Below are 57671 nucleotides of genomic sequence, written 5' to 3'. Positions count from 1 at the left end.
GGCGGTCCCAGCCGCGGTCGTGGGCCCGCAGGCCGCCCTCGATGGTGACGGCGAACACCGCGCCGGCGACGAGGTCGACGCCGTAGTGGTAGCCGAAGCCGAGGGTCGCGCTCAGGGTGGCGACAAGCCAGAACGCGCCGGCGTAGCGCAGGAATCGCGGGCCCTTGCGCGAGTGGATGAAGATGGCGGTCGCCCACGCCGTGTGGAGACTGGGCATGCAGTTGCGCGGGGTGATCCCGTCGAACGGCAGCCAGCTCGGGTCCTGCAGGGCGGGAACGGTGTCCGGCCAGAGGTTGGCGACCGCGTAGTTGCCGCCCTCGGCGCCGTAGACGTAGACCGGCCCGACGGTGGGGAACAGCATGTAGATGGCCGGGCCGAGCATGGCGATGACCAGGAAGGTGCGGACCAGGTGGTGGCGCGGGAAGCCGCGGTCGGTCGCCACGTTGCGGAGCTGGTAGAGCGCGACGAGGACGGCGGCGACCGGGAGCTGGATGTACACGTAGTCCAGCAGGTGGTCGCCGATGGGCTCGGTGGCGTGGACGATCCGGCCGGCGATCCAGGACGGGTTGCCCAGCGCCCGGTCCGCGGCCTCGGTGTACGCGTCGAGCACGTGCGGCCGCGCCTTCGACGTGATGAGCAGCCAGGCGTCGCCGATCTTGCGGCCCGTCACCAGCACCAGTCCGAGCCCGACGCCCTTGAGCAGCAGCGTGCGGTCCCGGCCGGTGAGGCGGGTGAGGGCGTAGGCCCCGCATCCGAGGAGTACCCACAACGCACCGTTGCCGAAGGTGGGTTTGGCGCCCACCGCCAGCCGCACCAGGAGGACGACGGCGTCCAGACCGACCGCCGCGCCCAGCGCGAGGAACCGCTGCCGCCAGGTGAGCACCACCATCATCAGGCACAGGCCCGAGTACAGCAGCGCACCCGACTTGGGGGCGAGGACGACCTCGCGCAGCTCGTTGGTGACCGGCCCTGGCAGGCCGTAGTGGCGCGCGGTGATCTCCAGCACGACGAGGAAGCCGAGGGTCACCACGCCGGCGGCAGCCCACAGCATCACCCGTGGCTGGCGCAGGGCGGCGAACGGTATTCGGGACTTCGTGCGCGAGGACTTCCGCGATGCGAGAGATATCAAGAGTTCGGTCGTTTTGTTAGTTTTTGGTCATCTGTTTGGTCATGTCAGGCACCCCCCGAACCCGGGTGAATTCCCGGTGAAGGGACGGCGATGAGGGTATCGCCGTAAGCCGAACATGTTATCGGAGTGATGCAACCACGTTTCCCGTGCCACAAAATGTGACGGACGGCACATACGAAGAGACCCTTACCGAAAGCCGGATGACTGCGGCGGAAGAGTGGGACCGGGCGTCGTGTTCCCGCCGCCCGACCCACCGGGGCGGGGCCCGCGGGGCACACTGATCACCATGCGTGTGGCAATCATGACGGCGGGTTCGCGCGGTGACGTCGCGCCGTACACCGGGCTCGGGCACCGGCTGGCCGCGGCCGGGCACGAGGTGACGATCGTGACGCACGAGCGGTTCGCGGGGCTGGTCACGGCGGCCGGCCTCGGCTACCGCGCGGTTCCGGTGGATCCGCAGGCCGAACTGGCCTCGCAGGCCGGACTGGGGCTGCACCGGTCGTGGAGCCCGGCCGGGAAGCTGGTGCGGCTGCTGGGGATCGCCCGGTCGCTGGTGGGCGAGCTGGCCGAGGCGCTGGTGACCGCGGCCGGCGACAGCGAACTGCTGCTGCTCAACGGCGCGGTGGCGCCGCTCGGCCAGGTGATCGGCGAGGGCCTGGGCGTGCCGAGCATGGGCGTCTACCTGCAACCGCTGGCCGCCACCGGGGAGTTCGTGTCGCCGATGCTCGGCACCGGCTCGTGGGGCGGTCCCGCGAACCGGTGGAGCGCGGGGGCGGTGAACGCGTCGCTTGACATGATCTTCCCCGACGCGTGCCGCGACCTGCGGACCCGGTTCGGTCTGGGCCCCCGCAGCGTGCGCGCCACCCGGCGGGCCTTCGAGCAGGCGGACTGGCCGGTCTTCCACGGGTTCAGCCCCCAGATCGTGCGGCGGCCGGCGGACTGGCGCCCGGGTCTGACGGTGACCGGCTACTGGTGGCCGCACACCGCGGCCGGGGCCGGGCTGCCCGCCGCGGTCGAGGAGTTCCTGGCCGCGGGGCCGGCGCCGGTGTTCGTGGGGCTGGGCAGCGCGACGGTCCCGGACCCGGAGAAGCTGAGCGCGACGGTGGTGCGGGGGCTGCGCGCGGCCGGGGTGCGCGGGGTGATCCAGCAGGGCTGGAGCGGGCTGGCGGCCGACGGCGACGACATGCTGGTGGTCGGCGACGTGCCGCACGACCTGCTGTTCCCGCACATGGCGGCGGTGGTGCACCACGCGGGCGCCGGCACCACCGGCGCCGGGCTGCGGGCCGGGGTGCCCGCGGTCCCGGTGCCGGTGCAGTTCGACGCCGCCTTCTGGGCCCGGCGGCTCACCGCGCTCGGCGTCGCGCCGCGGCCGGTGCCGCTGCGCGCCCTGACGCCGGCCAACCTGGCCGCGGCCGTCCACCAGGCGGTCGGCGACCCCGGGTACGCCCTGCGGGCCGCGGCGGTCGCCGAGCGGATCCGGGCGGAGGACGGCGTGCGGCCGGTGTGCGAGGCCGTCGACCGCCTGGCGGCGGGCGGCCGGCGGAAGCACCGCGGTCTCCAGCTGCCGCTCCACGGCAAACGCGAGGCCGGGACCGGAGAGGCCGGGGTGGGCGAGGCCGGGGTCGGCGAGGACGGGACTGGAGAGGCAAGGGTCGGCGAGGCCGGCTAGGCACTCCGCGACGGTACGTGCGTGGCGTCGGGCACCTCCGCGAACCTTCCTCGGCCGGCCGTCCGGACCTGGCTGCCGCGGAACCACCAGAACCGGCTGTCGTGACGAGCGCCGCTCCCCCGGCCCGCGGCGGTCTCAGGACGGGAGGACCGCCAGCGCCTCGACCTCCAGGAGGAGTTCGGGCCGGAACAGGGCGGCCACCTGGACGGCGGTGCTGGCCGGCGGGTTGGCGGTTTCGACGTGCGCGTCCCGGGCCTCGCGGACGGCGGGCAGGAAGGCCACGTCGGTGACGAAGAAGGTGAGTTTGACGACGTCGGCGAAGGTGGCGCCGGCCGCGTCCAGGCAGCGGCGGAGGTTCTCGAAGACCTGCCGGGCCTGCGCCGCGGGGTCGCCCTCCCCCACGACGTCCCCGTTCTCGTCCAGCGCGATCTGGCCGGAGACGGCCACCAGCCGCCCCTCGCCCAGCACGACATGGCTGTAGCCGGCGGCCGGCGCGACTCCCTCGGGAGCGATGTGGGTGATCATGCGCTCACGATATTCCCTGACGATATTCCCTCGCTCCGGCGTGTCCGCGGGCCTACGGTGCGGGCGTGCCCGATGACGTGCAGAACCCGCCCGGCCGGCGGGCGGCGCAGGAGATCGTGCGGCGGGTCCGGCCCGGCGCCGTGGTGGAGGAGGTCCTCGTGCGGACCGGGGGCCGGTCGAGGACCGTCGTCGAGGTGCGCTGCGCCGAGCCCGCGGAGCACCCACGACCGCATCGCCCTGTACCGCCTGTACCACGCAATGGAGTTGTGGGACTGGTTCGCCTCGATCGGCGACCCCGGGCGGCTGGACGGGATCGCCGCCGACATCCGGGCCATGGTGGCGGCGTGAGCGGGCCCGCCCCCGCGGACGGTGTCCGCGGGGGCGGGCCGAGGGTGGGAGCACGGCTCAGGAGCAGGTGCCGGCGAAGGTGGCGCGGGTGACGACGTCGGTGTCGGCGGAGGTGGTGTCGAGCCAGGCCACGCGCTGGCCGTCGCCGAGGGAGGGGGCGATCTGGGCGCCGGAGGAGCAGGAGGCGCGCTGCCAGGTGGCGGTGCCGGCGAGCACGTCGGCGGTCGGGGCGGCCTGCACCTTCACCTTCTGCGGGCCGTTCCACGCGCCGAGACCGGCCCACACGTCGTAGGTGGAGTAGGCGAAGTACCCGTCGGTGACGGAGAACTGGCCGTAGTAGGTGCTGGTCGGCAGCTTGACCTGGGCGGCCTGGGTGAGGTCGTCCAGCGGGGCGGAGCGGAACGTGGTGCTGCCGAACAGGCTGCTGTTCTCCCGCCAGAAGACGCGGCCCGCGGCGAACTGGATGTCGCCGACGTAGTTGAAGAGGAAGCCGGTGATGCGCTTGCTCTGGGTGGTGCCGGTGGCGACGTCGTAGAGCGTCATGTAGGTCTGGTCGGCGCCGCCGACCCAGGCCAGGTGGCCGTCCTTCATCGCCAACCGGGCGGCGTGGGTGCCGGGTTCGGGCGTCAGGTCGACGACGGTGCCGTCGGCCTTGCGGAGCATGACGTCCTGCTCGCCGTCGGCGGTGGTGCGGATCCAGGCGAGGGCGCCGTGGTCGGTGACCGGCTCGGTCTCGTCGGCGTTCGGGTCGTCGACGATCTTCTTGACGGCGCCCTGGCCCTTGTCGCCCGAGCCGTAGACACCGATGCCGTCCGCCGAGATCCGGGTGAAGACGATGCGGTCGCCGTCCATCGACGGGTCGATCAGGTAGGCGTCGTCCTGGGCGAGTTCGTGCGTGGAGCGGCCGCCGTTGCCGAACCGGCCGACGGTGATGCCGAACGCGGCGGAGCCGGAGTTCCAGGCGATCGCGTCGCCGTGCGGGATGGCGTACACGTCGCCGTTGATCTGCGCGGCCTGCTCGTCGACGCCGCCGTAGACCTCGTAGGCGGGCAGCACGTGGGCGCCGAGGGTGGTGCCGTCGTGGGTGCCGGCCTGCTGCTCCCAGCCGTCGGTGATGCCGTGCGCGTCGAAGGCCGCGTCGATGGCGGCGAGGTCGGCGGCGGAGACGTTCAGGGAGCGGGCGGCGAGCGTCACCGCGTGGCGCATGTCGGTGAAGCCGGACAGCGGCGTCAGGTAGTTCTGCGCGGCCCGGTAGACGATGCGGTCGGCGACGACCGGGTCGACGGCCTTGCGCACGTCCCACAGGGCGCCGCCGACGATGGTGGAGTTGGCGTGCACCCCGCCGTTGTCGAAGTCCAGGGTGATCGGGTCGTAGTCGGTCCGGGCGTCGCGGTGGTCGTTGAGGTCGCGCAGCGCGCACTCGTCCAGCGGCTTGGCGCCGTTGCACAGGTACTCGCCGATCAGGCCGGAGGTGGGGTCGCTCATCGCGATGCCCTTGTCCTCGACCTCCATGGCGTTGCCGAAGTAGTCGGAGATCGCCTCGTTGAGGGCGCCCGGCTGGTTGAGGTAGACGAGTCCCGCGGAGTGCTCGGTGACGCCGTGCGTCATCTCGTGGCCGACGACGTCCAGGCCGACGGACAGCGGCACGCCGTTCATGTGCCCGTAGACCATCTTGTCGCCGTCCCAGAAGGCGTTGGCGTAGTCCTTGCCGCCGCTGGAGACGTTGACGACGGAGTAGACGGTGCCGCCCTTGCCGTCGATGCCGTCGCGGCCCATCTCGTTCTTGTAGAACTCGTAGACCTTGCCGGCGTTGACGTGCGCGTCGACCGCGCCGGAGGTGGTGGCGGTGCCGTCGAAGCGGGTGGTGGGCGAGGCGACCAGCGGGATGTCGGCGCTGACCGGGCCGCCGGCCACCAGCGTGTAGCTCTTGCGCTGGGCGTCGTACGTGCGGATCTGGCCGCCGGTCCCGGCGTACATGGCGCGGGTGGAGTCGACGAGCGTGTACGAGCCGTCCGCCTCCTGGTTGGCGTTCAGCGGCACCTCGCTGCCGTCCATCCGCACGCCCGTCCCGGCCGCGGGCGCGGCGTCGGCGGCGTCGATGTTGTTGTACGACAGGGCGATGCCGCCGATGCGCGCGTCGACGTACACCTCCTGCCGGACCGGGCTGCCGTCGGTACGGGCGCCGGTGACGGTGAAGTGCCAGGCGAGGGTGCCGCCGTGGGCGTCGGGCAGGACGACCAGGCCGTGCGCCTGCGTCCTGGCGCCCCGCACGTGCTGCACCGAGCGGTCGAGGGTGCGCATCCGCTGCTGCGCTGTGCTCGCGGAGACGGTCGGGGTGGTGCTGACGGTGAGGTCGGTGTAGAGGGTGCCGGTCGCCGAGGTCACCTGCTGGCCGCCGGCGGCGGCCCGGGTCTGCACGGCGTACTGGGCGCCGAACACCGGGACGCCGTGGTGCTCCTGCTGGAAGCGGACCGAGGTCTGGTCGCCGTCCCTGGTGGTCTGCAGGGTCTTCAGGTCGGAGACGGGGATCCGGTAGGTGTCCCGGTGGTCCTTCAGGTGGGCGCGGGCGGCCTGCGCCGGGGTTCCCGGGCGGGCCGCGGAGTCCAGGCCCTGGGTCATGGCGGGGGCCACGGGCACGGGCTGGGCGCCGGTGGCGGCGGCCGGTTCCGGCTCGCTCGCCGCCCACGACTGCGCGGTCGGCAGCAGGGCGCCGGTGGCGACCACGACCACGCCGGCGGCCAGCAGCCGCCGGATCCGTTGCGTTCTCACAGATGTCTCCCCATCGCACACGTCAGCGGGACCGGTGGGTCCCGAGCGGTTGTCGCGGTTGATGGTTCGTCATGGGCAACGGAATGGACAGGAGTTGGTCAAGGCACAAAGTCGCCGTGGCACATAGCCGCCATGGGGGAACCGGGTCCGCGGAGGATCCGTCCCCGGTGCCTTCCCCCCGGGGGGACGCCGGTCAGGGGGTGAGCCAGCCGGAGGCGTGGGCGTGGACGCCCAGTTGGAAGCGGGTGACCGCGCCGGACGCGGTCATGAGGGCGTGCAGGCGGCGCTGGACGGTGCGGCGGCCCATGCCGAGTTGGCGGGCGATCGCCGCGTCGGTGAGGCCGATGTGCAGCAGTGCGAGGATCTGCCGGTCGACGGCGTCCGGGAGCCCGTCGGTCCCGCCGGCCGCCGGCTCGTCGTCCGCCGCCCCCGCGGCGCCCCCGCTCAGCGGCCAGCCCTGGGCGAAGTGCTGCTCGAACAGCGAGATCAGCGCGGTCAGCAGCCCGCTGCGGTGCACGACCAGCGCCACCGGCTCGCCGGCCTCGTCCCGTTCCGGGTCGAGCGGCAGCAGGGCGGTGTCGTCGTCGGCGATGACGAGCTTGAGCGGCAGGGACTCGACCACCGAGATCTCCTGGCCCTCGGCCGCCAGATCGGCCACGTGCGGCCCGAACACGGGCCGTTCCAGCCAGGCCCGCTCCAGGACCGAGCGGATCCGCACGCCCCGCAGCATCGAATCCCGTTCGGCCTCCTCGAAGTTGTCCTTGAGGGAGATGGCGGCGGGCGCGGCCATCGCGGGGACCAGCGCGCGGACCTGGTGGCGGGCGCCCTGCTGCATCGCCAGGATCCTGCGCCGGATCGCCGCGGCGCCGGTGAGGACCTCGATGGGCGCGCCGGCCAGCTTGGACTGCGAGGCGTGGTGGCGTTCGGCCAGTTCCGTGACGAGGTGCTCGGCGCGGCGCAGCACCGACCGCCGGGCCTCCAGCAGCGGTCCGAGCGCGAGGACGGGCGGGGTGGCCCGGTAGCGCGGCCCGTCCGGATGCCGCTCGCTGCCCGCCAGCCCGCGGTCGACCAGGATCAGCAGGATGCGGGCGACCGCGGCGGCGTCGGTCCCGGGCACGGCCAGGGCGGCCGACGTGCTGTCCGGCCGGTCGACGAGCAGCCGGTAGACGGCGTCCTGCTCCGCGTCCAGCCCGAGCAGGCCGAGCACCGCCGCGTCGTCCCGCCGGTCCGGTGACCCGGGTGACTTGCTCGACACGGCCCACCCCCGATACGCGGGGAGAAGCTACCAGAACCCGTTCCCGGGCGAGTTTCCCCGCGGTGGCCCTCTCCGCGAGCGGCGCGGCGCGCCGGGCGGCCGGGGACGCGGGGCGGGCCGATGAGGGGTCCGTGGTCAAGGTGGTGCGAAGGCTGTTGTCGTTCGGGAAGGGCAGCCCGTGGGGCCCGCGGGTGGGACGGGGAAGTGTCGTTGCCCGCGGGCCGGTGGGTGGGTCAGAGGGGGCGGAGGCCCTCGGGGCCGGCGGTCAGGACGGTGGGGGCGGGGTCGTCACCGTGCGGGGTGGCGGTGGCGAGGGCGACGACGGCGCGGGCCACGCCCGCCGGATCCAGCGGCACCGGGTAGTGCTCGGCCAGGTACTCCCCCGCCGACTGGCCGGCCGCGGCGCCGTACGCGGAGGCCGCCGCCTCGCCGATCGGGGTTCCGGCCACCAACTGGCGCGGCACCAGCGCCACGAACCGGATCCCCAGGCCGCGCGCGTCTGCGGCGCCCTGGAGGTAGCCCGCGAGGAACATCTGCATGCGCTTGGCGCCCGCGTAGCCGCCGGACAGCGGCGAGCCGCCGAGCCCCGCGCCGCTGGAGACGATCACCACGGTGGCGCCGGGCCGCAGCGGCCGGGCGAGGGCCGCCCGGCCCACCTCGTAGGCAATCCTGACGTCGACGTTCCAGGCGGCCGCGAACGACGCCCAGTCCTGCTCGCCGATCGGCGCCATCCGGGGGCGGGTGCCCGCGGCGACCACCACGAGGTCGGGGTCGGCCTCATCGAGCAGCGCGGCGACCTGCGCCGCGTCCGTGGCGTCGCGTTCCCGGCCCGCGGCCAGCACGCGGGCGCCTGCCGCGCCGAGCGCCTCGGCGGTGGCCCGTCCGATGCTCCCGGCGGCGCCGATGACCAGGGCGCTGCCGAGCGCGGAAGTGCCGTTGTCCATCGCGCCGTTCGCGCCGGCTGCCGCAGCCCCGTCAACGCCCCTCGCCGAAGTACCGCCAGCTGCAGTTTCGTTTTTGGAACCGACCGAAGTTCGTTCGGCGACGCGCCTGTTCATGGAACTGGTCGAAGCACCGTCAGCGAGGGTGCTGTTCCCGGGGCAGGCCGAGGCACCCGCAGCCGGAGCGCCGTCAGCGGCACCAGCAGAAGTACCGGCAGAAGTACCAGCAGCAAAAGCCCCGTTCGCGGCCTCCATCATCGGTCCTCCTTGTCGGTTCGGACCTCGGCCGGGCCGGCCGTCGGCATGTCCGCGAGCCGGCGGGCCAGCGTCTTGACCATGCCGCCGCGCCAGCCGTCGGCCAGTTCCGCGGACAGGGGGTCGGGGAAGATCTCCTCCTCGTCCTTCTCCACGCCGTCGAAGACGGCCTGCGCGACGGACGCCACCGTGGCCTTGGGGACGTCCAGGTCGCGGGTCATGTCGGTGTCCACGGGGCCGGTCATGACGGCGTGGACGCGGACGCCGCGCCCGGCCAGCAGCGTCCGCAGCGACTGCGTCAGGGAGAACGCGGCCGCCTTGGACACCGAGTAGGCGGGCAGCACCGGCAGCGGCGCGAAGCCGTTCACCGACAGGTTGTTGACGAGGGCGCCCCGCGAGAGCAGCAGGTGCGGCAGGAACGCCCGGGTGACGTCGTAGGTGCCGAACAGGTTGACGGCCAGGTGGCGTTCGAGGGCGCCCCGGTCGTCGAGGACGTCCGGCAGGGCGACGCCCGCGTTGTTGACCAGGATGTCCAGGGAGGCGACCTGCTCGGCGGCCCGCCGCACCTGCGCCGGGTCGGTGACGTCCAGGACGATCGGGGTGACGCGGGGGTCGGGGTGGGGCAGGGGGCGGCGGGTGCCGACGTAGACCCGCGCCGCCCCGCGGGTCAGGGCCTCGTCGACGAGGCCCCGGCCGATGCCGCGGTTCCCGCCGGTGATGAGGAGCGTGCTGTCCGTGAGGGTCGTCATGGCGACCTGTCTCCTTGTCGCTCTCGTGCCGCGCGCCGTGCTGCTCGCGGCCGTGTCCGTCGTGGGTTGAGACACGGGCGGCCCGGCGAAGTCACCGACCACTTTCGGGTCCGGGCGGTGTCCTTACAGGGAGAGGCGGGAGGTGTCGGATCGATGGGACACGCAGCGGGTGCGGTGCGCACGGGCGGACCGGCCCTGGAACGGGCCAGGGCCGGGGACGGGGAGGCGTTCCGGGAGCTGGCCGAGCCCTACCGGAGCGAGCTGCAGCTGCACTGCTACCGGATCCTCGGCTCGGTGCAGGACGCGGAGGACACGGTCCAGGAGACGCTGCTGGCGGCGTGGCGCGGGCTGGGCGGGTTCGAGAGCCGCGCCTCGGTCCGCGCCTGGCTGTACCGGATCGCGACCAACCGCTGCCTGAACCTGCTGCGGGACGCGGGCCGCCGGCCGCGCCCGTCGCTGCCGGCCCGCCCGCCGTTCGACGTGCCGGAGCCCACCCGGCGTGCGGATCCTTCCTGGTACGAGCCGTACCCGGACGCCCTGCTCGACGGCCTGCCGGACGCGGCGCCCGGGCCCGAGGCCCGCTACGAGGCGCGGGAGTCGCTGGCGCTGGCGTTCGTCGCCGGGCTGCAGCGGCTGCCGCCGCGGCAGCGCGCGGTCCTGGTGCTGCGCGACGTGCTGGGGTTCCGTGCGGCGGAGGTCGCCGGGATGCTCGACGCGAGCGGGGTCGCGGTGAACAGCGCGCTGCAGCGGGCGCGGGCCACGCTGGAGGAGCGGCTGCCGGGGCGCGACCGGGACCGGATGCCGCTGCCGCGTTCCGCGCGGGAGCGGGCGCTGGCCGGCCGGTTCGCGGAGGTGCTGGAGAACTCCGACGTGGACGGGCTGGTGGCGCTGCTGACCGACGACGCCTGGCTGACGATGCCGCCCGAGCCGCTGGAGTACCAGGGGCACGCGGCCATCGCCGCCTTCTACCGGGCCCTGCCGTGGTGGGGCGGGCGGGCGCTGCGGCTGCTTCCGGCGCGCGCCAACGGCGGTCCGGCGTTCGGCGCGTACCTGCGCGAGCCCGGGGGCGGCGCCGCGCGGGCGTACGGCCTGGTGGTGCTCACCCTCGCCGGGGACGGCGCCGGGGGCGCTGCCGGTGAAGGCCGGATCGCGGCCGTCACCCGCTTCGGCGACAACGGGCTGCTCCCCCGGTTCGGCCTGCCCCTGGAACTGCCGGGCTGACGGGAGCCGGGGCCGCGGACGCGGGCTGGGCCTGGCCGTGGGGGCCGGAGCGCCGGACGGGAAACGGGCACCCGGGGAGTGCGGCCGCCCGCGGACGACGGCGTCCCGGCCGCCTCCTCGCAGGGGCCGGCCGGGACGCCGGGGTCGTACGGGTCAGGCCGCCGGGACGGCCGCGGGCCCGGTCAGACGAGGTCGAACCGGTCGAGGTTCATCGTCTTGTCCCACGCGGCGACGAAGTCGCGCACGAACTTCTCCTTGGCGTCGTCGCTCGCGTAGACCTCGGCGAGCGCGCGCAGCTCGGAGTTCGAGCCGAAGACCAGGTCGGCACGGGTGCCGGTCCACTTGACCTCGCCGGTGGCGGTGTCGCGGCCCTCGAAGGTGCTCTCGTCCTCGGACGTCGACGACCAGGCGGTGCCCAGGTCGAGCAGGTTGACGAAGAAGTCGTTGGTCAGCACGCCCGGGGTCGCGGTGAGCACGCCGTGCTTGGACTGGCCCTGGTTGGCGCCCAGCACCCGCAGGCCGCCGACGAGGACGGTCGTCTCGGGAGCGCTCAGCGTCAGCAGGTTGGCGCGGTCCAGCAGCAGGTACTCGGCCGGCAGGCGGTTGCCCTTGCCGACGTAGTTGCGGAAGCCGTCGGAGGTCGGCTCCAGCGCGGCGAACGACTCGACGTCGGTCTGGTCGGCGGTGGCGTCGGCGCGGCCCGGGGTGAACGGGACGGTGACGTCCACGCCGCCGTCCTTGGCGGCCTTCTCGACGCCGGCGGCGCCGGCGAGCACGATCAGGTCGGCGAGCGAGATCCGCTTGCCGCCGGACTGGGCGGAGTTGAACGACTCCTGGATGCCCTCCAGGGTGCGCAGCACGCCGGCCAGCTCGTCCGGGTCGTTGACCTCCCAGCCGTTCTGCGGCTCCAGGCGGATCCGGGCGCCGTTCGCGCCGCCGCGCTTGTCGCTGCCGCGGAACGAGGCGGCCGAGGCCCAGGCGGTGGAGACCAGCTGGGACACCGACAGGCCGGAGGCGAGGACCTGCTCCTTGAGGGAGGCGACGTCCGCGTCGTCGACGAGCGGGTGGCCGACCGCGGGCAGCGGGTCCTGCCAGATCAGCGTCTCGGAGGGGACCTCCGGGCCGAGGTAGCGGACGATCGGGCCCATGTCGCGGTGGGTCAGCTTGAACCACGCGCGGGCGAAGGCGTCCGCGAACTCGGCCGGGTTCTCCATGAACCGCCGCGAGATCGCCTCGTAGGTGGGGTCGAAGCGCAGCGACAGGTCGGTGGTGAGCATGGTCGGCGCGTGGGTCTTCGACGCGTCGTGCGCGTCGGGCACGGTGCCGGCGCCCGCGCCGTCCTTCGGCCGCCACTGGTGGGCGCCCGCCGGGCTCTTGAACAGCTCCCACTCGTAGCCGAAGAGGATGCTGAAGAAGCTGTTGTCCCACTGGGTGGGGGTGTCGGTCCAGATGCCCTCGAGGCCGCTGGTGATGGTGTCGGCGCCCTTGCCGGTGCCGTAGGCGTTCTTCCAGCCCAGGCCCTGCTCGGCCATCGACGCGCCCTCGGGCTCGGCGCCGACGTTCTCCGCGGGGCCGGCGCCGTGGGTCTTGCCGAAGGTGTGGCCGCCGGCGATCAGCGCGACGGTCTCCTCGTCGTTCATCGCCATCCGGCGGAACGTCTCACGGATGTCGCGGGCCGCGGCGATCGGGTCCGGGTTGCCGTTGGGGCCCTCGGGGTTGACGTAGATCAGGCCCATCTGGACGGCGCCGAGCGGGTTCTCCAGCTCGCGGTCGCCGGTGTAGCGCGAGTCGCCGAGCCAGGTGCTCTCGGGGCCCCAGTAGACGTCGTCCTCGGGCTCCCAGACGTCCTCGCGGCCGCCGCCGTAGCCGAAGGTCTCGAAGCCCATCGACTCCAGGGCCACGTTGCCCGCGAGGATCAGCAGGTCCGCCCAGGACAGGGACTGGCCGTACTTCTTCTTCACCGGCCACAGCAGGCGGCGGGCCTTGTCCAGGTTGCCGTTGTCCGGCCAGCTGTTGAGCGGGGCGAAGCGCTGCTGCCCGGCCCCGGCGCCGCCGCGGCCGTCGCTGATCCGGTAGGTGCCGGCGCTGTGCCAGGCCATACGGATGATGAACGGGCCGTAGTTGCCGAAGTCCGCCGGCCACCAGTCCTGCGAGGTGGTGAGCACCTCGGCGATGTCCCGCTTCACGGCGGGCAGGTCGAGGGTGCGGAACGCCGCGGCGTAGTCGAAGTCCCCGCCGAGCGGGTTCGCCACGTCGGGGTTCTTCGCCAGGACCTTCAGGTTCAGCCGCTCCGGCCACCAGCCGCGGTTACCCCCGCCCTGGGTGGGGTGCGGGGCGCGTCCGTGCGCGACCGGGCAACCGCCCTCGGTCGTCGCCGGTGCGACGTTGGCATCGTTGTTCTCGGGCATGGTGAATCCTTCCGGGGCCTTGGCTACCACCAGAAGCGATCCTACGATGGACCGAGTCCAAGTCAAGAAGGACGCCAAACACATAACCCGTCGGGTTCCGGACCTGCACTGATACTGTTCCGGTGTCCATGAACAGAATCAGGTGAACCGATATGAGCGACCTGCTGGAGCGACTGCGCGGGCGCGGCTGGCGGATGACCTCGCAGCGGCGCGTCGTCGCCGAGGTCCTCGACGGCGACCACGTCCATCTCACGGCGGACGAGGTGCACGCCCGGGCCGCGCGGCGGCTGCCGGAGATCTCCCGGGCGACGGTGTACAACACGCTCGGCGAGCTGGTGCAGCTCGGCGAGGTCATGGAGGTGGCGACGGACGGGCGCGCCAAGCGCTACGACCCGAACGCGCACCGGCCGCACCAGCACCTGGTGTGCTCGGGCTGCGGCAGCATCCGCGACGTCCGCCCGGCGGGCGACCCGCTGGCCGACCTCCCGGCCGGCGAGCGGTTCGGCTTCCAGGTCTCCCAGGTCGAGGTCACCTATCGCGGCCTGTGCCCGGCCTGCGCGTGACCGGGTGAGCCCTGTCCGGGTCCGGAGTGGCGCGGGCGGGTCGGGGAGCACCCGCGCCACCTCAGGACCGGCCGGGAAGGCCGCTCCTCAGCTCAGCCCAGCGCGAACTTCTGCGCCGCGCTGCCGTTGCAGTCCCAGATCTGCAGCCGCGTGCCGTTGGCCGTCGCGCCGCTCGGCGAGTCCAGGCACCGCCCGGACTGCGGGTTGACCAGCGAGCCGTCCGCCTGCTGGTTCCAGACCTGGCCGCCGACGCCGTCGCAGTCCCACAGCTCCACCTGCGTGCCGTTCGCCGTGCCGTTGCCGTTGATGTCCAGGCACCGGCCGAGGGTGCCCAGCGAGCCGTTGGCGTTGTGGTACCAGTGCTGGTCCACCGCGTAGGACTGGCAGTCCCACAGCTGCACGGCCTTGCCGTTGCCGCCGACGTCGTCGCCGTCCACGTCCAGGCACTTGGCGCCGGGACCGGCCACCGGGGCGCCGCCGTTGACGCTGAACCGCTGCGCCGCGCTGCCGTTGCAGTCCCAGATCTGCAGCCGCGTGCCGTTGGCCGTCGCGCCGCTCGGCGAGTCCAGGCACCGCCCGGACTGCGGGTTGAGCAGCGAACCGTCGGAGCGCTGGACCCACTTCTGCCCGCCGACGCCGTTGCAGTCCCACAGCTCGACCTGCGTGCCGTTCGCGGTGCCGTTGCCGTTGATGTCCAGGCACCGGCCGATGGTGCTCAGCGAGCCGTTGGCGTTGTGCTGCCAGTGCTGGTCCTCGGCGTAGGACTGGCAGTTCCACAGCTGGACCGCGGTGCCGTTGCCGCCGGTGTCGTCGGCCGCGACGTCCACGCACTGGCCGCCGGGCCCGGTGATCGTCCCCTGCGGGCCGTTGGGCACGTTGGTCTCACCGGAGTAGCCCACCGAGACGATGTCGGCCTGCACCGCGTTGTCCGCGGAGTCGCTCGGGTAGCCGGCGACCATCACGCCCTCGAAGAAGGTGCCCATGTTCCGGTTGCTGTTGTCGCCGCCGGTGCCCAGGATGATGCCGCCTTCCTGCTGCATGGGCCGGTAGCCGCCGCGGGTGGGCAGCCCGCCGCTCCACCACGTGGACAGGCCGCCCGACTGGGAGTTGCCGCCCTTGATCGCGTAGGTGGTCTGCCCGTCGTTCTTCAGCAGCGCGGTGACGTATGTGCTGCTGTTGCCCAGGTTCGCGGTGTTGGAGCCGTTGTCGCCCTGGAACATGCCGTTCTCCATGTCCGCCTCGACCCACGGGCCCGAGCCGGTGCACGGCGCGAAGTAGCAGGTGGTGGCGATGGACACGGCGTCCATGTGGCCGTTTCCGGTGTCGGACGGGGTCCGCTCCGCGTTGCCGTAGTCGAAGCAGCAGTCCGAGCCGACGTGGGTGCCGCTGGCCACCATGTAGGCGCCCTCCGGCTGCCCGTTGACGGCCACACCCGAGGCAACACCGGTGTAGCGGTAGCCCACGCCCGGCGAGATCCAGATGCCGTAGACCTTGTGGCCGCCGGCGCTCACCGCGATCTCGCTCGCGTCCGCGCCGCGGTCCACGCCGCCCGCGGTGCCGGCCGGGCCGGGCAGCAGGTCGTTGTGCCGCGAGGTCTGGTCGTAGACCTTGGAGATCCGGCACGTGGTGGTCTGGCAGAAGGTGTCCTGCTGCTGGGCGTTGGCGTACCCGCCGGCGGACAGCAGGCCGATGTCGCTCGTGGCGCCGTCCGAGGCCCGGGTCACCTGGTACAGCGGCCCGTTGTACGACGAGAAGAGCGCACGGGTGGTGCTGTGCGCGGCGACGCACGGCGTGCCGGCGGAGCCGTAGATGTCGCACGGCAGGGAGCCCGCCGCCTGCGAGGCGGTGGGCAGGGTGATCAGCGCTCCGAGGAGGAGGGCGAGGGCCGCCAGGGCCGGCAGCAGGACGCTCCTGATCCGGAGGTCCGGTCCCACGGCGCCGCCCGGCTGGGCGGTCGCGGCGGCACGTCTCGTTCTGCGCATGGTTGCTCCCGGAAGGTGGGGGAAACGGAGCTTCGACTCATCGATGCGGCAGCAGAGTTCACGCTGGTGGGCGACCGGCTCGGAAATTACGCGCCCGCCCGGCGCGCGTCAATATTTGTTGCTTTCTTTTGCTGAGAGCGCTCTACGGACTGTCGGGTTCCGTGGGTTTGCGTGCGGTCGGAGCCCGGGTCAGGACAGGGTGCGGGTGCCGGTGAGCTCGGCTGCGCCGCCGACGAGGACCCGCGGGACCGGACCGGTGGCGGTCGCCGTGATCGTGGCCGGGCTGCCGAGGGCGTCGCCCATGTCCACGGCGATCCGGGTGCGGCCCCGGCCGGCGAGGTGGGCGGCCAGGCAGGCGGTGCTGTTGGCGTTGGCGATGTCCTCGGGGACGCCGATCGAGGGGGCGAACATGCGGGCGGCGAGCCGCCCTTCGGCGTCCGGCGGGGAGTGGACGTAGGCGCCCAGCAGCCCCCACCGGTCGCAGGCCGCCCGCAGCCGGTCCAGGTCCGGGGCGAGGGCGGCCAGCGCGGCCCGGGACGCGACCGGGACCAGCAGCCTCGGCCGCCCCACCGAGGCGATCACAGGTCCCGAACCGGTGGGCGTGGGAGCGAGTTTCAGGGCATCGGCCACCGACTCCGCTTCGTCCGCGGCCGGTTCGCGCAAGTTCACCGGGCCCGGGTCGAACGCCGCGGTGCCGCGCCCTCCTTCACGGACCCACCGGCCGGTGAAGGACCGGTCGTGCGTGCGGAGTTCGAAGCGGTGGCGGGTGCTGCCGGCCCGGGCGGCGAGGACTGCCAGCGCGGCGACCGTCCCGTGGCCGCAGGCGGGCAACTCGCCCTCGGCGGTGAAGAACCGCAGCGACACGGACGGGCTGCCGCCGGCCCCCTCGCGCCCTGCCGGGTCCGCTGCCAGGAAGACGGCGTGCGAGGTGCCCGACTCCACGGGCACCCGCCGCCGTTCCCCGTCGCTCAACCCGGCCTCGTCCACCACCGCCGTGGGGCTGCCGCCCGCGCCGGCGCGCAGGCACGCGCGCACGAGGGTGACGGACAGGCCGGTGAGCGTCATACGGCCCACGGTAACCGGGCGTTCAGTAGTGCCAGTGGTTCCGGCCGGACACCTCGCCGCAGGTGATCTTCCGGCCCTGCGCGTCGGTCGTGGACAGGCCCACGTCGCTGGAGCGGCAGAACTGGCCCGCCTTGTAGCAGTTCCCGGCGCTGGAGCGGATGCTGCAGACGGCGGTGTGCGCGGGGGCCGAGGTGCGCGGCGCGGGCGGCCGCGTGGTGGGGTGGGTGCGCGCGGGGGCCGTCGTGCGGTGCGCGGGAGCGGCGGCCGTGGTCGCCGGTCGGGTGGGCCGGGCGCTGTGCGTGGCCGGCGGTACCGCCGTCGGCGAGGTCGTGACGGGCGCGCCGGTCGTCGGGGTCGGGACGGGTGCCGCAGTCGTGGCGCTCGGGCTGACCGTGCCGGACACCGGGGTTGCGGAGGCCGCGTCGTGCATGTCCCCCGTCCCGCAGGCTCCGAGGGTGAGGGCGGCGAGGGCCGCGACGGCTGCGGCGGCTATGCGACGGTGTTTCATTCGGTGGACATTAGGAGGCGGTGCGTCAGCGCATGGACCGAAGCGTCCGGGTTACGCCATACGTCGTGCGCGGCGTCCGGCAAGTGCGGGATGTGCCTCAGGCACTGTCCGGCATCATCCGGCACCGGTCAGGCGCCCAGGTAGCGCAGGACCGCGAGCACGCGGCGGTTGGCCTCCTCCGAGACCTGGAGGCCGAGCTTGGCGAAGACGGCGGCGACGTGCTTCTCGACGGTGCCCGGGGACACGACCAGGGCCTGCGCGATCGCCGCGTTGGACCGGCCCTCGGCCATGAGCGCCAGCACCTCGCGCTCGCGTGCGGTGAGGGTCTCCAGGTCGGCGGTGCGCCGGCTCGCGCCGGCCAGTTGGGTCACCACCTCGGGGTCCAGCGCGGTGCCGCCGCCCGCCACCCGGGCCAGCGCCTCGGTGAACTCGGCGACGTTCGCGACCCGGTCCTTGAGCAGGTAGCCGACGCCCGCCGAGCCGGCGGCGAGCAGCCGGGTGGCGTACTTGGTCTCGATGTACTGGGAGAACAGCAGGACGCCGGTCCCCGGATGCTCGCGCCGGATGTCGATGGCCGCGCGCAGCCCCTCGTCGCCGTGCGCCGGCGGCATCCGGATGTCCACCACGCAGACGTCCGGGCGGTGTGCGGCGACGGCGGCCCGCAGCGCGTCGGCGTCGGCCACGGCCGCGCAGACCTCGTGGCCGCGCTCGCCGAGCATCTGGGCGAGCAACTCCCGCAGTACGGCGGCGTCCTCGGCGATCACGACGCGCACGGGGCGGCTGGGGTGCGGGCTCGCCTGGCTCACCCGGCCCATGCTCTCACGGCCGCTCATGCGTGCAGCGGCAGCGCGACGGTCACGGATGTCGGGCCGCCCGGCGGGCTGGCGACGTCCAGCGTCCCGTCGACCGTGCGCACCCGCTGGGCGAGGCCGGCCAGTCCGCTGCCCGCGGCCGGGTCGGCGCCGCCGCGGCCGTCGTCGGTCACCACCAGCCGCAGCACGCCGCCCTGTTGCTCCAGGCGCAGCGCCGCCCGCCGCGCGCCGCTGTGCTTGATGACGTTGGCGAGCAGCTCCGCGGCGCAGAAGTAGGCGATGGTCTCGATGGCCGGGGTGGGCCGTTCGGGGACGTCGACGGCCAGCTCGACCGGGACGCTGCTGCGGGCGGCGAGCGTGGCGAGGGCGTCGGGCAGGCCGTCGTCGAGCGCGGGCGGGTGGATGCCGCGGGCCAGGTCGCGCAGTTCGGTCAGCGCCTCGGTCGCGTTGCGGTGGGCGGCGTCGACGAGTTGGCGCACGCGGGCCGGGTCGTCGACGGGCCCGCCGTCGGCGCCGAGCCGTTCCTTGACCATGTCCAGGCTCATGGCCAGCGCGACGAGGCGCACCTGGGCGCCGTCGTGCAGGTCGCGTTCGACGCGGCGCAGCAGGGCCGCCGAATCGTCCACGGCCAGTGCCCGGGTCTCCTCCAAGTCCCGTACGCGCGCGGCGAGTCGTCCGGGGCCGAGCAGTTCGCGGAGCAGCCGGCGGTCGACCGCGACGACGCCGCGGGTGAACCAGGGCGCGGCCAGCAGGATGGCGACGCCGATCGCGGCCGCCACGAACGTGCCGGCGAGGCTGGTGCTGTGCGGGGCGCCGCCGCCGGCCGGGACGGGCGTGAGGGTGGGCATGCCCTCGGCGCCCGACGGCCGCTGGTGGAAGACCGCCCAGCGCAGCGGTGCGCTGAGGTCGAACAGGCCGGTCCACCACCAGCCCACGGCGTACAGCTCGAACGCGGCGACCGGCAGCTTCACCAGGACGTAGGCGACCGCGCGCCAGCCCGCGGCGTCGCGCAACCGGGCGTCGAGCCGGGTCAGGAGCCGGCCGTCGGGCCGGGCCGCGGGCGGTGCCTCCACCCGCTCCCCGAGCAGGCCGCGTGCCAGCCCGCGGTACACGGACGCCACGCCGCGGGCGAGGAGGAGGGCCGTCGCGACGAGGAGGAGGCCGAGGACGGCGCCGAGGATCGAGATCGTGAGGGCGGTGCCGAGGGCCAGCGCGGTGACGACCAGCACGAAGGTGATGAGGGCCGGCGGGAAGGTGGTGAGGCAGTACGTTGCCTCGGTCCAGGTGCGTCGTCCGAACGATGCGGCCAGCACCTTTACGGCTGGCCCTCGCCTAGTCCGTGGGCGTGCCGCCCCCTTGCCCCTCTCCTCCACGTCCCCAGTCTCCCTTCTCCACCCGTCTCTTCCCCTGGCCATGGGCTGGTTGCGCCCCGCCAGCGGCGCGGGGTCCCCCTCGGCTGCGCCTCCAGTCGCTCCCCCAGCCCGCCCGCCCCGCCCGGCCACCCACCGGCCGCCCGACGGCAGCGACGCCCGCTCGGGGCAGGACCTGCCCCGCCAGGGGCGCGGCCGGCGCCGCACGTGGAGAGGGGGCCCCACCGGAGGGTGAGGGGTCAGGTGTTGCGGCGGGAGAGGGTGAGGGAGCCGGCGAGGAGGGCGAGGGCGACGTAGAGGATGAGGACGGCGAAGCCCGTCCATGGGGAGAGGCAGCCGGAGACGGGCTTGGCGGCGGCCAGCGAGTTGCCGGCGATGATCGTGGGGAGGAACTTGGCCACCACCGTGCCGGTCAGGCCGCCGAGCACGCCGGGGACCACGTACAGGAAACCGACGAGCGCACCGATCGCCGCCGCGGTGTGGCGGACGACGGCACCCAGGCCGACCCCGATCAGGCCGACCATGGCGAGGTAGGCGCCGGACATCACCACGGCCCGCAGCACCCCGGGTGAGCCGAGCGAGAGGCCCGGCGCCTCCCGGGTCAGCAGCGGCCGGCCGGCGAAGAAGGTGACGAACACCACCACCTCGCCCACGACGAGCGCGGCCGCTCCGAGGACGGCCGCCTTGGCGGCCAGCAGCAGGGGCCGCCGCGGCACGGCGGCGAGCGTGGCCCGGATCGAACCGGAGGAGTACTCGCCGGTGACGGCCAGCACGGCCAGGGCGCCGATGACGAGCTGGCCGAGGGCGACGCCCGCCAGCAGGTTGTCGACCGGGTCGAAGGCGGCAGCCTTGCCGGGGCTCGGCGCCTTGGTGTTGGCCATGGTCACGAGGCCGATCGCGATCATCCCCGCGGTGGTGGCGAGCAGCGCCCACAGCGTCGACCGCAGCGTCCGCAGTTTGATCCACTCCATCCGGGCGGCGTGCCCGAACCCGTAGCGGTCGGTGGCGGCCCGCACCCCGCCCCCGGCCGTGGTGCCGACGGTGCTCATGACTGCCTCCTCGGGGCGTGGGGGGCCGGTTCCGCCGCGCGGCCGGACCCCCGGTACTGGGCGCTGTCACCGGTGAGCGCGAAGAACGCCTCCTCCAGCGACCTGCCGCCCGCGGTGAGTTCGGCGACGCTGGTGTCGGCGAGCAGCCGCCCCTGCCCGACGACGACCAGATGGTCGGCGGTGAGCGCCATCTCGCTGATCAGGTGGCTGGACAGCAGCACGGTGCGGCCCTCGGCCGCGAGGTCCTTCATCAGGGTGCGGATCCACCGCACGCCTTCCGGGTCGAGGCCGTTGACGGGTTCGTCGAAGAGCAGCACGCCGGGGTCGCCGAGCAACGCCGCCGCGATGCCCAGCCGTTGGGACATGCCGAGGGAGAACCCGCCGGCCCGGCGGCCCGCCACGTCGGCCAGGCCGACGATGCCGAGGACGGTGCCGACCCGGGAGCGGGGGATGCCGCTCGCGGCGGCCAGCGCGCGCAGGTGGCTGCGGGCGCTGCGCCCCGGGTGGCAGCTGCGGGCTTCGAGGAGCGCGCCGACCTCGCGCAGCGGCCAGCGCAGGTCCCGGTAGTCCTGGCCGTTGATGCGGGCGGCACCCGCGTCGGGCCGGTCGAGGCCCATGAGCATGCGCATGGTGGTGGACTTGCCGGACCCGTTGGGGCCGAGGAAGCCGGTGACGGCGCCCGGCCGGACGTCGAAGCCGAGGTGGTCGACGGCGAGGGTCGGGCCGTAGCGTTTGGTGAGGTCACGGGCCTGGATCATGGCTGCTTCCCGGTGCGTTGGCTCATGGCACCGACGTTAGGCAGCGGCGCGGCGGCCCGGAACGCGGTTGTCCTCCGTCCTGGCCTGGGGGTATTCCCCCACCGTGCCCGCGCACCGCCGCGCAAGCGTCACCCGCGGGCCGTCACCGGCCGGGCGCCGGGCGTCACGCGCCCCAGATCCGCTCGGCGTACGCCACGAAGTTGCCGCCCATGACCTTGGCGATCCGTGTCTGCGACCAGCCGCGCCGCTCCAGCAGCGCGATCAGCCGGCGGAACTGGTCGACGCCGCGCAGGTCGACGACGAACGGCACGACGCCGGGCTGCTCGCCGGCCGCGGCGACGCCGGCCCTGCGGCGCTCGGCGACCTGCTCGGCGATCGCGGCACGGTAGGCGTCGAGGTCGTCGATGGCGGTGACCGGGCCGTCGGTGCCGATGCCGACGTGGTCCTCGCCGCACACGTCCACCGCGTGGACCAGGTGCTCGACCACGTCGTCCGCGCACGGGTGGCCGTCGGCGGTGAGGAACGGCATGAAGTAGACGCCGACGAAGCCGCCGCGGGAGGCGACCAGCCGCAGCTCCTCGTCGGTCTTGTTGCGCGGCAGGTCGGCGAGGGCGCGGCAGCCGGTGTGGTTGACGGAGACGGGTTGCCGGGACAGGGCGGCGGCCTCCAGGCAGGTGCGCTCGCCGCTGTGCGAGAGGTCGACCATCAGCCGGTGCGCGTTGAGTTCCTCGACCACCTGCCGCCCGAAGGGCGTCAGCCCGCGGTTGCCGGGCGCCATCGACCCGTCGCCGAGGGCGTTGGCCTGGTTGTACGTCAACTGCACGACACGCACGCCCAGTTCGGCGAAGGTGCGGACCCGGCCGAGGTCGTCGCCGACGGCCTCGGCGTTCTGGAAGCCGTAGATGACGCCGATCCGGCCCTCGCGCCGGGCCCGGTGGATGTCGGCGGCGGTGCGGACGTGCAGCAGATGGGCGGAGTTGTCGTGGAGGATTCCGTTCCAGACGCTGATCTCGTCCAGGGTATGCCGGAATGGCGGCTGTTCGCCCATCACATAGCCGAGGGTGATATTGACCGCCGTCATCCCGGAGGCGTGCGCGTCCGCGAGGGCGCGGGCGTCCACCACCAGCTCCTCGCCGGTCTGCTGGAGTTGGGCGGCCCTGTCGGCGGCGGCGTTCGGATTGTGCAGCTCACCGAGGGCGTTGACGATGAGCGGCGTGCGGGTGGCCGGGGTGCCGCAGGCGCCGGGCGCGGTGGCCGTGCCGGTCACGACCGCTCCTCGCGGGCGGCCGCGGACCCCGGGTCCGCCGGGTGCCACGACGCGGGGCGCGGGTGGCGGCGACCGCGCTTGACGACGAGCACGACGCTGTCGAGGCGCGCGATATCGGCCACCGGATCGTCCGCCAGCACGACGAGGTTGGCCAGTTTTCCCTCCTCGACCGAGCCCATGTCGTCCTGGGCGCCCATACTGCGCGCGCCGACCAGCGTCGCGCTATGAAATGCCTGTTCGACCGTGAAACCACACCGCGTGACGAGGAACGCGATCTCCTGGTGCAGCGGTGGCCAGGGCTGGACGGGATCCGGATCGCAGTCGGTGCCGGCGCTGACCGGCACGGCCGCCCTGCGGGCCTGCGCGGTGAGCGCCGCGGCGAGGTCGCTGGTGGCGAGCGCCCGGCGCCGCGCGTCCTCGTCCCCCTCCGCCGCGGCCTCGGCGGCGAACCGCTCGCCCATGCTCGCGGTCGCGTCGAGGATGGTGCCGTGCCGGCGCATCGCGGCGAGCAGTTCCTCGATCCGCGGGTCGTCGCCGGCCAGGAAGCGGCCGTGGTCGACCGGCGGCTTGTCCCGGTAGGTGGTGAGCGGGCGGTCGGCGGCCGCGTGCACCAGCAGCGTCACGTGCGAGACGCTGTCGACGCCGGCGGCCACCACCTCGCCGGGGGCGGCGGGGAACACCGCGGCGTGCGCCCACACCAGGGCGCCCTGGCGGTGCGCCTCGGCGGTGACGGCGGCGACCTGCTCGCCGGGCAGGTCGGCGTACACCTTGATCGCGGTCGCCGAGGTGCCGAGCGCGCGGGCGACTGCCAGCGGCAGGTCGGTGCCGGGGGTGACGGCCTGCATCCACGGGGTGTGGCCGGGGACGGCTCCCTGGCAGACCTGCCAGGTGCGCGGGTCGTCGAAGAAGCCGGGGCCGGCCATCAGCGCCGCGTAGCGGATGTCGGGTGCGGGGATCTCGCCGACCAGCGCCGCGCGGGCCAGGTCGCCGATCTCCCGCAGGTCGTCGGCCATGTCGCGGACGGCGGTGACCCCGCCGAGCAGGTCGCGGCGCAACGTGGCCTCGGCGACCGGGCGGTTGGGGGGTGTGGCCATGTGCTGGTGGGAGTCGATCAGCCCGGGAACGAGGACGTGGCCGGTCAGGTCCACGGTCTCGGCGCCGGGGTGGTCGCCGTCGCGGACCTCCGCGTCGGGCGCGACCCGCACGATCCGCTCGCCGTCCACGACGACGGTGGTGGACGGGCGGGGCGCGGCGCCGGTGCCGTCGATGAGGGTGGCCCCGCGGTAGACGACGAGGGTTCCGGGGGCGGCCGGCGCGTACGGCGCCGGGGCGGGGACGGGTTCGGTCACCGGGGCCTGCCTCCTCCGGAGAGCTTCCGGATCTCGCTGCGGGATTTCACTGTGCGAAACTCGGTGATCGACAGATGCAACGAGCTGCGATGAGCCGTACCGTACCCCAGAGCCGCCGAGACAGGGAGGGCCGACCGTGCCCGCGTCCGCCACATCCGCCGTGGACAAGGCCCTCGACCTGATCGAGGCCGTCGCCCGGTCCGACCGGCCGCTGCGGCTGAGCGAGATCGCCGACGGGCTGGGCATGAACCGGGCGACCGCCTATCGCGTGCTGGCCGACCTGGTGCGGCGGCGCTGGGTGCTGCGGTTCGGCGACACGTACGTGCCGGGGCCCGCGGTGCTGCAGCTGTCGCCGGCCGCGGCGGCCCGGTCGCTGGTGCTGGCCGCCCGCCCGGTGCTGGAGGAGCTGTCCGAGGCGACCGGCATGATGGCCAACCTCCAGGTGCTGGCCGCGGACCGGTCGCGGGTGGTGGACGTGGTCCGCCCGGCGCGGCTGGAGATGATCAGCGACCTGCGCGACGACCTGCTGCCGGTGCACCGCTTCGCCGGCCCGCTGGCCCTGGTCGCCGCCCTCGACGAGGCTGCACGCCTGCCGTACCTGCGTCCGGCCCGCGAGGCCGGTCACCCGCTGCCGGGGCCCGACGGGCTGCTGGCGGCGCTGGAGCAAACGGCGGGCACCGGCTTCGCACTGCAGCGCGGGCGCGAGCAGCCGCTGGTCGCGTCCCTCAGCCGCGCGCTGACCACCGCGGGCGCCGGGCCGATCTGCGCGATCACCCTGGTGGGACCGTCCGTTGACTTCGCCGATCCGGAACTCCCCCAGCTGCGACGACGGTTGGCCGACGCGGTGGACCGGCTGGCGGACGCCCTCACGACCCCGGGACGCCACCGTGACTGACACCTCCGGCGGTTCGCCCGCCGCCCGCTCCGCCGCGCCCGCGGGGCCGCTGGTGCTCGGGCCGGAGGCCACCCGTGCGGCGCTGGACCCGGTCCGCGTGCTGGAGGCGGTCTCCGCGGCGCTGATCGCCGTGAGCGAGGGCACGGTGAGCGCGCCGCCGCGGATCGCCGCCACCGGGCCGCAGGGCCTGCTCGGCGCGATGCCCGCCTACGTGCCGGGGCTGGGGCTGGCGGCCAAACTCGTGACGGTCTTCCCCGACCCCGGGCGGCCGGGCCGCAGCACCCACCGCGGGGTGGTGGCGCTGTTCGACGAGGACGACGGGCGGCTGGCGGCGCTGGTCGACGCCGAGCCGCTGACCGCGGTGCGCACCGCGGCGTCCGCGACGGCCGCGATGCGGGCGCTGGCCCGGCCGGACGCGGCACGGATCGCGGTTGTCGGGACCGGCGCGCAGGCCACCGCCCAACTCGCCCTGCTGGCCGCCCTCGCGGGCGCGAACGACGCGAGGCGCCCGGAGCGTCCGGACCTTCCGGGGCCCGCCGGCGGATCCCCTGTCGGGCCGGCGGGCGCCCGGATCGTCGTCGCGGGCCGTGACCCGGGGCGTGCCCGGGTGCTTGCGGCGGCGTTCCCCGGCGCGGCGGCCGCGCCGATCGAGGACGCGGTGCGCGGCGCCGACGTGGTCTTCTGCTGCACCGGGGCGCGCGAGCCGGTGGTCGAGGCCGGCTGGCTGGCGCCCGGAACGCATGTCAGCTCGGTCGGCGGCTCGGAGGGCCACGAGCTGGACCGGGCCACGGTGGAGGCGGGTGCGCTGTTCACCGAGTGGACGGGCGCCGTGACGGCGGCTCCGCCGGCCGGTGCGCACGAGTTGCAGGGCCTGGCGCCGGAGCGCGCGGTGCTGATCGGCAGCGTGCTGTCCGGCCGTCACCCCGGGCGGCGCGACGCGCGGGAGATCACCGTGTTCAAGTCCACCGGCCACGCCGCGCTGGACGTGGCGGCGGCGCGGGTCGTGCGGGATGCCGCGGTCGCACCACCGGGGTGACGCGGTCGCCCGCGACCCCCGGCGGCGTGGCTCCGGCCCCGGACCGTGCCCGGGACGCGGCCCCCGTAGCCGCCTGCTCCCGCTGGAACGCCGGGCTCAGCGCCCGAAGTTGCCGCCGCCCGGCAGGCCGCCGGCACCCAGCCGCTCGAAGCGCTCCTGCACGTTCGCCGCGAACGCCTGCTGCTCGGGCCCCGAGTGGGCCTGGCCGGTGGTGTTCATGGCCACCGTCAGCACGCCGCTGATGGAGGCGCCGGGGGACGTACGGACCGGCGTGCACAGGAAGTTGAACTCCTGCGGCGCGGGCTCGTCGTACGTCATGACCGAGGCGCTGTTGATCATCGTGGGCGTGCCCGATCGGAAGGCGTCGTCCATCGCGTTGAACACGCCGACCGCGTCCAGTCCGGGCAGCACCTGCCGGCCGGGGCTGAACTGCGGGACCATGCCGAACGCCGAGCCCTGCCGGCCGTTGGCGTAGCGCAGCAGGTGGTTGGCGCCCTCGGTGAGCATGATCGGGAACGGCGCGCCGTCGAAGACCCCGAACAGCTCCTGCTGCTGGGCGAGCAGGCTGTCGCGCAGCTTGAACTCCGAGAGCAGGGTCTGGGTCAGCTCCTGCATGCCCTCCCGCAGGTTGCGGTCCCAGCTGCGCGGCTTGACGTCGGCGACGCAGACCGTGCCGAGGATCATGCCGGTGTTGTCGATCAGCGGCGTGCCCAGGTAGGAGCGCACGCCCATGTCGTTGACCAGCGGGTTGCCCTTGAACCGCGGGTAGTCGAACACGTCGTCGAGCGCGAGCTGGGAGCCCTGCGCCACCACGTGGGGGCAGAACCCGTAGTCGCCGGGAGCCTCCCGGGCGACGCTGCTCAGGTCGAAGACGATCCCGCCCGCCTCGGGACCGGGCTGGTCGTCCGGGTTACTGGGGACGTACATCCCGCGGAACATCTGCCGTTCGTCGTTGATGAAGTTGACCATGGCAAGGGGGGACTGCGTGAAGGTGGCCGCCAGCCGGGCGACGCGGTCGAACGTGGCCTCCGCGTCGACGGTGTTGAGGCCGAGAATCTGCAGTCGCAACTTCCGCTGCTCGCCCGCGAGTCGGGCCTGATCGGAGGACAAGGGATCCATGGCATCAGATGAAATCAGAAGACCGGGCCTGACGGATCATCCGGTTCGATAATGTCCGCATCATGCGCCTGAGGTGACCGCGCCGAACACGCAGAGTGCCGAGATCCCGCCATTCCGGTAACCTCCACCTGCCGCTGGCCAGGCGCATATGCCCAACCCGGGAGTCTGTCCACCCACTTCCAGGTTTCAACCTCGGCCGATCACTTCCCGCCATTCCTTGAGCGACAATCGAGCAGATGCGAGGGTACGTACGACAATCGTGCGGTGACCGCGCAACCGGTGGGTTCCCGACCTCGGGTTCCGGAACTCGCCGGCGGGGGCGGACCGAGACGGCTGACGTCGCAGGCCCGTGCGTGCCATTTGTCCGAAGTACCAGCGAGAGAGGGCACGGTGGGGTGGGGCAGGTGCGGGGTGAGCTGTGTGCCTCCCGTCGGAGACGGCGGCCGGGCGTTTTCAGCCAGCCGGGCATTTCCGCCCCGCCGGGATCCCCACCGTGTGCCAGGGCCTCAGGCCGCCGCCCGGGCGGCCCGCTCGCCGTCGACCGACGGGAGCGGTGACCACTCCAGGTCGTAGGGGCGCATGCAGTCGCTCCGATGACATACGGCAAGGTCAACTCCGCCACCACACACGCACAGTGGCGAAGCACTGAAGGAGTTCCCCATGATCAGGTCGGACATGGACGCGCGGTCCGTGGCAGTGATCGGCATGTCCTGCCGGCTCCCGGGCGCTTCGGGCACGGAGGCGCTGTGGGCACTGCTGCGCAACGGCGTGGACGCCACGAGTGAGACACCTCCTGAACGCTACGACGTGGACGCGTTGCACTCACCGGCACCCAAGCCGGGGCGGATCGCCAGCCGCCGCGCCGGCTACCTCGACCACGTCGCCGACTTCGACGCCGGCTTCTTCGGCATGTCCCCCACCGAGGCCGCGGAACTCGACCCGCAGCAGCGGCTGCTGCTGATGGCCGCCTACGAGGCGCTGGAGGACGCCGGCCAGCGCCCCGACCAGCTGGCCGGCTCCCGCACCGGTGTCTTCGTCGGCAACGCCCGGGCGGACTACCTCGAACTGGCCCTGCGCCAGGGCCTGGAGGGGGCGACCGCCGCCCAGCTGAACAACTTCCGCTCGCTGCTGCCGGCCCGCCTCTCGCACACCTTCGACTTCCGCGGGCCCAGCGTGGTGGTGGACACCGCCTGCTCCTCGGCCCTGGTGGCCGTGCACCAGGCGGTGCAGAGCCTGCGGGTCGGCGAGACCCCGCTGGCGGTGGCCGCGGCGGTGAACCTCGCGCTGCGCCCCGACGAGGGCGTCGTGATGAGCCAGGCCGGCGCCATGTCCCCCGACGGCCGCAGCAAGTTCGGCGACGCGCAGGCCGACGGGCACGCCCCCAGCGACGCGGTGGCGGTCGTCGTCCTCAAGCGGCTCGGCGACGCGCTCGCCGACGGGGACCGGATCCGCGCCGTCATCGCGGGCAGCGCCGTCGGCAACGACGGCCGCACCAGCGACAGCGTGCTCAACCCTTCCCTGGCCGGGCAGCTGTCGGTGCTGCGCTGGGCGTACGAGGACGCCGGCGTCGAGCCGTCCGAGGTGGACTACGTCGAGGCGCACGGCTCCGGCTCCCCCGCCCTGGACCCGCTGGAGCTGACCGCGCTGGGCGAGGTGCTGGGCGCCGACCGGCCCGCGGACCGGCCGCTGCTGGTCGGCTCGGTCAAGACGAACATCGGGCACGCGGAGGCCGCCGGCGGCCTGGCCGGGCTGATCAAGGCGGTGCTGTGCCTGGAGCACCACCAGGTCCCGGCGAGCCTGCACCTGTCCGCGCCCAGCCCCAGGGTCCCCTGGGCGGCGCTGCCGCTGGAGGTGCCGGGCGAGCTGCGCGACCTGCCCGAGCTGGGCCGCCCGGCGGTCGCCGGGGTCTCCGGCCAGGGCTCGTCGGCGCTCAACGCCCATGTGGTGCTGCGCCAGGCCGAGGCCGCGCCCGCGCCCGCCACCGGCGCGCCCGGCTCCCCGTTCCTGCTGGTGCTCTCCGCGCGCAGCCCGGAGGCGCTCGCCGCCCTCGCCCAGGCGTACGCGGACTACCTGGGGCCCTGGGGGCAGGGCTCCCGCCACGCGCTGCGCGACATCTGCTTCAGCGCCGCCACCCGCCGCCAGCACCACGAGCACCGGATGGCGGTCGTCGGCTCCACCCACGACGAGATGGCGGCCGCGCTGTCCGGGCTGCCGGGCATGGGCGGCCAGCCGCTGTCCGGCCTCGCCGAGCGCTACCGCTGGGGCGAGGAGCTGGACTGGGAGAAGGTGTTCGGCGAGCCCGGGCGCTACGTCCCGCTCCCCCACTACCCGTGGCAGACCAAGCGCTACTGGGTGGGCGAGCAGGACGACTCGGGCGCCGGCGACCTGGCCGGCTGGATGCTGCGCGAGCACGCGCGCACCGGCTTCGACGACGGCTCGACGCTCAATGAGATCGGCATCGACTCGCTGGCCCGGCTGCGCATCCTGGTCGAGCTGGCCAAGCGCTCCAGCCAGGAGGTCGACCCGGACGAGTTCGGCCGGCTGCGCACGGTCGGCGAGCTGCGCCGGTGGACCCGCGGCCTGGAGGCCGGCGCGCGATGAGCGATCCGCTGACCGCGTACGAGCGTTTCGCCCAGTCCGCCGCCGCCTACGGCCACGACGTCACCGCCCTGGAGGTGGGCGAGGACCGGCTCAGCTACGGGGAGTTGCGCGACCTGGCCGAGCGGCTCGCCGCGCACCTGGTCGCGAGGGCCGGCGGTACCGCGCCGCGCCGGGTGGGCCTGCTGGCCGGCCGCTCGGTGACCGCCTACGCCGGGTACCTGGCCGCGCTGCGGCTGGGCGCCACCGTCGTCCCGCTCAACCCCGAGCACCCGGCGGCGCGCACCGGCGCCATCGCGTCCGCCGCGCAGCTGGAGCTGGTGGTGGCCGACGCCTCCGCCGGGAGCTCCGCGGACGGCGGCGACGGCCCCGGCGTGCCCGTGGTCCACGTCGGGCCCGAGGAGCTGCGGGTGCTGGCCAAGGAGCCGGCCCCGGACCTGCCCGACCCCCAGGCCGGCCCGGACGATGTGGCGTACCTCATATATACGTCGGGTTCGACCGGCACCCCCAAGGGTGTGCCGATCCTGCACCGCAACATCTCCGCCTACCTCGACCGGTTCGCCGGCCGGTACGGGATCGGGCCGGGCAGCCGGCTGTCGCAGACGTTCGAGCTGACCTTCGACGGTTCGGTGCACGACCTGTTCGTGGCGTGGGCGGACGGCGGCACGCTGGTGGTCCCGATGCGCGGCCAACTACTGTCGCCGGTACGGACGATCAACAACCTGCGGCTGACCCACTGGTTCTCGGTGCCGTCGCTGATCTCCTTCGCCTCCCGGCTCGGCACCCTCACCCCGGGCAGCATGCCCACCCTGCGCTGGAGCGTCTTCGGCGGCGAGCCGCTGACGCTGGACGCGGCCCGCGAGTGGCGGACGGCGGCGCCCGGCAGCGCGATCGAGGTCCTGTACGGCCCGACAGAACTCACCATCTCCTGCACGGCCTACCGGCTGCCGGACGACCCGGCCGACTGGCCGCGGACACCCAACGGCACCGCGCCGATCGGCAGTTGCCACCGCGACCTGGACTTCGTGCTGCTCGACGAGGACGGCCGGCCGGGCGACCGCGGCGAGTTGTGCATCCGCGGCCCGCTGCGCTTCCCCGGCTACCAGGACCCGGCGAACAACGCCGGCCGCTTCCTCACCCCCCGCCAGGAGCCCTTCGCCGACGGCCGGCTCACCGACCGGCACTGGTACCGTACCGGCGACCGGGTCGCGGTCCAGGACGGCAGCCTCGTCCATCTGGGGCGCGTCGACCACCAGGTGAAAGTCCGCGGCCACCGCATCGAACTGGGAGAGATCGAGGCCGTGTTGCGACAGCAGCCCGGAGTGCGCGACGCCGTGGTGCTCGCCCTGGCGACCGAGGACGGCGAACCGGAACTGCACGCGGCCGTCACCGGCGACACTTGCGACCGGGACCGGCTCTACGCGGGCCTGACCGACCGGCTTCCGCCGTACATGCTGCCTCGCAGGATCGACGTCCTCGACGCGTTCCCGCTCAACTCCAACGGCAAGATCGACCGCATGGCCCTGCGCACCGCACTCGGACACAGCCGCTGACTCGCGGCCGGGCAACGCCGCCCGTCCGCAGCGGAGCGTGACCGGGTACCGCCGCGACCTCCATCGTCCCGACGTCAGTTGTGAGGCCCCATGTTCGACGCCATCGTGGTGGGCGCGCGCTGCGCCGGCGCACCCACCGCCATGCTGCTCGCCCGTGCCGGCTACCGGGTGCTCCTGCTCGACAAGGCGCCGGCGGGCACCGACACCCTGTCCACCCACCTCATCCACCAGCCCGGCGTGGCGGCCCTGGCGCGCTGGGGACTGCTGGACCAGGTGCGCGCGACCGGCTGCCCGCCGCTGGAGAACGTTGTCTACGAGATCGCCGACGTCCATCTCGAGGGCTGCGCACGGGGCGTGGAGGGCCAGCGCGCCGGATACGCCCCGCGGCGCCACGTGCTGGACGGCATCCTCGCCGACGCGGCGGCCGAGGCGGGCGTGGAGGTCCGCGACCGCAGCCAGGTCACCGGGCTGCTGCGCGACGCCACCGGGCGGGTGGTCGGCGTGGAGGGCCGCCGCCAGCAGCAGCCGTTCACCGAGCGTGCCCACCTGGTGATCGGCGCCGACGGGATGCGCTCCACCGTCGCCCGGCTCGCCGGGGCGCCGTTCACCGTCACGGACCGCCGGATGACCTGCGCCTACTACGCGTACTACGAGGACGTGCCGGCCGAACTGGAGCTGTACGAGGCGCCCGGCAGCTGGACCGCGGCGGTGCCGACCAACGACAAACTCACCCTGGTCCTGGCCTATTTCCCGCAAGCCCTCTTCGAACAGGTGCGGACCGACGCCCGCCACCACTACCTGGAGCAGGTGCGGGCCACCGCGCCCGCGCTGTTCGCGCGGCTGGACGGCCGGGAACCGGTGGAGCGCCTGCGCGGCACCGGCGACCAGCAGAACTTCTTCCGCCAGGCGGCGGGCCCCGGCTGGGCGCTGGTCGGCGACGCGGGCCACCACAAGGACTCGATCACCGCGCGCGGGATCAGCGACGCCTTCCTGCAGGTCGAGTCGCTGGTCCGGCACGTGGCCGGCCGGCTCGGCGGCGACCCGGCGCAACTCGACGCCGCCCTCGCGGACTTCGGGGCCGAGCGTGACGCAACTCTCACGCCCGGGTACGAGGCCACGCTGGGCGTCGCACAGCTGGAACCGCACGATCAGCGCATGTCACTCCTGCGCGCGGTGCAGACGGACTCCGAACTCACCTCGATCTACTTCGACATGGTTGCCGGGATCGGTTCCGCGAGCGCGCTCTACACGCCTAGACTCCTGGCTCTGCTGTGACCTGCGGGGCCCCTGGTACGGACGCTGGCGGGGGCCCCGGATAACAGCACGGCTTTCCGAACACCGGGTGAGCGCATTCGGTCAACTGGTAGTTGCCAGAGGCAGACGCTGACGGTCCGCCATGATCCTGGTAGGGTCACGGCGTAGCCCACTTCGGTGACGGTGAGTCAAGTTGCCGCGCCGAAGAGACACGGCATTTCTCTGCAACGCCCTACCGAACACCAGCGCTCCGCTGCCGTACGAGGAATCAGATGCCAGGCACTCGCGACCGGTTGACGCGTCACCGGTCCGCCCCGCGTAGATCTTCGCGATTCTCGTTCGTCCTGCCCCTGGTCGTTCCTGCCGTCTGCCTGAGCGGACTGTGGAGCTACGAGGCAGCCGGACTCGTCGACCGTCACAGCCAGTTGACCTCCGAGGCGGACCACGTGTCCGCCGTCGCCCGCCCGGCCCAGGTGGTCCTGGCCCGGCTGCAGGACGAGCGCCGGTTCACCGCGATCTGGCAGTCCGGCCACGCCGCCGCGGCCCGCAAGGACCTCGACGAGGCGCGCCGGAAGACCGACTCGGCCGTCCAGGACTACCGCAGGGCCACCCCGTCCGCGCTGGACGGCTCAACGCTGCGCGGCACCGCCAAGTCCCTCGACGACGCCCTGGTCTTCCTGCCCGAGCGCCGCGGTGCGATCGACGGCAGGACCCTGTCGGCGCCCGACGCCTTCCAGTACTTCACCACCACCGTCTCCGACGGCATCGGCCTGCTGAGCGCCGCTTTACGGAGTGACGACGGGCAGTTCGCCCGTGGCGCCACCACCACGGCCACCGTGGCGCAGATCACCGAGATGCTCTCCCGCGAGGACGCGCTGCTCTCCGGCGCGGTGCCCGGCGGCCACCTGTCGGCCGCCGACCGCGCCCAGTTCGACGACGCCCTCGCGGTGCAGCGCTCGCTGCGCACCGGGCTGGGCGCCGGCGACCTGCCCGGCACCGGCCCCGCCGGGTACGCCAGGATCACCGACAGCGGCGGCTACACCACGCTGACGAAGATCGAGGACGCGGTCTCCACCGGGCAGGGCACCTCCCTGCCCGCGTCGGCCTCGGCCTGGCCTGCGGCCGCCACGCAGGTCACCGGTGACCTGCAGTCGCTGACCTCGGACGCGCTGTCCGAGCTCGGCAGCAAGTCCTCGGACAAGGCGGAGGAGATGCTGCTCGGGCTGCTCCTCGGCACCCTGGCGACGCTGGCCGCGCTGGCCGGCGGCGCCTATCTGTCGCTGCGCAACCGGCGGACGATCACCGGCCGGCTCAACGCGCTGCAGGCGCACGCCGACGAGCTGTCCAACGTGTGGCTGCCGCGGCTGATGGCCAGGATCGAGGCGGGCGAGCGCATCGACCCCGCGATGCTGGTGCCGCAGGGTCCCACGCCCGCCGACGAGGTGCAGCGGCTGGCCGCGTCCATCGACCGGCTCGGCCGGGTCGCCGCGGACACCGTGCTGCGCCAGTCGCTCGGCCGCGAGGGCGGCGAGAAGGTCTTCGGTCAGCTCATCCGCCGTACCCAGTCGCTGATCCACCGGCTGATCTCGCTGCTCGACGACCTGGAGCGCAAGCACGAGGACTCCGACCTGCTGAAGGACATCTTCGCGGTCGACCACCTCGCCACCCGCGTGCGCCGTCACGCCGAGAGCCTGGTGATCCTCAGCGGTTCGCCGCCCAACCGCCGTATGACCACGGCTGTTTCGATCGTCGACGTGATGCGCAGCGCGGTCGCCGAGACCGAGCAGTACACCCGTGTCCGCGTGAAGAACCTGCCCGCCGAGCGCCAACTGGCCCTGGCCGGGCGCGCGGTGGCCGACGTCACCCACCTGCTCGCCGAACTCATCGAGAACGGCACCGCGTTCTCGCCGCCGGACACCCAGGTGTCGGTCAGCGCGACGCGGGTCGCCAAGGGCCTGGTCGTGCACATCGAGGACCACGGCCTCGGCATGCCGCAGGACATGATCGACCACGCCAACGAGCTGCTCGCCCACCCGCCCAAGCTGGACATGCGGGCGCTGAGCGAGGACCCGCGCCTCGGCCACTTCGTGGTCGCCCGGCTCGCCGAGCGGCACAGCATCAAGGTCGAGGTCCGCGACTCGGTCTACGGCGGCACGATGGTCGTCGTGCTGGTGCCGGCGAACCTGCTCGAGGAGCTGGACTCGCCGGTCCTCGACCAGCTCAAGTCGGCGGCCAGCGCGAGCGGCATGATGGCCATGGACGCCGGCCGGCAGGCGCCGGCCGCGGCCGCGGTCGGCAGTGCGGCCGGCGGCCCGGGCAGCGACCAGCCGGGCGACCTGGTGGCGGCCGCCGCCGCGCACGACGACGGCTACGCGCTCACCCACACGCGGATGCCGGAGCACAGCGGTTTCCCGGAGTACGGCGGTGCGGGCCTGCTTCCCGCGAGTGCGGACTTCCCGTCGCCGGGGATCTCGGCGGGCACCATGGCCACCGGCCCCGCGGCCACTGGCTGGGTGGCGCCCGAGGAGCACCCGGCGCACCGGCAGTCCGCGGGCCAGGAGCACCCGGCGCAGCCGAGCCGGCCGGAGCCGCAGCACGCGGAGCCGTACCGGAGCGAGCCGTACCGGCCGGAGCCGCAGCGGGCCCAGGCCCCTTACGGGGAGCCGGTCCGGTCGGAGCCGCAGCGGCCGGAGCCGCAGCCGGCGGAGCCCCAGCGGCCGTCGACGATCCGCGGCACGACCGTCCGCACGCAGGCCACCCCGTCGGGCGCCGGGCTGTCCCCGCAAAGGGGTCCGTCAGGCGCGGGGCTGTCCCCGCAGGCCGGACCGTCAGGCGCCGGGCTGTCCCCGCAGGCCGGACCATCGGGTGCGGGGCTGTCCCCGCAGGCCGGACCGTCAGGTGCGGGGCTGTCCCCGCAAGGGGGTCCGTCGGGTGCGGGGCTGTCGCCGCAGGCCGGGCCGCAGCAGGCGCCTTACGCGCCGGCCGGACCGCGGGCCGGGCAGTACTCCGCGCCGCAGGCGCCCCCCGCGGCGCCGACGGGCACGGGTCCCGCCGCACCCCAGCCGGGTGCGCACGGCCCCTCCGTCCCCACGGCTGCGGCACCGCAGGCACCGGCCGGACGTCCCGCCCCCAACGGGGCGGCGCCCGCCGGACCCGGATCCCCGCCGGATCCGAACCGTCACCTCACCACCCCTCCGGTGCTGCCGCAGCGGAGACGGGGAGCCAGCCTGGCCCAGCAGTTGCGCAGGGAAGCCGCGCAGACGCAGGGCAGACCGGAGGGCGACGGGCACCATGGCGGCATCTCCCCGGAGGCGTCTGCCCGCGCGATGATCGCGATTCAGCAGGGACTGCAGCGGGCGCGGATGCCCGAGGCAGGCGAGCCGGGCGGCGCAGGCAGGCCGGCGGAGGATTCGTGGAGGTCGGGTGGCAACCAATGGGAGTCGGGTGCCGGCCAATGGGAGGGAGATTTAAACAATGACTGAGCACGTACAGCCCGGACCCCAGCTGGACTGGCTCCTCGACACTCTGGTGGACCGCGTCCCGGAGATCCGGTGCGCCATCGTGCTGTCCGGGGACGGCCTGCTCATCGGGAAGTCGAAGGACCTGCGCCGGGACGACGCCGAGCACCTGTCGGCGGTCGGCTCCGGCATGCACAGCCTCGCCCGCGGGGCGGCGCGCCACTTCCACGGTGGCGAGGTCCAGCAGACCGTCATCCAGATGGAGCGGGCCTTCCTGTTCGTCACCGCCGCGGGCCGCGGCGCCCGGCTGGCGGCGATCGCCTCGGAAGGGGTGGACGTCGGGGTGATGGCCTTCGAGATGGGAACGCTCGTCAAGCAGGTCGGCCAGTACCTGAGTGCCGCACCTCGGGTGCCTTCCCAGCCCGGCGGACTTGTCCAGGATGCCTGAGCGTCGATGGCACGACGACGAGGAGACCGGACGCCACCTGCGGCCGTACGCCATCACGGGCGGGCGCACCCGTCACAGTAGGCACAACTTCTCACTGATCACGCTGGTCGCCGCGCGGTCTGTGGACGAGCACGGCCCGGGCCATCTGGAACCGGAGTCGGTCCAGATCCTGGAGCTCTGCCGAGACCGCGCGGTGGCGATCGCCGAGATCGCCGCACACCTGGACCTGCCGGTGAGCGTCGTGAAGATCCTCTGCGGGGATCTGCTGCACGCCGCGCTCATCCTGGTCCAGGCACCGCCCGGCAAGGAGGACCAACCGAGCGTGGAAATCATTGAAAAGGTGATTGATGGTATCCGTCGGCTCTGAACCGGTCATGCCGACCGCACTGAAGATCCTCATAGCGGGCGGCTTCGGTGCCGGCAAGACGACTCTGGTGGGCGCGGTCAGCGAGGTGCCTCCGCTGGAGACCGAGGAACGCATGACGACCGTGAGTCTCGGCGTCGACGACCTGTCCGGCATCGAGGGCAAGACGTCGACCACGGTCGCCATGGACTTCGGCCGTATCACCATCGCGCCCGAACTGGTCCTGTACCTGTTCGGCACGCCCGGCCAGGACCGCTTCTGGTTCATGTGGGACGACCTGGCGACCGGCGCGCTGGCCGCGGTGGTCCTGGCGGACACCCGCCGGCTGGAGGCGTCGTTCGCCGCGATCGACTTCTTCGAGTCCCGCGAGATCCCGTTCGCGATCGGCGTCAACTGCTTCAACGGGCGCCGCGACTGCACCAGCGACGAGGTCCGCTCCGCCCTGGACCTGGACCCCTCGACGCCCGTCGTCCTCTGCGACGTCCGCGACCGCGGCTCCGCCAAGGAGGTCCTGCTCTCCGTCCTCGAAGCCGCCCGCGACCAGGCCGCCGCCCGCCTCACCGCCCCACGCAACCTGTAGCCGCCCGGGCGTACCGGATCGCTCGTCATCCGGTACGTCCCGGCCGCGTCCGGCCCTACGCTTCGGCCCGTGACCAAGTTCACCGCAACCGTGTGCCTGCCGCCGACCGAACCGGCGGACGTCCCGTCGGCGATCGCCGGACGGATGGCCCCGTACGAGGCCGAACCCAACGGGGAGTTCAACCCGGCGGGCGAATGGGACTGGTGGTCCGTGTTCGCCTTGGCGCGTGAGGCGTTCCTCGTCCTCCCCGGGCACGACGGCGATCCGCGTGTGCTGACCGCCGCCAACGTGCCGCGCGGGGTTCTCGCGTACGACGAGTTGGAGCCGCTGGAATGCCTCGGCGGGCCGCGGGGGCTACTCGACTTCGCGGCCATGCGGGCCCGGGCGGCCCGGAGGTACGAGGCCGGGGACCCGTTTCCTTCGGACCTGGCGCAGGCCGTCTCGTGGGCGGTGCCCGGCTATGCCGTCGTCGCGCTGGACGGCTCCTGGACGGACGCGAGCAGCGACGGCTACTGGGAGCGGGCCAACCGGTACCTGGACGCCCTCGCCCCGGACACCCTCCTCGTGGAGGTCGGCTGCCACATGTGAGGCGCCGGCCCGGCCGGGCCCCGGGTTCCGTGGTCGGGGGGACGCAGGTCATGCTGGGGGGATGAGCACGTCAGGGGTGCGCTTCGGCGCGAACTACACGCCCAGCCAGGGTTGGTTCCATCACTGGCTGGACTTCGACATCGATGTCGTCCGCGCGGATCTGGACTCGATCGCGTCACTCGGCCTGGACCACGTCCGGGTGTTCCCGCTGTGGCCGGTGTTCCAGCCGAACCGGACACTGATCCGGCCGCGGGCCGTCGAGCAGCTGGTGGCGCTGGCGGACGCGGCGGCCGAACGCGGCCTGGACGTCAACGTGGACGGCCTCCAGGGGCACCTGTCCAGCTTCGACTTCCTGCCGGCCTGGACCGGCACCTGGCACCGCCGCAACATCTTCACCGACCCCGACGTCGTCGAGGCGCAGGCCGCCTACCTGCGGACGCTGGCCTCCGCCCTCGCCGACCGGCCCAACTTCATCGGCATGACGGTCGGCAACGAGATCAACCAGTTCTCCGGGCCGCCGCACCCCGACCCGGACCCGATCACCCCCGCCCAGGCGGGCAGTTGGCTGCGGCGGCAGCTCGCCGCGTGCGAGGAGGGCGCTCCCGGCCGGCTGCACCTGCACGCCGAGTACGACGCCGCCTGGTACCAGGACGGGCACGCCTTCACCCCCGCCCACTCCGCGACGATCGGCGCGCTGACCGCCGTGCACTCCTGGGTGTTCAACGGGACCGCCCAGCGGCACGGCCGCACCGGGACGGCCACCGAGCACCACGCGGCCTACCTGATCGAGCTGTCGAAGGCGTGGGCGGACGACCCGCACCGCCCGGTGTGGCTCCAGGAGGTGGGCGCGCCGGCGCCGCTGATCCCGGCGGAGCACGCCGCGTCGTTCACCGAGGCGACCGTGGCCAACGCCCTGGACTGCGCGGACGTGTGGGGCGTGACGTGGTGGTGCTCGCACGACGTGTCCCGCTCCCTCGCGGACTTCCCCGAACTCGAGTACTCCCTGGGCCTGCTCACCAACGACCGGCGGGTGAAGCCGGCCGGCGAGGCGATCCGCCGCATCGTGGCCGACCGGCGCGCCCGCGCCTACGCGCCGGCCGTGCGCAGCACCGCGCTCGTGCTGGACGCGCCCGCGGACTGGGACGCCGACGCCACCGCCGCCAACGGGCCTGCCGCCGCGGACCGTTCGACGTGCGCGCCCGGCGGCGCCTTCTTCGAGGCGTTCGCCCGCCTGACCGCGGACGGCGTGCGGCCCGCCGTCGTCCTCGCCTCGCGCGCCACCGACCAGGCCCACCTCTCCGCCCGCGGCATCACAGCGATCGTCCGGCCCGAGGACGTTCGCTAGGCGACAATCTCCGCAGAGTTCCACGCCGTCCGCGCTGCCCCCACCCCTCCGGCACACCTCGGGAGCCCCTGCATGCACGACGACCGCCGCCTGGTCGAAGCCCGCCTCAAGCGGGTGCTGGACGAACGCATCCGGCCCGCCGTCCATCCCGCGTCGCTGCCGCTGGACGTCGCGGTGTGGACCGCGCCGGACGAACCGGTGCCGGTCGCCGAGGGGCTGGCCGCCGGGCCGCTCCGGCCGATCGCGACCGGGGACCGCTGGGGAGCGCCGTGGGGCACCAGCTGGTTCCGGGTGTCGGGGACCGTCCCGGCGTCGTGGGCCGGCCGCACCGTGGAGGTCGTCCTCGACCTGGGGTTCGACGAGAACATGACCGGGTTCCAGTGCGAGGGCCTGGTCTACCGGCCGGACGGCACCCCGGTGAAGGGCCTCAACCCGCGCAACCAGTGGGTGCGCGTCGCCTCCCCCGCGGCCGGCGGCGAGGAGGTGCTGCTGCACGTCGAGGCGGCCTCCAACCCGGTACTGCTGGACTACCACCCCTTCCTGCCGACGCAGCTCGGCGACAAGGAGACCGCGGGCAGCGAACCCCGGTACCGGCTCGGCCGGATGGACCTCGTGGTGTTCGACGAGACGGTCTGGGAGCTGGTGCAGGACCTGGAGGTGCTCGGCGAGCTGATGGCCGAGCTGCCGGCGGACGGCACCCGGCGCCACGAGATCCTGCGGGCGGTCGGCCGGGCGCTCGACGCCGTCGACCTGCAGGACGTCAACGCCACGGCGGCGGCCGCCCGTTCGGAGCTGGCCGGGGTGCTGGCCTCGCCCGCGGCGGCGACCGGGCACCGGATCAGCGCGGTCGGTCACGCGCACATCGACTCGGCGTGGCTGTGGCCGCTGCGCGAGACCGTCCGCAAGGTGGCCAGGACCACCGCGAACATGACCGCGCTGCTCGACGAGCAGCCGGAGTTCGTGTTCGCGATGTCGCAGGCGCAGCAGTTCGCCTGGATCAAGGAGCACCGGCCCGAGGTGTACGCGAAGGTGAAGGCCGCGGTCGCCGAGGGCCGGTTCGTGCCGGCCGGCGGCATGTGGGTCGAGTCGGACACCAACATGCCCGGGTCGGAGGCGATGGCCCGGCAGTTCGTGCACGGCAAGCGCTTCTTCCTCGACGAGTTCGGCGTCGAGAACGAGGAGGCGTGGCTGCCCGACACCTTCGGCTTCGCGGCCGGGCTGCCGCAGATCATCAAGGCGGCCGGCTCGAAGTGGCTGCTCACGCAGAAGATCTCGTGGAGCGCGGTCAACTCCTTCCCGCACCACACGTTCCTGTGGGAGGGCATCGACGGCACGCGGATCTTCACCCACTTCCCGCCCGTCGACACCTACAACTGCTCGATGCGCGGCAGCGAGATCGCCCACGCGGCCCGCAACTTCAAGGAGAAGGGCGCGGCCCGGCACTCGCTCGCGCCGTCCGGCTACGGCGACGGGGGCGGCGGCGCCACCCGCGAGATCGTGGCGAAGGCGGCGCGGCTGCGCGACCTGGAGGGGTCGGCGCGGGTGCGCTGGGAGTCGCCCGCGGAGTTCTTCACCCAGGCCGAGGCGGAGTACCCGCAACCGCCGGTGTGGGTGGGTGAGTTGTACCTGGAGCTGCACCGAGCCACGCTGACCAGCCAGGCGCAGACCAAGCAGGGCAACCGGCGCAGCGAACACCTTTTGCGCGAGGCCGAGTTGTGGGCGGCCACCGCCGCGGTGCGGACCGGGGCGCCGTACCCGTACCGGGAGCTCGACCGGATCTGGAAGACCGTGCTGCTGCACCAGTTCCACGACATCCTGCCGGGTTCGTCGATCGCCTGGGTGCACCGGGAGGCGCGCCGCACGTACGCGGCGGTCGGCGAGGAGCTGACGGGCATCGTCACCGCGGCGCAGCAGGCGCTCGCCGGGGACGCGTCGGGCGGTCTGACGCTGGCGTTCAACGCGGCGCCGCACGCGCGCGGCGGCGTACCGGCGGGCGGCGCGGCGGTTCCGGAGGCGGCTCAGGGCGCGGATTCGGGCACGGATTCCGTCGCGGATTCGGGCGCGGGTGGCCGAACGGGTTCGGGCGGCGGGCCCGCGGTGCTCGCGCCGCGCCAGGGCGGAGGCTTCGTCCTGGCCAACGGACTGCTGCGGGTGGAGGTCGACGGCCGCGGCCTGGTGGTGTCGGTGTACGACCTCGCCGCGGACCGCGAGACCGTGGCCCCGGGCCTGGCCGCCAACCTGCTGCAACTGCACCCGGACTTCCCCAACATGTGGGACGCGTGGGACGTCGACGCGTTCTACCGCAACACCGTCACCGACCTCACCGGCGTCGATGAGCTGGCCCCCGATCCGGCGGCGGGTACGGCCGCCGCCGTGCGCGTGGTCCGCAGCTTCGGCGCGTCCCGCGTCGTCCAGGTGCTGTCGCTGCAGCCGGGCGCCGGGCGGCTGGACATCGCCACCGAAGTGGACTGGCACGAGACGGAGAAGTTCCTGAAGCTGGCGTTCCCGCTGGACGTGCACGCCGAACGGTACGCGTCCGAGACGCAGTTCGGGCACGTCCACCGGGCCACCCACACCAACACCTCGTGGGAGGCGGCGAAGTTCGAGGCGTGCAACCACCGCTTCCTGTACGTGGCGGAGCCGGGCTGGGGCGTGGCGGTCGTCAACGACTCGACGTACGGGCACGACGTGACGCGCACCGTCAGGGACGGCAGGACGGCGGCCACCGCCGAGGGCGAGGCGGCCGGCACAGCCCTCGCTTCCGCTGCGGGCGGCGCGGCCGGGCCGGACGGAGGACCGGTCGCGGACTTCGGCACCACCACAACCGTGCGGGTCTCGCTGCTGCGCGCTCCCCGCTTCCCGGACCCGGAGACCGACCAGGGCGTGCACCGGTTCCGGCACGCGCTGGTCCCGGGCGCGTCGATCGGCGACGCGGTGGCCGAGGGCTACCGCATCAACCTGCCCGAGCGGCAGGTCCGCGGCTCGCACGAGGTCGCGCCGCTGGTGTCGGTGGACGACGACGCGGTGGTGGTCAGCGCGGTCAAGCTGGCGGACGACGAGAGCGGCGACGTCGTCGTCCGGCTCTACGAGTCGTGCGGCGGCCGGGCCAGGGCCCGCGTCTCGCTCGGCTTCCCGGCGACCGGCGTGGCGGCCACCGACCTGCTGGAACGCCCGCTGGACGAGGAGGCCGCCCGGCGGACCGTCGCGATCCGGGACGGCGCGGTCGATCTGGCGCTGCGGCCCTTCGAGCTGGTCACCCTGCGGCTGGCGCGGGGCTGAGCCGGGGCTGAGCCCCGGCCGGCCGGAAGCCGGCCCAATGCCGGCGGGGGCTGCCCGCGGCCGAGGCCCTGTGCGAGCCCGGCCCTGGCGGCATCCGCGGCGCCCCCGCGTCCCTCCGCCTCAGCACGCCTGTCCGATCTGTGAACCCGCAGGCCGGACAGGTGTGCGGACGTGGCACCATCGGGCTGCCCCCTGAGGAGAGGACGCCCCGCCATGCCCCTGCACATCACGGCGACCGACGCCGACCACCCGTCGGCCCTCCTCGACCTCCCCTGGGACGTCCCGCTGGAGGAGTGGCCCGAGGAGTCGCTCGTCGCCCTCCCGCGCGGCATCTCCCGGCACGTGGTGCGGTTCGCCCGCGCCGGCGACGAGGTGGTCGCCATCAAGGAGGTCAGCCAGTGGGCGGCCGAGCGCGAGTACGGGCTGCTGCGCGACCTGGACCGCCTCGCGATACCCGCGGTGGACCCGATGGCCGTGGTCACCGGCAGGGAGGCGGCGGACGGCACGCCGCTGGAGCCGGCGCTCATCACCCGGCACCTGGGCGGCTCGCTGCCGTACCGGGCGATGTTCGAGACGACGATGCGCACCGGGACGGTGAACCGGCTGCTGGACGCGCTGGCCGTGCTGCTGGTGCGGCTGCACCTGGTCGGGTTCGCGTGGGGTGACTGCTCGCTGTCCAACACGCTGTTCCGCCGGGACGCCGGGGCCTACGCCGCGTATCTGGTGGACGCCGAGACCGGGCAGCTGCAGCCGGAACTCTCCCGCGGGCAGCGGGAGTACGACATCGAGCTGGCCCGGGTGAACATCGCCGGCGAGCTGATGGACCTGGAGGCGGGCGGCTCGCTGCACCCGTCGGTGGACCCGGTGACGTTCGGCGAGGCGATCGCCGCCCGCTACGGCGACCTGTGGCACGAGCTGACCCGCGAGTCCGTGTACCCGGCGAGCAAGCGGCACTACATCGACCGCCGGATACGGCGGCTGAACGACCTCGGCTTCGACGTCGCCGAGATGCAGATCGAGCGCTCGCCCGAGGGCGACACCGTGACGTTCGTGCCGAAGGTCGTGGACGCCGGCCACCACCAGCGGCAGCTGCTGCGGCTGACCGGCATGGACACCGAGGAGAACCAGGCGCGCAGCCTGCTCAACGACCTGGAGAGCTGGATGGCGACCCAGGACGACTACGCGCCGACCGGCCGGCTCACCGCCGACGGCTTCCCCGGCGCGCGCCCCGAGGTGCTCGCCCACCGCTGGGTGCGCCAGGTCTTCCGCCCCGCCGTGCGCGCGGTCCCGCTGGAGAAGCGCCGCGGCATGGACCCGGCGCAGCTCTACCACGAGCTGCTGGAGCACCGCTGGTACCTGTCCGAGCGGGCCCAGCACGACGTCGGCCTGGACGCCACCGTCGTCTCCTACGTCGCCGACGTCCTCCCGCACGTCCCCGACCCGACGTCGCCGCTGCCCGCCGAGGACTGATCGAGCGCCTCGCGCGTGCGCCACCGGAACAGCCACCGGCCGCGCGCACGACGCGCTGGGTCGGCACACGGACGCGCGGCGCCCGTGCCGCAGGTCGCCGCACGGGCTGTGCCCGCCCCGGCGGCAAGGCCGCGCTGCTCGCGACGCCAGCCGCAGAGCGCTGGTGCGCAAAGGCGCGCGCCAGCCGCAGAGCGCTGGTGCGCAAAGGCGCGGACCCGGCACCCGGGGCCGGCCCGCAGACGCGCGGGGCCGGTGCGCAGGGCCGCGTTCACCGCGCGGGCGGCCGGGCGGTGAGCAGCGCCACGAGCAGGGCGGCGGCGACGAGGAGTCCGCTGGCCCAGAACGGCCCGAGGTCCCCGGCGCCCGTGCCGAGGGTGGCCGCGGCGACGAGCGGTCCGGCGGCGGCGCCGGTGTTCAGTGCCGCGGTCGCGTAGGAGCCGGCCATGCCGGGCGCTTCCGCCGCCTCGTAGAGGACACCCGTGATCAGGGTGCTGCCCAGCGCGAACGACAGCGCGCCCTGGACGAACACGAGGGTGAGCAGGGCGGCCGGGCGGTCCGCCAGTACGGCCATGGCCGGCCAGCCGGCGAGCAGCAGCGGGCCGCCGGCCGCGACGACGAGGCCGGGGCGGCGGTCGGACAGCCGTCCGGCGACGCTGATCCCGGCGAAGGCACCGGTGCCGAAGAGCATCAGCGCGGCCGGGACCCACGGCTCCGCCAGCCCGGCGGTGCCGGTCACGACGGGGGCGAGGAAGGTGAGGCTCGCGAAGGTCGCCGCGTTCACCAGCGCACCGAGCAGCATCGCCAGGAGCAGCCGGGGACGGGCGAGTTGGGCGAGTTCCGTGCGCAGGTCCGGCCCTTCGTCCGCGTCTGTCCGCCCGGGGCCCGCCGGGACTCCGGCGAGGATGCCGAGGGCCGCGGGGAGGCAGAGCGCGGCGACGGCCCAGAACGTCGCCCTCCAGCCGAGGAGCGAGCCGAGGCCCGCTCCCGCCGGGACGCCGGCGATCATGGCCGTCGTGGTGCCCGAGAGCAGCACGGCCAGCGCGCGCCCCTTCCGGTCGGGCGGGACCATGGCGGCGGCGGCCGTCAGCGCGACCGCGAGGAAGCCCGCGTTCGCCGCCGCCGCGAGGACCCGGGTCGTGAACAGCAGCCAGAAGTTCGCGGTGACCGCGCCCGCGGCATGGGCGGCCGCGAAGGCGAGGACGAACCCGAGGAGGGTGGACCGCGTCGGCCAGGTGCGGGCGAGTGCGGCCATCAGCGGGGCGCCGGCGATCATCCCGACCGCGAAGGCCGAGGTGAGCGTGCCTGCCGTGCCGACGGTGACGCCGAGGTCGGAGGCGATGTCCGGCACGAGGCCGGCGAGCATGAACTCCGAGGTGCCCATGGCGAAGACCGCCAGGGCAAGCAGGTAGAGCGGGACGGGCATCGAGTGGCTCCGAGGTGAGAGAGAGGCGCGAGAGGGTCATCTCGTCACCGCGGTCAGCACCAGGGCGCGCGCGTCCGGCCGCGGAACGCGGCGGGACGGCGGGAGCGTGAACTCAGGGGCTCAGAGGCTCGGGTTCAGGGGTTCAGGGGGCTGACGGGGTGACCGAAAGCCCCCGCCCTGTCCGACTCAGGACTCGACACGGCTCCCACGCTATCCGACGGCCGCGCGCCGGAGCACCTTCCCGCCGTCCGAGGGAAAAGCCAAAGGAAGCGTTGACATCTCAGAATGCCAAAGTAGTCTTTGACACATGGAGATCGGTGATCCGAAGGCGATCAGGGCGCTGGCGCACCCGCTGCGGCTGGACCTGATGGAGTTGCTCGCGGCGATCGGCCCGGCGACGGCCGCGCAGTGCGGACGGGCGCTGGACGTGCCGCAGGCCAACTGCTCTTTCCATCTGCGGCAGCTGGCGAAGTACGGCTTCGTCGAGGATGCGGGGCAGGGGCAGGACCGCCGGGAGCGGCAGTGGCGCCTTCCGCACGAGCGGCCGACACTGCGGGTCGAGAGCGGCCAGTCCCTGGTCGGCAGGGAACTGGAACGCACCGTGGTCGAGCGGGAGTTGGAGGCCGTCCTGGAGTACGGCGCCCGCCGCGACCAGGAGAGCCCCGACTGGCGGGGCAAGGCGGGCGTCGTGTCCGCGCTCGCTCTCGTCTCGCCCGAGGAGGCGTCCGAGATCGAGGCCAAGTGGATGGCCCTGCTGGAGCCGTACATCGCCAGGAGCGAGGCGGCGGGCGGGGCGCACGACGACAGCGGGCAGCGTCATGTCCGGTATTTCATGGCGGCGACGCCGCTTCGGACGAGGGAAACGGTGGGGGACTGAAATGGTGCAGCAGACGACTGAGCAGGGCGGGGCGCCGGGCGGCGGACCGGTCGACTTCGTGAGCGGCGCCCCGCGGGCGGGCTCACTGGACGTGATGTGGCGCAGCGGCACGGGCTCGGCGCGGCGGCGCCGGCGGGACGGCGGGGAGCCGCCGATCCAGGTCCACCACTACGACGAGCACACGGTGATCCTGCGGCAGAGCAAGTCGCTCAGCTACGAAGCGCCCTTCCTCTACCTGCTCTTCGGCAACGAGCGGGCGCTGCTGCTGGACACCGGCGCCACCGCGGAACCCGAGGCGTTCCCGCTGCGGGAGACCGTCGACGGCCTGATCGCCCAGTGGCTGCGGGCGCATCCGCGCGAGGAGTACGGGCTGGTGGTCGCGCACTCGCACGGGCACGGCGACCACGTGGCCGCCGACCCGCAGTTCGAGGACCGGCCCTCGACCACAGTGGTGCCGCGGGAGGCCGCGGCGGTACGGGAGTTCTTCGGCCTGGACGCCGAACGGCCGGACGAGACCGCCGCGTTCGACCTGGGCGGGCGGGTGCTTCAGGTGCTGTACTCCCCCGGGCACCACGAGGCCGCCGTCACCTTCCACGACCCGTGGTCCGGCGTGCTGCTCACCGGCGACACGGTGCTGCCCGGCCGCCTGTTCGCCTTCGACGCGGCGGCCTTCCTCGCCACCATGGAACGGCTGGTGGCCTTCGCGGCGACGCACCCCGTCACCCATGTGCTCGGCTGCCATGTCGAGATGAAGCGCCGCCCGGGCCGCGACTACCCCATAGGCGCCGACCACCAGCCCCGCGAGCGCGCTCTCCCGATGACGCCCGCCCACCTCACCGCGATCCGTGACGCCGCGGCCGCCGCCCTCGACTCCCCCGGCGTCCACCACCACCCCGACTTCGTCCTCTACTCCCAGCCCACCGAGCGCGACCTCGCCCGCCTCCTCCGCCGCGGCCGCACCCACAAACGCCTCCGCACCCTCATCCACCGCTGAGGCTTCCGCCGAGCTGCGCCACCGAGGTCCCGCAGCCATCAGTCCACCGGGACGAATCCACCGCGGCCGCGCGGGGGAGGCCGGGGATGGCGAACGCGCCTTCCTGGACCGTAGGCGGCCAGGAACTCCTTGTAGTCCGCGGGCAGTGGCCCGCTGACGGCTTCCAGCTCCTCCCCGGCGTCAGCCGCCGAGAGCCGCGCGGCTGCCCGAAGCATGCTTCGAGATCAGCCGCTTGCAGCGGACGGGGGCTGGGTGAGGAGGGTGAGGAGGGAATCGAGGGTGTGGGTGAGGGCGGTGGAGTTGGCGGGGGTGAACCAGGTGGTGCGGATGCGCTCGTTGCTGCCGCCGGGGGTCTCGTGGTCGGCGGCGAGCTGGTGGAGGGTGCGGGACTCGTCGGCGAGGGAACGGCCGACGCCCTGGAAGAGGTCGCGGAGGTAGCGGTCCGCGTCGCCGGGGGCGATGCCCTGGGCCGCGGCCCAGGAGGCGAGGGTGGTCAGGTAGGCGTAGTGGGTGGTCACCGTCGCGGTCAGCGCGGAGAAGACGTCGAAGGCCGCCTCGTCCGCGACCGGCAGCACGCCGCCCAGCTGCTCGAAGAGCGCGCTCACCGCCGGGTGTTCGGGGTAGGTCACCGTGACGCAGCTCCGTTCGCGCACGGTCGGCAGCGGGATCGCCCGCACCAGCGCGGCCTTGGTGCCCAGCAGCCCGCGCACCTCGTCGTTGCTGATGCCGGCCATCACGCTCACGACCACCCGGTCGTCGTCCACCCGCAGGCCGGCCAGCGCGTCGTGCCGGTTCTCGCGGCGGACCGCGACGATCACCAGCTCGGCGCGGTCCACCACCTCCTGGTTGTCCGCGCACACATGGACGCCCTCGTACTGGGCGGCCAGTTCGGCGGCCGTACGCGCGCCCCGCGGCGAGAGGAAGACCTCGGGGCCGGGCCCGTCCCCGTTCCGCAGACCCGCCACGATGGCGCGGCCGATCTCGCCCACTCCGATGATGCCGATGCGTTCCACGCGTCCGTCTCCCTCTCGTCCCGGGCCCGGCCTTTCCCGCCGCCCTCTCGTTCGGCTGCGACCTCAGCGCGGCCGCAGCCGTACCCTCACCCCGACCGCGGCCTTCGCCAGGACGGTCAGGCCGAGGCCCGCGTGCATCGCCGCGACGGCCCGCCGGTCATGGCGCGTCCGCGTCGTCCGCGTCATCCGGGTCATCAGAATCCCTTCCGTTCGCGTCATGCCGGTCTGCCGGTCTGCCGGGCCCCACCGCGCCTCACCGCGCCTCACCGGGCCAGGGCCGCGCGCAGGAAGTCGAGGATCTCCGCGCGGGCCGGTACCGCGTGCGGCGACAGGCCCGGCATGCTGAGGAACGCGTGCCCGGCTCCCTCGTACTCGCTGAGCCGTACCGGCGTTCCCGCAGCCCGCAGGCGTTCAGCGTAGCGGCGGCCGTGATCGGCCAGCGGATCGGCGGTCGGCACCACCAGGAGCGCGGGTGCCAGCCCGCCCAGGTCGTCGGCGTGGAGCGGCGAGAGCGCGCGGGCGTCGGTCCCCGCCGGCACGCCGAGCCGCTGGAAGAGCCGCAGTTGCGGCAGCGCCAGGGTCGGGGTGTTGCCGTACGCGGCCATCGAGGCGTGGTCGAGCATCGTCCCGGTCACGTCGACCGCGGGGTTGACCAGCACCTGCGCCCGCAGCCGCAGCCCGGCGTCCTTCGCCCGCAGCGCGGTCAGGGCGCTGATCAGCCCGCCGCAGCTCTCTCCCAGGACGGCCGTGCGCTGCGGATCGACGCCCCACCGCGCTGCGTTGCGCACCACGTGGTCGAGCACGTCCCAGCCGTCGTCGGCGGCGTCCCGCAGCGACGTCCCGTGGTCGAGCAGGCGGTGCTCGACGGAGACCAGGACGGCGGGCAGGTGGGCGGCGAGATGGCCGGCGTACCCGTCGCACTGCACCGCCGTGCCGACGAACCCGCCGCCGTGCACATGGACGACGAGCGGCAGCCCGTCTCCCCCGCCGCCCCCGTCTCCCCCGCTTCCGACGCCGTCGCCGCCCGCGTCCACCGGCCGGTACACCCGCACCGGCAGCTCGCGGCCGGGCAGCGCCACCTGCTGCCAGGCGATGGCGGCGCCGGCGTCCGGTTCACCGGTGACCGCCCGCGCCGCGGCGGACGCCCGGAAACGGTTCTCCGCGTCGCGGTAGGCGGCCAGGTCCTCGGCCGTCAGCGCCGCCCAGTCCGGCTCCGGCGGCCTCGTGATGTCGGTGGTCCCGCTCATGTCCCTCTCCCCTCCCCGGCCGGACGCCGGGTCCTCGTCGTCCCTCGCTGCACGGCGCTCGTACGGCGTCGCACGGCTCGTACGGCGTCGCATGACATCGCATGGCGTCGTCCGCCGTGGCATGCCCGTCGCAGGGCGCCATGCGTCCTTAGTATGCACGCACCGCGTGCAACAGCAAGTGCATAGGTTAGGGTGAGTGCCGACGAGAGGGGCGGCATGGCAGGTCGAAGGCGCTGGTCGACCGAGGAGATCCTGGACACGGCGGCGGAGTTGCTGCAGACGACCGACGCGGAGTCGTTCAGCGTGCGCAAGCTCGCCGCGGTGCTCGGGACCGACTCGTCCAGCCTCTACCGCCACTTCCGCAACAAGACCGAGCTGCTGCGCGCGGTCGCCGACCGGATCCTGGTGGCCGCCATGGACGGCTACCGCCCCGAGGGCGACTGGCGGCAGCGGATCACGGCCGTGGCCCTGCGCCTGCGCGCGGCGTTCGGGCAGCAGCCGCCGCTCGCCGCGATCTGGGGGCGGTACGCGTCAGGCGGTGCGGGCTCCCGGCTGGTCATGGACGAGGTGCTGGCGGCCCTGCGCGCCTCCGGCCTGCCCGACGAGCAGATCCCGGTGCGCTACCACCGGCTCGTGGTGCTGCTGGCCGCGTTGATCGCCGCCGAGGCCGGGGCGAGCAGCATCACGCCCGAGGAGACCGAGCAGGGCCTGGAGCAGTTCCGCGTCGCGGTCCTGGGCGCCGACCCCGAACGCTTCCCCGCCCTGGCCCACTTCGCCCGCGAGGTGCGCCCGCTGGGCGCCGACCGCGAAGCCGCCTTCGCGGAGATCCTCGCCGCGCACCTCGCCCAGATCGAGGCGTCCCTTCCCTGACGGGCGCGCGCCGCCCCGGTGCCGGTGCCTGCCACCCGGGCCGTGCCCGCGGCAGGGCTCCCGCCCCGCCCCGCCTGCGAGTTCGCCGCGCTAACCGTCCGACGCCTCGCCCTCGCCGGACCGGCGAACGGCCCCGCCGCCAGGCAGGGAAGCGGGCACCCCGAACCACCGCGACAACGCACCCGCCAGCCCCGCACCGTCCCCTCCGTCCCCTCCGTCCCCGCCGTCCCCGCTGCCACCGCCGGCCCAGACCACGTGCCCGTCGGGACGCACCAGCACGGCGGGGACGTCGAGTTCCTCGCCGGTATCCACGATGTGGTCGACGCGGTCCGCCCAGCCCGCCACCGGGAGCCGGCCGGTCCCGTCGAGGAGGAGCCCGCGGCCGGTGCGCATCAGCTCGTAGAGGCGGCCCTGCTTCAGCGGCATGTCCCTGAGCCGCCGGCCCACCAGCGCGTGGCCGCCGCCGAGGTCGTAGCGGATGCCGGTCGCGGTGTTCTTCTCGGTGAGGTAGCGGTTGACCTCGGCGAAGTCCATCAGTTCCGCGACCAGCCGGCGTACGGCGCGGGCCCCGGGTTCGGGCGACATCAGCTGCATCTGGGCGCGGGTGCTCTCCAGTACGGCGGCGGCCACCGGGTGCCGTTCGGCCTCGTAGGTGTCGAGCAGGTCGAACGCTCCCCCGGCCGCTCCCCCGACCGCTCCCACGGCCTCCGCCCCGACCTCGCCTCCAGCCTCTCCCGTGCCCGCTCCCACGCCGGATCCAGAACCTGGGGCGCCGGCCCGCCGCGGGGCCCAGCCGGCGATCGCCGCGGCCAGCTTCCAGCCGAGGTTGAACGCGTCCTGGAGGCCGAGGTTGAGGCCCTGCCCGCCCACCGGCGGGTGGACGTGCGCCGCGTCGCCGGCCAGCAGCACCCGGCCCACCCGGTAGCGCTCGGCCTGCCGGGTGCCGTCGCCGAACCGGGACAGCCAGCGTGGCGCGTGCGCCCCGAAGTCGGTGCCGGCGAAAGCCCGCAGCTGCTGCCTGACCTCGTCGAGGGTCGGCGGGACGGAGCGGTCGTGGGCGACGGACGCGGCGGGTACGACCACGCGGTAGGCGCCGTCCCCCACCGGCCCGACGCCGAACCGCAGTTGGGTGCGGCGCACGTCGGCGACCACCTCGGCCACCGTCTCCGGCGCCGCGGTCAGCTCGACCTCGCCGAGCAGCGTGTCGGCCGTGCTGGGCTCGCCGGGGAAGCCGACGCCGATCCGCCGGCGGACGGTGCTGCGCCCGCCGTCGCAGCCGACGAGGTAGCGGGCCCGCAGCCGCGTGCCGTCGGCCAGCCGGACGGTGACCCCGTCCTCGTCCTGGTCGAGCCCGGTCAGGGCCCGGCCGCGGCGGATGTCGGCGCCGGCCGCGGCGGCGTGCTCGAACAGCAGGCGGTCGGTGGTGGGCTGCGGGATGCCGAGGACGTAGCCGTGCGCGGTGTCCAGCCCTTCCGGCGCGGGTTTGCGGATGCCCGCGAAGAACCCGTTCAGCGGGTACCGCCGGCCCGCCTCCAGGAACCGCTCCAGCAGGCCGCGCTGGTCCAGCACCTCGATGCTGCGGGCGTGCAGCCCGAGCGACCGGACGACCCTGGTCGGCTCGGCGTCCCTCTCCAGCACCACCACCTCCACGCCGTGCAGGCGCAGTTCGGCCGCCAGCATCAGGCCGGTCGGCCCGCCACCGGCGATGACGACGTCGGTCGTCTCGTTCACGAGAATCCCCTCACTGCCCCAGGGCATCACTGCGCAAAGGCATGCTTTCCGCGCGAATCCCTGAAATCCTCAGGTTCCGCCGACGGCTGGAGATTCTGCAGCAGATGGGGGGCCTTGCCGCAAGACCCCCCGTGCGCTATAGGTTGAGAGTGGCGGGGAGAGAAATCTCCTCGCTTTTCTCGTGCAGGCCGACGGCCTTTCTCCTCCCGGCTCACGCCCTTCTCGTTCAGGCCGGGGGCGTTGCCGGCCGGGTGGCGGCCCGTGGTGCCGGCGGTGCGCCGAGGCGGTCGAAGGTCCGCGTCAGACCGCGTTTGAGCCAGCGGGCCAGGGGCCGCTCGACGACACGGTGCACCAGGTAGCTGAGCAGCAGCACCGCGGCCACCAGGACGGCGACGAGCACCCGCGGGTCGGCCCGGTCGCGCAGGTAGTGGATGGCCGTGGTGCCCGCGGCGTAGTGCATCAGATAGAAGGGGTACGTCAGCGAGCCGGCGGTGGCCAGCCACTTCCACTGGACGCGGTCCGTGAAGCCGAGGGCGATGGCCACCATCGCGAGCAGGAACAGCGAGAAGAGGACGAACGCGCCGCGCCAGCTGGAGACGTGCTCGACGTGCTCGACGCGCCGCCCGATCTCGTCGGAGGCCATCAGCCAGGACAGCGCGAGGATGCCCCACAGCAGCAGGTCGGGCCCGAACCGGTGCATCAGGAACAGCGCGAGCCCGGCGATGAAGTACCAGGTGGAGTCGCGGTCGGCGAGCAGTTGCAGGGCGGTGAAGCCGGAGACCGGCGCGAGCGCGGCCAGCGTGCCCCACACGCAGCAGAACACGACGACCTTGCGGTAGGTCAGGCCGGTCGCCACCACCAGCAGGAAGACCAGGTAGAAGCGCAGCTCCGACCAGAGCGTCCAGTACACGCCGTCCACGTTCCCGACGTTCGAACCCATCTGCAGCATCGAGAGGTTGAACAGCACCTGCCGCAGCGACGGCCGCGACCAGGCGGCGGGCAGCGCGGCCAGCACGCCGGTGGTGAACACCACGGCGAACCAGTACGCCGGGTAGAGGCGGATCACCCGGGAGACGAAGAAGTCCCGCGGCCGACGGCCCCAGCAGGACATGCAGATCACGAACCCGCTGATGACGAAGAAGATCTCGACGCCTATCCAGCCGTACGAGGTGACCCGGAAGACGCTCGGCATGATGTGCGAGACCGGGCGGTCCCAGATCTTGTTGTGCGGCTGGTTCACGCGGTAGGTGCCGACGAAGTGGTGCAGCGCGACCATCACCGCGGCGCACAGCCGCAGGCCGTCGATCGCGTACAGGCGCGGCCGGCGCTCGCCCGCGGTCCGGGTCGTGGCCGGTTCGGCGTCCGCCGGGTGCTGCCGCGGCGGCAGCGTCGCCGTCGCCGCGCCGGAACCAGTGGCTGGAGCGTGCCCGGATGCCGGCGCTGGAGCGTGCCCGACGGCAGGCGCCTGACCTGGCCCGGAAGCGGGTGCGGGGACGGGTGCCGGAGGTCCGGGGACCGGTGACTGCGATACGGGGACGGAGTCGGGTCTCGCCGCGGCTCCCGGTGCGGCCCCGGTTGCCGGCCTCGTGCCGCCGGCGCCCGTCACCTGCCGCTGCGGCCAGTCGTCCGCCCCGGTTCCCGCGTGCCTCATGTGCCGTCCTCGCCGTAGCGCCCGCGGCCGCGCCGTTCTCCCCGCGTCGCCGGGCATCCCCTGAAGAGGGCTTCAAGCTACGCGAGCCACATTGCTGCAAAGGGCACGGATCCGGCGAATCCGACCTGTGAATTCCAGAGTTGACCAGCCGCTCGCCTGCCCGTCCGGAACTGTTCGCGGCAGCGCCACCTGATCTGCATCAGGCCTCCCCATCACCACCGAGGGTCACGACCCGTGTCACCAGCGGGCGGCCCCGGCCCCCGGCTCCGCCGTCAGCGCGCCGCGTCACCGTCGAGGGCGGGGGCGAGGGCGGCGAACGCCCGGGTGGTGAGGTCGGCCGGGTCCTCGGCGCCGTCGCTGTCGCTCCACCGCTGGAGGACCGCGTCGAATGCGGTCAGCGCCATGCCGGCGGCGAGCGCCGGGTACAGCGAGCGGGCGGGGTCGAGCGCGAGGCGCCGGCCCAGCACGGCGGCCAGGTCGTCGCGCCAGCGGGCCTGGTGCTCGACGAAGCGCGCGCGCAGCGCGGGGGTGCGCAGGATCAGCTGGACGACGCGCAGTGCGCGTGCGGCGTGGTCGGTGTGGCCCGCGCAGGACTCCAGGGCCGCCCCCACCGCGTGGTGCAGGGCCGCCGACGGCAGCTCGTCCTCGGGCCGGGCGGCCAGTTCCGCGCTCATGCCGGTGCCCAGGTCGGCGAGGAACCGGACGACCACGTCCTCCTTGGACGCGAAGTACCGGAAGAACGTCCGCTTGGAGACGCCGGCGGCGACCGCGATCTCGTCGATCGTGACCGCGTCGAACCCCTTCAGCGCCAGCAACTGGAGGGCGGCCTCACTCAGTTCGTCCGCGACGAGCTGGCGCTTGCGCTGGGCGAGGGACGGCGCAGGAGCAGGGGCCGAGGCGGGCGCGGGAGCCGGGGCCGAGGCGGGCGCGGGAGCAGGGGCCCGCGTCGGCGCGGGGGCGGCGGTACCGGTCGGAGCATGCGGGCGAGAGGTCACCCGGGCATCGTACCCGGATGCCATACATGTCACTCAGTGGCGCATTGACATCCAGTGACAGCAAGGGCATCGTGTGCCGCATGGACACGGAACAGCGCTGGACCGCAGAGCACATCCCGGACCTGTCGGGGCGGGTCTTCGTCGTCACCGGGGCCACCAGCGGTCTCGGACTCGTGACCGCCCGGGCGCTCGCGGGCAGGGGCGGGCGGGTGGTCCTCGCGGTGCGCGACGAGGAGAAGGGACGCCGGGTGGCCGCGGAGACCACCGCACGGCAGCCGGGTGCCGCCCTGGAGGTGCGCCGGCTCGACCTGGCGGACCTCGACTCGGTCCGCCGGTTCGCCGACGCCCTGCACGCGGACCACCGGCAGATCGAGGTGCTGGTCAACAACGCCGGCGTGATGGCGCCGCCCCGCTCGCTGAGCGCGCAGGGCCACGAGCTGCAGTTCGCCGCCAACCACCTCGGCCACTTCGCGCTCACCGGGCTGCTGCTCGACCTGCTGACCGCGGGCACCGATCCCCGCGTGGTCACGGTGACGTCGGCCAACCACCGCGTGGGACGCCTGCACTTCGACGACATCGACGGTGACCGCCGGTACGCGCCCATGCGGTTCTACAACCAGTCGAAGCTCGCCAACGCGGTGTTCGGGTGCGAGTTCCAGCGGCGGCTGGCGGCCGCCGGCAGCCCGGTGCGCAGCCTGCTCGCGCACCCGGGTTACGCGGCCACGAACCTGCAGACCAGCGCCCCGGTCGGCCTGGTGAAGGTGCTGTTCGGGCGGGTGCTGGCACCGCTCGCCCAGCCCGCGGAGCGGGGCGCGCTGCCCCAGCTCTACGCGGCGACCGCACCGGACGTGGAGGGGGGCGCGTTCGTCGGCCCCGACGGCCCGGGCGAGTTGCGCGGCGGACCCACACGCGTGCGGCTGTCCCGGGCGGCGGCCGACCCGGAGACCGGCCGCCGCCTGTGGGACCTCTCGGAGCAACTGACCGGCGTCGGCTTCGCCTTGGCCGCCGCCTGACGGCCCGGGGGCGCACTCCGGGCCGCGGGCACCCGGCCACCCGGCTGCGGGATCAGACGGTGAAGCCGCCGTCGACCGCGAGGGTGGCGCCGGTGACGTAGCCCGCGTCGGGGCCGGCCAGATGGGCGACGGCGGCGGCGATCTCGGCCGGCGCCGCGTAGCGGCCGAGGGCGGTGACCGCGCTGACGGCCGAGGCGCCCGGGCCGTCCGCCGGATTGGAGTCGGTGTCGGTGGGGCCGGGGTTGACGAGGTTGACGGTGATGCCGCGCGGCCCCAACTCCCGTGCCAGTCCCCTGGTCATGCCGGCGAGGGCGGCCTTACTCATCGCGTAGAGGGCGAGCCCGGGGAAGGGGGTGCGCTCGGCGACGTTGCTGCCGATGCTGATGATGCGGCCGCCGCCGGTGCCGCCGAAGGCGCCGCCGCCGTCCTGCCCGCCCGGGCCGCCGGGCGCGCTCATGTGCGGCACCGCCGCTTGGGACGCGACGAACGCGGCACGTACGTTCACCGCCAGCGTGCGGTCGATCTCCGGCAGCCCCAGGTCCTCCAGGGCTCCGGTCAGGAAGACGGCGGCATTGTTGACCAGGATGTCCAGGCGCCCGAACGTCGCGGCGGCCTCGTCCACCGCGGCGGCCAGGGCGCCGGCGTCGGCGCTGTCGGCCTGGACGGCGAGGGCCCGCCGCCCCCGGGCCTTGACCTGGTCGACGACGTCCGCGGCGCGGTCCGCGGCGTCCCGGTACGTCAGGGCGACGTCCGCGCCCTCCTCGGCCAGCCGCAGCGCGACGGCGGCGCCGATGCCGCGGCTTCCCCCGGTGATCAGGGCGGTACGCCCTTCGAGTCGGTTCATGCCGTCGAGCTTCGTCGGCCCGGGGCGCGGGCGCTGGCGCTATTCGGCCCTCGTGCTCGGGGCTCGTGCTCGGGGCTCGTGCTCAGCCCTGTCCGGACGTCCCGCCTTCGGAAGCCCCTGGCAGATCGGTCAGGTCCCGCTCGTACCACGTACCCGTCTTGCCGCCGAGCTCCGACGGTTCGGCCGGGCCGACCGAGACGAACCCGGCCTTGAGCAGCACGCGTTGCGAGGGGATGTTCGCGTCGGACGCGGCGGCCCGCAGCCTGCGCAGCCCGTAGCGGTCCACGGCGAGCCGGCATATCTCCCGCACGCTCGCGGTCGCGACGCCGCGGCCGGCGGCTTCCTGCGCGACCCGGTAGCCGAGTGCGGCGGTCCCGTCCTCCAGGTCGTACAGGTTGAACCGGCCGAGGACCGCCCCGTCGTCGGCGACGAGCACGTGGAACGCGCAGACGCCGGCGTCCTGTTCGGCCATCAGGGCGCGGTGCCGCTCGTCGTACCGGGTGAAGAAGTCGTCGCCGCGGTCGTTGATGAACCCGGCGAAGTAGGCGCGGTTCTCCCGCTCGAAGGCGAGGACCGCCGGGGCGTGATCGGCGCGCAGACGCTGCAGTTCGGGCATCCCCCGACCCTAACCCCGCCCCCGTGTCCGCGCCCCGACCAACCACGGCGAACCGCACCCCCGGGCGCAACCCCGCTGCCGAGGGGCGCGAGGAACCGCGCGACCAACCACCACGCACCGCACGACGGAAACCCACCCCCGGGGCACCCCCGCTGCCGAGGGGCGCGAGGAACCGCGCGACCAACCACCAACACACGGCGCAGCCGGCAAAGCAGCCCCCCGGGCACACCCCCGCTGCCGAGGGGCGCGAGGAACCGCGCGACCAGCCACCACGCACCGCACGACGGAAACGCACCCCCGGGCGCAACCCGGCTGCCGAGGAGCGCGAGGAACCGCGCGACCAACCACCAACACACGGCGCAGCCGGCAAAGCAGCCCCCCGGGCACACCCCCGCTGCCGAGGGGCGCGAGGAACCGC

45 protein-coding genes and 1 pseudogene (1 of these 46 running past the window's edge) are annotated in these 57671 nt (G+C 74.0%); 20 read left to right on the top strand and 26 right to left on the bottom strand.

The annotated features are described in order from the left end of the window. Nucleotides 1–1051 carry the 5' portion of a phosphatase PAP2 family protein gene (locus ACH4TG_RS10760; protein ID WP_398241840.1) on the bottom strand. 221 nt of this gene lie to the left of the window's left edge, so only the first 1051 of its 1272 coding nucleotides appear in the window; the start codon lies at nt 1049–1051; its stop codon lies beyond the left edge, outside the window. A gap of 364 nt (nt 1052–1415) precedes the next feature. Between ACH4TG_RS10760 and ACH4TG_RS10755 the strand changes: the two genes are divergently transcribed. Continuing rightward, on the top strand, nt 1416–2798 hold the full coding sequence (locus tag ACH4TG_RS10755; RefSeq protein ID WP_398241839.1) for a glycosyltransferase: 1383 nt from the start codon (nt 1416–1418) through the stop codon (nt 2796–2798). Between the two features lie 135 nt (nt 2799–2933). Here the strand turns inward: ACH4TG_RS10755 and ACH4TG_RS10750 are convergent, their stop codons facing one another. The 5 genes from ACH4TG_RS10750 to ACH4TG_RS10730 form a co-directional block, all read right to left on the bottom strand. Continuing rightward, nucleotides 2934–3323 carry a RidA family protein gene (locus tag ACH4TG_RS10750; RefSeq protein ID WP_398241838.1) on the bottom strand — a complete coding sequence of 130 codons (390 nt, stop codon included), beginning with the start codon at nt 3321–3323 and terminating at the stop codon, nt 2934–2936. Nucleotides 3324–3728: 405 nt separating this feature from the next. Further along, on the bottom strand, nt 3729–6440 hold the full coding sequence (locus tag ACH4TG_RS10745) for a M4 family metallopeptidase (protein ID WP_398241837.1): 2712 nt from the start codon (nt 6438–6440) through the stop codon (nt 3729–3731). A 193-nt stretch (nt 6441–6633) separates the two neighbouring features. Beyond that, entirely contained in the window at nt 6634–7695 is a 1062-nt protein-coding gene (locus ACH4TG_RS10740) for a helix-turn-helix domain-containing protein (RefSeq protein ID WP_398241836.1), read from the bottom strand. Between the two features lie 233 nt (nt 7696–7928). Further along, nucleotides 7929–8639: an SDR family oxidoreductase gene (locus ACH4TG_RS10735; RefSeq protein ID WP_398241835.1), complete on the bottom strand. Its 711-nt coding sequence runs from the start codon at nt 8637–8639 to the stop codon at nt 7929–7931. A 251-nt stretch (nt 8640–8890) separates the two neighbouring features. Continuing rightward, complete coding sequence (locus tag ACH4TG_RS10730) at nt 8891–9640, bottom strand: SDR family NAD(P)-dependent oxidoreductase (protein WP_398241834.1); 750 nt, start codon at nt 9638–9640, stop codon at nt 8891–8893. Between the two features lie 153 nt (nt 9641–9793). On the opposite strand from ACH4TG_RS10730, the gene ACH4TG_RS10725 reads away from it, so the two are divergent. Continuing rightward, the gene (locus ACH4TG_RS10725; RefSeq protein WP_398241833.1) at nt 9794–10861 is read left to right on the top strand and encodes a sigma-70 family RNA polymerase sigma factor; all 1068 of its coding nucleotides are present in this window, start codon (nt 9794–9796) and stop codon (nt 10859–10861) included. 182 nt (nt 10862–11043) lie between these two features. On the opposite strand, the gene katG is transcribed toward ACH4TG_RS10725, so the two are convergent. After that, nucleotides 11044–13269: a catalase/peroxidase HPI gene (katG, locus tag ACH4TG_RS10720; RefSeq protein WP_398241832.1), complete on the bottom strand. Its 2226-nt coding sequence runs from the start codon at nt 13267–13269 to the stop codon at nt 11044–11046. Nucleotides 13270–13421: 152 nt separating this feature from the next. On the opposite strand from katG, the gene ACH4TG_RS10715 reads away from it, so the two are divergent. Continuing rightward, entirely contained in the window at nt 13422–13832 is a 411-nt protein-coding gene (locus tag ACH4TG_RS10715) for a Fur family transcriptional regulator (RefSeq protein ID WP_398241831.1), read from the top strand. Between the two features lie 92 nt (nt 13833–13924). Here the strand turns inward: ACH4TG_RS10715 and ACH4TG_RS10710 are convergent, their stop codons facing one another. From ACH4TG_RS10710 to ACH4TG_RS10670, 9 genes and pseudogenes are all read right to left on the bottom strand, one after another. Then, nucleotides 13925–15814, bottom strand: a complete 1890-nt coding sequence (locus tag ACH4TG_RS10710; protein ID WP_398241830.1) for an arabinofuranosidase catalytic domain-containing protein — start codon at nt 15812–15814, stop codon at nt 13925–13927. 189 nt (nt 15815–16003) lie between these two features. Beyond that, a complete protein-coding gene (locus ACH4TG_RS10705) occupies nt 16004–16879 on the bottom strand; it encodes a PhzF family phenazine biosynthesis protein (protein ID WP_398241829.1) in 876 nt (291 codons plus the stop codon). A 22-nt stretch (nt 16880–16901) separates the two neighbouring features. Next, nucleotides 16902–17387, bottom strand: coding sequence for a hypothetical protein (locus ACH4TG_RS10700; protein ID WP_398241828.1), 486 nt, complete (start codon nt 17385–17387; stop codon nt 16902–16904). Between the two features lie 128 nt (nt 17388–17515). Beyond that, nucleotides 17516–18220, bottom strand: coding sequence for a response regulator (locus tag ACH4TG_RS10695; RefSeq protein WP_398241827.1), 705 nt, complete (start codon nt 18218–18220; stop codon nt 17516–17518). Continuing rightward, the gene (locus ACH4TG_RS10690; RefSeq protein ID WP_398241826.1) at nt 18217–19512 is read right to left on the bottom strand and encodes a sensor histidine kinase; all 1296 of its coding nucleotides are present in this window, start codon (nt 19510–19512) and stop codon (nt 18217–18219) included. The genes ACH4TG_RS10695 and ACH4TG_RS10690 overlap by 4 nt, the downstream gene beginning before the upstream one ends. A gap of 296 nt (nt 19513–19808) precedes the next feature. Beyond that, nucleotides 19809–20618 carry an ABC transporter permease gene (locus tag ACH4TG_RS10685; RefSeq protein WP_398241825.1) on the bottom strand — a complete coding sequence of 270 codons (810 nt, stop codon included), beginning with the start codon at nt 20616–20618 and terminating at the stop codon, nt 19809–19811. 119 nt (nt 20619–20737) lie between these two features. Next, a pseudogene (locus ACH4TG_RS10680) lies at nt 20738–21376 on the bottom strand (ATP-binding cassette domain-containing protein); the annotation flags it as partial. Between the two features lie 163 nt (nt 21377–21539). Beyond that, on the bottom strand, nt 21540–22643 hold the full coding sequence (locus tag ACH4TG_RS10675) for a dipeptidase (protein WP_398241824.1): 1104 nt from the start codon (nt 22641–22643) through the stop codon (nt 21540–21542). Next, nucleotides 22640–23992: an amidohydrolase family protein gene (locus tag ACH4TG_RS10670; protein ID WP_398241823.1), complete on the bottom strand. Its 1353-nt coding sequence runs from the start codon at nt 23990–23992 to the stop codon at nt 22640–22642. Before ACH4TG_RS10670 ends, ACH4TG_RS10675 begins: the two co-directional genes overlap by 4 nt. Before the next feature lie 136 nt (nt 23993–24128). On the opposite strand from ACH4TG_RS10670, the gene ACH4TG_RS10665 reads away from it, so the two are divergent. Together ACH4TG_RS10665 and ACH4TG_RS10660 are read left to right on the top strand one after the other, a co-directional pair. Beyond that, nucleotides 24129–24887 carry an IclR family transcriptional regulator gene (locus ACH4TG_RS10665; protein WP_398241822.1) on the top strand — a complete coding sequence of 253 codons (759 nt, stop codon included), beginning with the start codon at nt 24129–24131 and terminating at the stop codon, nt 24885–24887. Next, entirely contained in the window at nt 24880–25923 is a 1044-nt protein-coding gene (locus ACH4TG_RS10660; RefSeq protein ID WP_398241821.1) for an ornithine cyclodeaminase family protein, read from the top strand. The genes ACH4TG_RS10665 and ACH4TG_RS10660 overlap by 8 nt, the downstream gene beginning before the upstream one ends. Before the next feature lie 96 nt (nt 25924–26019). On the opposite strand, the gene ACH4TG_RS10655 is transcribed toward ACH4TG_RS10660, so the two are convergent. Further along, complete coding sequence (locus ACH4TG_RS10655; RefSeq protein WP_398241820.1) at nt 26020–27042, bottom strand: GAF domain-containing protein; 1023 nt, start codon at nt 27040–27042, stop codon at nt 26020–26022. A gap of 660 nt (nt 27043–27702) precedes the next feature. Here ACH4TG_RS10655 and ACH4TG_RS10650 point away from each other — a divergent pair. From ACH4TG_RS10650 to ACH4TG_RS10600, 11 genes are all read left to right on the top strand, one after another. Then, nucleotides 27703–29643: a beta-ketoacyl synthase N-terminal-like domain-containing protein gene (locus tag ACH4TG_RS10650; protein ID WP_398241819.1), complete on the top strand. Its 1941-nt coding sequence runs from the start codon at nt 27703–27705 to the stop codon at nt 29641–29643. Beyond that, nucleotides 29640–31193 carry an amino acid adenylation domain-containing protein gene (locus ACH4TG_RS10645; protein ID WP_398241818.1) on the top strand — a complete coding sequence of 518 codons (1554 nt, stop codon included), beginning with the start codon at nt 29640–29642 and terminating at the stop codon, nt 31191–31193. Before ACH4TG_RS10650 ends, ACH4TG_RS10645 begins: the two co-directional genes overlap by 4 nt. A gap of 90 nt (nt 31194–31283) precedes the next feature. Beyond that, the gene (locus ACH4TG_RS10640) at nt 31284–32468 is read left to right on the top strand and encodes an FAD-dependent oxidoreductase (protein WP_398241817.1); all 1185 of its coding nucleotides are present in this window, start codon (nt 31284–31286) and stop codon (nt 32466–32468) included. A 404-nt stretch (nt 32469–32872) separates the two neighbouring features. After that, nucleotides 32873–35929 (top strand): nitrate- and nitrite sensing domain-containing protein, encoded by a 3057-nt coding sequence (locus ACH4TG_RS10635; RefSeq protein ID WP_398241816.1) that lies wholly within the window; start codon nt 32873–32875, stop codon nt 35927–35929. Continuing rightward, complete coding sequence (locus ACH4TG_RS10630) at nt 35922–36353, top strand: roadblock/LC7 domain-containing protein (protein WP_398241815.1); 432 nt, start codon at nt 35922–35924, stop codon at nt 36351–36353. Before ACH4TG_RS10635 ends, ACH4TG_RS10630 begins: the two co-directional genes overlap by 8 nt. Further along, nucleotides 36346–36720, top strand: a complete 375-nt coding sequence (locus ACH4TG_RS10625; RefSeq protein ID WP_398241814.1) for a DUF742 domain-containing protein — start codon at nt 36346–36348, stop codon at nt 36718–36720. Before ACH4TG_RS10630 ends, ACH4TG_RS10625 begins: the two co-directional genes overlap by 8 nt. Further along, nucleotides 36701–37297 carry a GTP-binding protein gene (locus ACH4TG_RS10620; RefSeq protein WP_398241813.1) on the top strand — a complete coding sequence of 199 codons (597 nt, stop codon included), beginning with the start codon at nt 36701–36703 and terminating at the stop codon, nt 37295–37297. Before ACH4TG_RS10625 ends, ACH4TG_RS10620 begins: the two co-directional genes overlap by 20 nt. Nucleotides 37298–37366: 69 nt before the next feature. Continuing rightward, nucleotides 37367–37885 (top strand): hypothetical protein, encoded by a 519-nt coding sequence (locus ACH4TG_RS10615; RefSeq protein ID WP_398241812.1) that lies wholly within the window; start codon nt 37367–37369, stop codon nt 37883–37885. A gap of 61 nt (nt 37886–37946) precedes the next feature. After that, on the top strand, nt 37947–39230 hold the full coding sequence (locus tag ACH4TG_RS10610; protein WP_398241811.1) for a glycosyl hydrolase: 1284 nt from the start codon (nt 37947–37949) through the stop codon (nt 39228–39230). A 72-nt stretch (nt 39231–39302) separates the two neighbouring features. Then, nucleotides 39303–42509 carry an alpha-mannosidase gene (locus ACH4TG_RS10605; RefSeq protein WP_398241810.1) on the top strand — a complete coding sequence of 1069 codons (3207 nt, stop codon included), beginning with the start codon at nt 39303–39305 and terminating at the stop codon, nt 42507–42509. 213 nt (nt 42510–42722) lie between these two features. Further along, a complete protein-coding gene (locus ACH4TG_RS10600; RefSeq protein ID WP_398241809.1) occupies nt 42723–43979 on the top strand; it encodes a DUF4032 domain-containing protein in 1257 nt (418 codons plus the stop codon). 268 nt (nt 43980–44247) lie between these two features. On the opposite strand, the gene ACH4TG_RS10595 is transcribed toward ACH4TG_RS10600, so the two are convergent. Beyond that, the gene (locus ACH4TG_RS10595) at nt 44248–45402 is read right to left on the bottom strand and encodes a Cmx/CmrA family chloramphenicol efflux MFS transporter (protein ID WP_398241808.1); all 1155 of its coding nucleotides are present in this window, start codon (nt 45400–45402) and stop codon (nt 44248–44250) included. A gap of 307 nt (nt 45403–45709) precedes the next feature. Here ACH4TG_RS10595 and ACH4TG_RS10590 point away from each other — a divergent pair, with 307 nt between their 5' ends. Next, nucleotides 45710–46279, top strand: a complete 570-nt coding sequence (locus ACH4TG_RS10590) for a winged helix-turn-helix domain-containing protein (RefSeq protein ID WP_398241807.1) — start codon at nt 45710–45712, stop codon at nt 46277–46279. A 1-nt stretch (nt 46280) separates the two neighbouring features. Continuing rightward, nucleotides 46281–47273 carry an MBL fold metallo-hydrolase gene (locus ACH4TG_RS10585; protein ID WP_398241806.1) on the top strand — a complete coding sequence of 331 codons (993 nt, stop codon included), beginning with the start codon at nt 46281–46283 and terminating at the stop codon, nt 47271–47273. Between the two features lie 224 nt (nt 47274–47497). Here ACH4TG_RS10585 and ACH4TG_RS10580 read toward each other — a convergent pair whose 3' ends face one another. The 3 genes from ACH4TG_RS10580 to ACH4TG_RS10570 all read right to left on the bottom strand — a co-directional run bounded on the left by ACH4TG_RS10580 (nt 47498) and on the right by ACH4TG_RS10570 (nt 49533). Next, entirely contained in the window at nt 47498–48286 is a 789-nt protein-coding gene (locus ACH4TG_RS10580) for an NAD(P)-binding domain-containing protein (protein WP_398241805.1), read from the bottom strand. Nucleotides 48287–48349: 63 nt separating this feature from the next. Further along, the gene (locus ACH4TG_RS10575; RefSeq protein ID WP_398241804.1) at nt 48350–48472 is read right to left on the bottom strand and encodes a hypothetical protein; all 123 of its coding nucleotides are present in this window, start codon (nt 48470–48472) and stop codon (nt 48350–48352) included. 77 nt (nt 48473–48549) lie between these two features. Continuing rightward, nucleotides 48550–49533, bottom strand: coding sequence for an alpha/beta hydrolase (locus tag ACH4TG_RS10570; RefSeq protein WP_398241803.1), 984 nt, complete (start codon nt 49531–49533; stop codon nt 48550–48552). A gap of 216 nt (nt 49534–49749) precedes the next feature. Between ACH4TG_RS10570 and ACH4TG_RS10565 the strand changes: the two genes are divergently transcribed. Continuing rightward, nucleotides 49750–50403 carry a TetR/AcrR family transcriptional regulator gene (locus ACH4TG_RS10565; RefSeq protein ID WP_398241802.1) on the top strand — a complete coding sequence of 218 codons (654 nt, stop codon included), beginning with the start codon at nt 49750–49752 and terminating at the stop codon, nt 50401–50403. A gap of 90 nt (nt 50404–50493) precedes the next feature. Here the strand turns inward: ACH4TG_RS10565 and ACH4TG_RS10560 are convergent, their stop codons facing one another. The 3 genes from ACH4TG_RS10560 to ACH4TG_RS10550 all read right to left on the bottom strand — a co-directional run bounded on the left by ACH4TG_RS10560 (nt 50494) and on the right by ACH4TG_RS10550 (nt 54621). Beyond that, complete coding sequence (locus ACH4TG_RS10560; RefSeq protein WP_398241801.1) at nt 50494–52134, bottom strand: FAD-dependent monooxygenase; 1641 nt, start codon at nt 52132–52134, stop codon at nt 50494–50496. 226 nt (nt 52135–52360) lie between these two features. Then, on the bottom strand, nt 52361–53521 hold the full coding sequence (locus tag ACH4TG_RS10555; protein ID WP_398242122.1) for an acyltransferase family protein: 1161 nt from the start codon (nt 53519–53521) through the stop codon (nt 52361–52363). A gap of 536 nt (nt 53522–54057) precedes the next feature. Continuing rightward, entirely contained in the window at nt 54058–54621 is a 564-nt protein-coding gene (locus ACH4TG_RS10550; protein WP_398242121.1) for a TetR family transcriptional regulator, read from the bottom strand. Between the two features lie 239 nt (nt 54622–54860). Between ACH4TG_RS10550 and ACH4TG_RS10545 the strand changes: the two genes are divergently transcribed. Next, complete coding sequence (locus ACH4TG_RS10545) at nt 54861–55793, top strand: oxidoreductase (RefSeq protein WP_398241800.1); 933 nt, start codon at nt 54861–54863, stop codon at nt 55791–55793. 52 nt (nt 55794–55845) lie between these two features. On the opposite strand, the gene ACH4TG_RS10540 is transcribed toward ACH4TG_RS10545, so the two are convergent. Both ACH4TG_RS10540 and ACH4TG_RS10535 read right to left on the bottom strand, forming a co-directional pair. Beyond that, a complete protein-coding gene (locus tag ACH4TG_RS10540; RefSeq protein WP_398241799.1) occupies nt 55846–56637 on the bottom strand; it encodes an SDR family NAD(P)-dependent oxidoreductase in 792 nt (263 codons plus the stop codon). Between the two features lie 82 nt (nt 56638–56719). After that, nucleotides 56720–57253 (bottom strand): GNAT family N-acetyltransferase, encoded by a 534-nt coding sequence (locus tag ACH4TG_RS10535; protein WP_398241798.1) that lies wholly within the window; start codon nt 57251–57253, stop codon nt 56720–56722. Between the last annotated feature and the right edge of the window lie 418 nt (nt 57254–57671).

Origin of the sequence: Streptomyces sp. NPDC020917 (assembly GCF_044333795.1) — a bacterium.
Lineage (GTDB): Bacteria > Actinomycetota > Actinomycetes > Streptomycetales > Streptomycetaceae > Actinacidiphila.
The sequence above is the reverse complement of the archived record's forward strand: the minus strand, read 5'-3'. Positions and strand labels throughout refer to the sequence as shown.

What these genes read in the sequence shown, in the direction of transcription:
- ACH4TG_RS10755 (WP_398241839.1), top strand. Translation starts at nt 1,416, where the DNA reads ATGCGTGTGGCAATCATGACGGCGGGTTCGCGCGGTGACGTCGCGCCG.
- ACH4TG_RS10750 (WP_398241838.1), bottom strand. Translation starts at nt 3,323, where the DNA reads ATGATCACCCACATCGCTCCCGAGGGAGTCGCGCCGGCCGCCGGCTAC.
- ACH4TG_RS10735 (WP_398241835.1), bottom strand. Translation starts at nt 8,639, where the DNA reads ATGGACAACGGCACTTCCGCGCTCGGCAGCGCCCTGGTCATCGGCGCC.
- ACH4TG_RS10730 (WP_398241834.1), bottom strand. Translation starts at nt 9,640, where the DNA reads ATGACGACCCTCACGGACAGCACGCTCCTCATCACCGGCGGGAACCGC.
- ACH4TG_RS10725 (WP_398241833.1), top strand. Translation starts at nt 9,794, where the DNA reads ATGGGACACGCAGCGGGTGCGGTGCGCACGGGCGGACCGGCCCTGGAA.
- katG (WP_398241832.1), bottom strand. Translation starts at nt 13,269, where the DNA reads ATGCCCGAGAACAACGATGCCAACGTCGCACCGGCGACGACCGAGGGC.
- ACH4TG_RS10715 (WP_398241831.1), top strand. Translation starts at nt 13,422, where the DNA reads ATGAGCGACCTGCTGGAGCGACTGCGCGGGCGCGGCTGGCGGATGACC.
- ACH4TG_RS10710 (WP_398241830.1), bottom strand. Translation starts at nt 15,814, where the DNA reads ATGCGCAGAACGAGACGTGCCGCCGCGACCGCCCAGCCGGGCGGCGCC.
- ACH4TG_RS10705 (WP_398241829.1), bottom strand. Translation starts at nt 16,879, where the DNA reads ATGACGCTCACCGGCCTGTCCGTCACCCTCGTGCGCGCGTGCCTGCGC.
- ACH4TG_RS10700 (WP_398241828.1), bottom strand. Translation starts at nt 17,387, where the DNA reads ATGAAACACCGTCGCATAGCCGCCGCAGCCGTCGCGGCCCTCGCCGCC.
- ACH4TG_RS10695 (WP_398241827.1), bottom strand. Translation starts at nt 18,220, where the DNA reads ATGAGCGGCCGTGAGAGCATGGGCCGGGTGAGCCAGGCGAGCCCGCAC.
- ACH4TG_RS10685 (WP_398241825.1), bottom strand. Translation starts at nt 20,618, where the DNA reads ATGAGCACCGTCGGCACCACGGCCGGGGGCGGGGTGCGGGCCGCCACC.
- ACH4TG_RS10655 (WP_398241820.1), bottom strand. Translation starts at nt 27,042, where the DNA reads ATGGATCCCTTGTCCTCCGATCAGGCCCGACTCGCGGGCGAGCAGCGG.
- ACH4TG_RS10650 (WP_398241819.1), top strand. Translation starts at nt 27,703, where the DNA reads ATGATCAGGTCGGACATGGACGCGCGGTCCGTGGCAGTGATCGGCATG.
- ACH4TG_RS10645 (WP_398241818.1), top strand. Translation starts at nt 29,640, where the DNA reads ATGAGCGATCCGCTGACCGCGTACGAGCGTTTCGCCCAGTCCGCCGCC.
- ACH4TG_RS10640 (WP_398241817.1), top strand. Translation starts at nt 31,284, where the DNA reads ATGTTCGACGCCATCGTGGTGGGCGCGCGCTGCGCCGGCGCACCCACC.
- ACH4TG_RS10630 (WP_398241815.1), top strand. Translation starts at nt 35,922, where the DNA reads ATGACTGAGCACGTACAGCCCGGACCCCAGCTGGACTGGCTCCTCGAC.
- ACH4TG_RS10625 (WP_398241814.1), top strand. Translation starts at nt 36,346, where the DNA reads ATGCCTGAGCGTCGATGGCACGACGACGAGGAGACCGGACGCCACCTG.
- ACH4TG_RS10620 (WP_398241813.1), top strand. Translation starts at nt 36,701, where the DNA reads ATGGTATCCGTCGGCTCTGAACCGGTCATGCCGACCGCACTGAAGATC.
- ACH4TG_RS10610 (WP_398241811.1), top strand. Translation starts at nt 37,947, where the DNA reads ATGAGCACGTCAGGGGTGCGCTTCGGCGCGAACTACACGCCCAGCCAG.
- ACH4TG_RS10605 (WP_398241810.1), top strand. Translation starts at nt 39,303, where the DNA reads ATGCACGACGACCGCCGCCTGGTCGAAGCCCGCCTCAAGCGGGTGCTG.
- ACH4TG_RS10600 (WP_398241809.1), top strand. Translation starts at nt 42,723, where the DNA reads ATGCCCCTGCACATCACGGCGACCGACGCCGACCACCCGTCGGCCCTC.
- ACH4TG_RS10595 (WP_398241808.1), bottom strand. Translation starts at nt 45,402, where the DNA reads ATGCCCGTCCCGCTCTACCTGCTTGCCCTGGCGGTCTTCGCCATGGGC.
- ACH4TG_RS10590 (WP_398241807.1), top strand. Translation starts at nt 45,710, where the DNA reads ATGGAGATCGGTGATCCGAAGGCGATCAGGGCGCTGGCGCACCCGCTG.
- ACH4TG_RS10585 (WP_398241806.1), top strand. Translation starts at nt 46,281, where the DNA reads ATGGTGCAGCAGACGACTGAGCAGGGCGGGGCGCCGGGCGGCGGACCG.
- ACH4TG_RS10575 (WP_398241804.1), bottom strand. Translation starts at nt 48,472, where the DNA reads ATGACGCGGACGACGCGGACGCGCCATGACCGGCGGGCCGTCGCGGCG.
- ACH4TG_RS10570 (WP_398241803.1), bottom strand. Translation starts at nt 49,533, where the DNA reads ATGAGCGGGACCACCGACATCACGAGGCCGCCGGAGCCGGACTGGGCG.
- ACH4TG_RS10565 (WP_398241802.1), top strand. Translation starts at nt 49,750, where the DNA reads ATGGCAGGTCGAAGGCGCTGGTCGACCGAGGAGATCCTGGACACGGCG.
- ACH4TG_RS10545 (WP_398241800.1), top strand. Translation starts at nt 54,861, where the DNA reads ATGGACACGGAACAGCGCTGGACCGCAGAGCACATCCCGGACCTGTCG.
- ACH4TG_RS10540 (WP_398241799.1), bottom strand. Translation starts at nt 56,637, where the DNA reads ATGAACCGACTCGAAGGGCGTACCGCCCTGATCACCGGGGGAAGCCGC.
- ACH4TG_RS10535 (WP_398241798.1), bottom strand. Translation starts at nt 57,253, where the DNA reads ATGCCCGAACTGCAGCGTCTGCGCGCCGATCACGCCCCGGCGGTCCTC.